This window comes from Nitrospirota bacterium (assembly GCA_016214845.1).
Classification (GTDB): Bacteria; Nitrospirota; Thermodesulfovibrionia; order UBA6902; family UBA6902; genus SURF-23.
The window spans coordinates 1-56856 of the sequence record JACRMS010000033.1 but is presented as its reverse complement, the minus strand read 5'-3'; the positions used below and the strand labels follow the sequence as shown (position 1 = coordinate 56856).

General features: G+C 45.8%; 55 protein-coding genes (1 of these 55 only partly in view). 26 read left to right on the top strand and 29 right to left on the bottom strand.

Annotated features, from left to right (window positions below; genetic code table 11):
- Both HZB61_12085 and HZB61_12080 read left to right on the top strand, forming a co-directional pair.
- On the top strand, window positions 1-335 hold the 3' portion of the coding sequence (locus HZB61_12085) for an ATPase (GenBank protein MBI5057343.1). The gene continues 172 nt to the left of window position 1, outside the view; only the last 335 of its 507 coding nucleotides appear in the window; its start codon lies beyond the left edge, outside the window; it ends in the stop codon at window positions 333-335.
- 48 nt (window positions 336-383) lie between these two features.
- Window positions 384-1412, top strand: a complete 1029-nt coding sequence (locus HZB61_12080; GenBank protein ID MBI5057342.1) for an alcohol dehydrogenase catalytic domain-containing protein — start codon at window positions 384-386, stop codon at window positions 1410-1412.
- Between the two features lie 11 nt (window positions 1413-1423).
- On the opposite strand, the gene HZB61_12075 is transcribed toward HZB61_12080, so the two are convergent.
- The 3 genes from HZB61_12075 to HZB61_12065 are packed head-to-tail and all read right to left on the bottom strand — an operon-like array spanning window position 1424 to window position 5248.
- The gene (locus tag HZB61_12075) at window positions 1424-2515 is read right to left on the bottom strand and encodes an HD domain-containing protein (GenBank protein MBI5057341.1); all 1092 of its coding nucleotides are present in this window, start codon (window positions 2513-2515) and stop codon (window positions 1424-1426) included.
- Complete coding sequence (locus HZB61_12070; GenBank protein MBI5057340.1) at window positions 2496-4211, bottom strand: PAS domain-containing protein; 1716 nt, start codon at window positions 4209-4211, stop codon at window positions 2496-2498. The genes HZB61_12075 and HZB61_12070 overlap by 20 nt, the downstream gene beginning before the upstream one ends.
- Window positions 4212-4213: 2 nt before the next feature.
- Window positions 4214-5248: a putative sulfate exporter family transporter gene (locus HZB61_12065; protein ID MBI5057339.1), complete on the bottom strand. Its 1035-nt coding sequence runs from the start codon at window positions 5246-5248 to the stop codon at window positions 4214-4216.
- A gap of 173 nt (window positions 5249-5421) precedes the next feature.
- On the opposite strand from HZB61_12065, the gene HZB61_12060 reads away from it, so the two are divergent.
- The 3 genes from HZB61_12060 (at window position 5422) to HZB61_12050 (ending at window position 7185) form a co-directional block, all read left to right on the top strand.
- On the top strand, window positions 5422-6156 hold the full coding sequence (locus HZB61_12060) for a competence/damage-inducible protein A (GenBank protein ID MBI5057338.1): 735 nt from the start codon (window positions 5422-5424) through the stop codon (window positions 6154-6156).
- Between the two features lie 436 nt (window positions 6157-6592).
- On the top strand, window positions 6593-6832 hold the full coding sequence (locus HZB61_12055) for a hypothetical protein (protein ID MBI5057337.1): 240 nt from the start codon (window positions 6593-6595) through the stop codon (window positions 6830-6832).
- 53 nt (window positions 6833-6885) lie between these two features.
- On the top strand, window positions 6886-7185 hold the full coding sequence (locus HZB61_12050) for a helix-turn-helix domain-containing protein (GenBank protein MBI5057336.1): 300 nt from the start codon (window positions 6886-6888) through the stop codon (window positions 7183-7185).
- A 2-nt stretch (window positions 7186-7187) separates the two neighbouring features.
- Here HZB61_12050 and HZB61_12045 read toward each other — a convergent pair whose 3' ends face one another.
- The 3 genes from HZB61_12045 to HZB61_12035 form a co-directional block, all read right to left on the bottom strand.
- Entirely contained in the window at window positions 7188-7943 is a 756-nt protein-coding gene (locus HZB61_12045; protein MBI5057335.1) for an ABC transporter permease, read from the bottom strand.
- Between the two features lie 105 nt (window positions 7944-8048).
- Window positions 8049-8780 carry an ABC transporter ATP-binding protein gene (locus HZB61_12040; GenBank protein MBI5057334.1) on the bottom strand — a complete coding sequence of 244 codons (732 nt, stop codon included), beginning with the start codon at window positions 8778-8780 and terminating at the stop codon, window positions 8049-8051.
- 183 nt (window positions 8781-8963) lie between these two features.
- The gene (locus tag HZB61_12035) at window positions 8964-9335 is read right to left on the bottom strand and encodes a hypothetical protein (protein MBI5057333.1); all 372 of its coding nucleotides are present in this window, start codon (window positions 9333-9335) and stop codon (window positions 8964-8966) included.
- A 100-nt stretch (window positions 9336-9435) separates the two neighbouring features.
- Here HZB61_12035 and prmA point away from each other — a divergent pair, with 100 nt between their 5' ends.
- Both prmA and HZB61_12025 read left to right on the top strand, forming a co-directional pair.
- The gene (gene prmA / locus HZB61_12030) at window positions 9436-10287 is read left to right on the top strand and encodes a 50S ribosomal protein L11 methyltransferase (protein MBI5057332.1); all 852 of its coding nucleotides are present in this window, start codon (window positions 9436-9438) and stop codon (window positions 10285-10287) included.
- 135 nt (window positions 10288-10422) lie between these two features.
- Window positions 10423-10980, top strand: a complete 558-nt coding sequence (locus tag HZB61_12025) for a DJ-1/PfpI family protein (protein ID MBI5057331.1) — start codon at window positions 10423-10425, stop codon at window positions 10978-10980.
- A gap of 121 nt (window positions 10981-11101) precedes the next feature.
- Here the strand turns inward: HZB61_12025 and HZB61_12020 are convergent, their stop codons facing one another.
- Window positions 11102-11521, bottom strand: coding sequence for an EamA family transporter (locus tag HZB61_12020; protein ID MBI5057330.1), 420 nt, complete (start codon window positions 11519-11521; stop codon window positions 11102-11104).
- Window positions 11522-11739: 218 nt separating this feature from the next.
- Between HZB61_12020 and HZB61_12015 the strand changes: the two genes are divergently transcribed.
- Both HZB61_12015 and HZB61_12010 read left to right on the top strand, forming a co-directional pair.
- Window positions 11740-14286, top strand: a complete 2547-nt coding sequence (locus HZB61_12015) for a hypothetical protein (protein MBI5057329.1) — start codon at window positions 11740-11742, stop codon at window positions 14284-14286.
- Between the two features lie 99 nt (window positions 14287-14385).
- A complete protein-coding gene (locus HZB61_12010; GenBank protein MBI5057328.1) occupies window positions 14386-15948 on the top strand; it encodes a methyltransferase regulatory domain-containing protein in 1563 nt (520 codons plus the stop codon).
- 78 nt (window positions 15949-16026) lie between these two features.
- Here HZB61_12010 and HZB61_12005 read toward each other — a convergent pair whose 3' ends face one another.
- Together HZB61_12005 and HZB61_12000 are read right to left on the bottom strand one after the other, a co-directional pair.
- Complete coding sequence (locus tag HZB61_12005; GenBank protein ID MBI5057327.1) at window positions 16027-16233, bottom strand: cold-shock protein; 207 nt, start codon at window positions 16231-16233, stop codon at window positions 16027-16029.
- Window positions 16234-16413: 180 nt separating this feature from the next.
- On the bottom strand, window positions 16414-16698 hold the full coding sequence (locus HZB61_12000) for an acylphosphatase (protein ID MBI5057326.1): 285 nt from the start codon (window positions 16696-16698) through the stop codon (window positions 16414-16416).
- 89 nt (window positions 16699-16787) lie between these two features.
- Between HZB61_12000 and HZB61_11995 the strand changes: the two genes are divergently transcribed.
- The 3 genes from HZB61_11995 (at window position 16788) to HZB61_11985 (ending at window position 18958) form a co-directional block, all read left to right on the top strand.
- Entirely contained in the window at window positions 16788-18002 is a 1215-nt protein-coding gene (locus tag HZB61_11995; protein ID MBI5057325.1) for an FprA family A-type flavoprotein, read from the top strand.
- Window positions 18003-18096: 94 nt separating this feature from the next.
- Window positions 18097-18303, top strand: a complete 207-nt coding sequence (locus HZB61_11990) for a NifU family protein (GenBank protein ID MBI5057324.1) — start codon at window positions 18097-18099, stop codon at window positions 18301-18303.
- Window positions 18290-18958, top strand: a complete 669-nt coding sequence (locus tag HZB61_11985; GenBank protein MBI5057323.1) for a HEAT repeat domain-containing protein — start codon at window positions 18290-18292, stop codon at window positions 18956-18958. The genes HZB61_11990 and HZB61_11985 overlap by 14 nt, the downstream gene beginning before the upstream one ends.
- A 36-nt stretch (window positions 18959-18994) precedes the next feature.
- Here HZB61_11985 and HZB61_11980 read toward each other — a convergent pair whose 3' ends face one another.
- The 5 genes from HZB61_11980 to HZB61_11960 all read right to left on the bottom strand — a co-directional run bounded on the left by HZB61_11980 (window position 18995) and on the right by HZB61_11960 (window position 24333).
- Complete coding sequence (locus HZB61_11980; GenBank protein MBI5057322.1) at window positions 18995-19747, bottom strand: cytochrome c; 753 nt, start codon at window positions 19745-19747, stop codon at window positions 18995-18997.
- 76 nt (window positions 19748-19823) lie between these two features.
- Window positions 19824-20648, bottom strand: a complete 825-nt coding sequence (locus HZB61_11975) for a shikimate dehydrogenase (protein MBI5057321.1) — start codon at window positions 20646-20648, stop codon at window positions 19824-19826.
- Complete coding sequence (locus HZB61_11970) at window positions 20626-21918, bottom strand: DUF512 domain-containing protein (GenBank protein MBI5057320.1); 1293 nt, start codon at window positions 21916-21918, stop codon at window positions 20626-20628. Before HZB61_11970 ends, HZB61_11975 begins: the two co-directional genes overlap by 23 nt.
- 6 nt (window positions 21919-21924) lie before the next feature.
- The gene (locus tag HZB61_11965) at window positions 21925-22455 is read right to left on the bottom strand and encodes a CDP-alcohol phosphatidyltransferase family protein (GenBank protein MBI5057319.1); all 531 of its coding nucleotides are present in this window, start codon (window positions 22453-22455) and stop codon (window positions 21925-21927) included.
- A gap of 114 nt (window positions 22456-22569) precedes the next feature.
- The gene (locus HZB61_11960; protein MBI5057318.1) at window positions 22570-24333 is read right to left on the bottom strand and encodes a formate--tetrahydrofolate ligase; all 1764 of its coding nucleotides are present in this window, start codon (window positions 24331-24333) and stop codon (window positions 22570-22572) included.
- 471 nt (window positions 24334-24804) lie between these two features.
- Here HZB61_11960 and HZB61_11955 point away from each other — a divergent pair, with 471 nt between their 5' ends.
- Window positions 24805-25305: a cytochrome c3 family protein gene (locus HZB61_11955; protein MBI5057317.1), complete on the top strand. Its 501-nt coding sequence runs from the start codon at window positions 24805-24807 to the stop codon at window positions 25303-25305.
- A 5-nt stretch (window positions 25306-25310) separates the two neighbouring features.
- Here HZB61_11955 and HZB61_11950 read toward each other — a convergent pair whose 3' ends face one another.
- From HZB61_11950 to HZB61_11940, 3 genes are all read right to left on the bottom strand, one after another.
- The gene (locus HZB61_11950; GenBank protein ID MBI5057316.1) at window positions 25311-25802 is read right to left on the bottom strand and encodes a ribonuclease H-like domain-containing protein; all 492 of its coding nucleotides are present in this window, start codon (window positions 25800-25802) and stop codon (window positions 25311-25313) included.
- A gap of 65 nt (window positions 25803-25867) precedes the next feature.
- Window positions 25868-26338 carry an OsmC family protein gene (locus HZB61_11945; GenBank protein ID MBI5057315.1) on the bottom strand — a complete coding sequence of 157 codons (471 nt, stop codon included), beginning with the start codon at window positions 26336-26338 and terminating at the stop codon, window positions 25868-25870.
- 90 nt (window positions 26339-26428) lie between these two features.
- Entirely contained in the window at window positions 26429-28390 is a 1962-nt protein-coding gene (locus HZB61_11940) for a sulfatase-like hydrolase/transferase (protein ID MBI5057314.1), read from the bottom strand.
- 420 nt (window positions 28391-28810) lie between these two features.
- Between HZB61_11940 and HZB61_11935 the strand changes: the two genes are divergently transcribed.
- Together HZB61_11935 and HZB61_11930 are read left to right on the top strand one after the other, a co-directional pair.
- The gene (locus tag HZB61_11935) at window positions 28811-31492 is read left to right on the top strand and encodes a UPF0182 family protein (protein MBI5057313.1); all 2682 of its coding nucleotides are present in this window, start codon (window positions 28811-28813) and stop codon (window positions 31490-31492) included.
- Between the two features lie 3 nt (window positions 31493-31495).
- The gene (locus HZB61_11930) at window positions 31496-34174 is read left to right on the top strand and encodes a cation-translocating P-type ATPase (GenBank protein ID MBI5057312.1); all 2679 of its coding nucleotides are present in this window, start codon (window positions 31496-31498) and stop codon (window positions 34172-34174) included.
- A gap of 2 nt (window positions 34175-34176) precedes the next feature.
- Here HZB61_11930 and HZB61_11925 read toward each other — a convergent pair whose 3' ends face one another.
- From HZB61_11925 to HZB61_11905, 5 genes are all read right to left on the bottom strand, one after another.
- Window positions 34177-34404 (bottom strand): hypothetical protein, encoded by a 228-nt coding sequence (locus tag HZB61_11925; GenBank protein ID MBI5057311.1) that lies wholly within the window; start codon window positions 34402-34404, stop codon window positions 34177-34179.
- A gap of 260 nt (window positions 34405-34664) precedes the next feature.
- A complete protein-coding gene (locus HZB61_11920) occupies window positions 34665-34991 on the bottom strand; it encodes a PilZ domain-containing protein (protein ID MBI5057310.1) in 327 nt (108 codons plus the stop codon).
- Window positions 34992-35063: 72 nt separating this feature from the next.
- Window positions 35064-36458, bottom strand: a complete 1395-nt coding sequence (locus tag HZB61_11915) for a cytochrome C (GenBank protein ID MBI5057309.1) — start codon at window positions 36456-36458, stop codon at window positions 35064-35066.
- Window positions 36451-37698 carry a tetratricopeptide repeat protein gene (locus HZB61_11910; protein ID MBI5057308.1) on the bottom strand — a complete coding sequence of 416 codons (1248 nt, stop codon included), beginning with the start codon at window positions 37696-37698 and terminating at the stop codon, window positions 36451-36453. The genes HZB61_11915 and HZB61_11910 overlap by 8 nt, the downstream gene beginning before the upstream one ends.
- A gap of 254 nt (window positions 37699-37952) precedes the next feature.
- Window positions 37953-39074: a radical SAM protein gene (locus HZB61_11905; GenBank protein MBI5057307.1), complete on the bottom strand. Its 1122-nt coding sequence runs from the start codon at window positions 39072-39074 to the stop codon at window positions 37953-37955.
- 117 nt (window positions 39075-39191) lie between these two features.
- Between HZB61_11905 and HZB61_11900 the strand changes: the two genes are divergently transcribed.
- The 3 genes from HZB61_11900 to HZB61_11890 all read left to right on the top strand — a co-directional run bounded on the left by HZB61_11900 (window position 39192) and on the right by HZB61_11890 (window position 44253).
- Window positions 39192-39605, top strand: a complete 414-nt coding sequence (locus tag HZB61_11900) for a hypothetical protein (protein ID MBI5057306.1) — start codon at window positions 39192-39194, stop codon at window positions 39603-39605.
- A 110-nt stretch (window positions 39606-39715) separates the two neighbouring features.
- Window positions 39716-41731, top strand: coding sequence for a UvrD-helicase domain-containing protein (locus HZB61_11895; protein ID MBI5057305.1), 2016 nt, complete (start codon window positions 39716-39718; stop codon window positions 41729-41731).
- A 200-nt stretch (window positions 41732-41931) separates the two neighbouring features.
- Complete coding sequence (locus HZB61_11890; GenBank protein MBI5057304.1) at window positions 41932-44253, top strand: RNA-binding transcriptional accessory protein; 2322 nt, start codon at window positions 41932-41934, stop codon at window positions 44251-44253.
- Window positions 44254-44310: 57 nt separating this feature from the next.
- On the opposite strand, the gene HZB61_11885 is transcribed toward HZB61_11890, so the two are convergent.
- From HZB61_11885 to HZB61_11875, 3 genes are all read right to left on the bottom strand, one after another.
- On the bottom strand, window positions 44311-45288 hold the full coding sequence (locus tag HZB61_11885) for a restriction endonuclease (GenBank protein ID MBI5057303.1): 978 nt from the start codon (window positions 45286-45288) through the stop codon (window positions 44311-44313).
- 176 nt (window positions 45289-45464) lie between these two features.
- Complete coding sequence (locus HZB61_11880) at window positions 45465-45839, bottom strand: hypothetical protein (protein ID MBI5057302.1); 375 nt, start codon at window positions 45837-45839, stop codon at window positions 45465-45467.
- Between the two features lie 60 nt (window positions 45840-45899).
- Window positions 45900-46100 (bottom strand): cold shock domain-containing protein, encoded by a 201-nt coding sequence (locus tag HZB61_11875; protein ID MBI5057301.1) that lies wholly within the window; start codon window positions 46098-46100, stop codon window positions 45900-45902.
- A gap of 264 nt (window positions 46101-46364) precedes the next feature.
- On the opposite strand from HZB61_11875, the gene HZB61_11870 reads away from it, so the two are divergent.
- On the top strand, window positions 46365-46931 hold the full coding sequence (locus tag HZB61_11870) for a Slp family lipoprotein (GenBank protein MBI5057300.1): 567 nt from the start codon (window positions 46365-46367) through the stop codon (window positions 46929-46931).
- A 29-nt stretch (window positions 46932-46960) separates the two neighbouring features.
- Here HZB61_11870 and HZB61_11865 read toward each other — a convergent pair whose 3' ends face one another.
- On the bottom strand, window positions 46961-47536 hold the full coding sequence (locus HZB61_11865; protein MBI5057299.1) for an HPF/RaiA family ribosome-associated protein: 576 nt from the start codon (window positions 47534-47536) through the stop codon (window positions 46961-46963).
- A 129-nt stretch (window positions 47537-47665) separates the two neighbouring features.
- Here HZB61_11865 and HZB61_11860 point away from each other — a divergent pair, with 129 nt between their 5' ends.
- The 4 genes from HZB61_11860 to HZB61_11845 all read left to right on the top strand — a co-directional run bounded on the left by HZB61_11860 (window position 47666) and on the right by HZB61_11845 (window position 50570).
- Window positions 47666-47830, top strand: a complete 165-nt coding sequence (locus tag HZB61_11860; protein ID MBI5057298.1) for a DUF1059 domain-containing protein — start codon at window positions 47666-47668, stop codon at window positions 47828-47830.
- A gap of 107 nt (window positions 47831-47937) precedes the next feature.
- Window positions 47938-49353 (top strand): HAMP domain-containing protein, encoded by a 1416-nt coding sequence (locus HZB61_11855; protein ID MBI5057297.1) that lies wholly within the window; start codon window positions 47938-47940, stop codon window positions 49351-49353.
- 13 nt (window positions 49354-49366) lie between these two features.
- Complete coding sequence (locus HZB61_11850; GenBank protein MBI5057296.1) at window positions 49367-49981, top strand: hypothetical protein; 615 nt, start codon at window positions 49367-49369, stop codon at window positions 49979-49981.
- A 145-nt stretch (window positions 49982-50126) separates the two neighbouring features.
- Window positions 50127-50570, top strand: coding sequence for a hypothetical protein (locus HZB61_11845; protein ID MBI5057295.1), 444 nt, complete (start codon window positions 50127-50129; stop codon window positions 50568-50570).
- A 4-nt stretch (window positions 50571-50574) separates the two neighbouring features.
- On the opposite strand, the gene HZB61_11840 is transcribed toward HZB61_11845, so the two are convergent.
- Together HZB61_11840 and priA are read right to left on the bottom strand one after the other, a co-directional pair.
- Window positions 50575-50925 (bottom strand): PKD domain-containing protein, encoded by a 351-nt coding sequence (locus HZB61_11840; GenBank protein MBI5057294.1) that lies wholly within the window; start codon window positions 50923-50925, stop codon window positions 50575-50577.
- Window positions 50926-51159: 234 nt separating this feature from the next.
- Window positions 51160-53190: a primosomal protein N' gene (gene priA / locus HZB61_11835; GenBank protein ID MBI5057293.1), complete on the bottom strand. Its 2031-nt coding sequence runs from the start codon at window positions 53188-53190 to the stop codon at window positions 51160-51162.
- A 64-nt stretch (window positions 53191-53254) separates the two neighbouring features.
- Between priA and HZB61_11830 the strand changes: the two genes are divergently transcribed.
- Window positions 53255-53941, top strand: coding sequence for a hypothetical protein (locus tag HZB61_11830; GenBank protein ID MBI5057292.1), 687 nt, complete (start codon window positions 53255-53257; stop codon window positions 53939-53941).
- A gap of 104 nt (window positions 53942-54045) precedes the next feature.
- Here HZB61_11830 and HZB61_11825 read toward each other — a convergent pair whose 3' ends face one another.
- Window positions 54046-55194 carry a hypothetical protein gene (locus HZB61_11825; protein ID MBI5057291.1) on the bottom strand — a complete coding sequence of 383 codons (1149 nt, stop codon included), beginning with the start codon at window positions 55192-55194 and terminating at the stop codon, window positions 54046-54048.
- A 313-nt stretch (window positions 55195-55507) separates the two neighbouring features.
- On the opposite strand from HZB61_11825, the gene HZB61_11820 reads away from it, so the two are divergent.
- Together HZB61_11820 and HZB61_11815 are read left to right on the top strand one after the other, a co-directional pair.
- Window positions 55508-56179, top strand: coding sequence for a hypothetical protein (locus tag HZB61_11820; protein ID MBI5057290.1), 672 nt, complete (start codon window positions 55508-55510; stop codon window positions 56177-56179).
- Between the two features lie 86 nt (window positions 56180-56265).
- Window positions 56266-56739, top strand: a complete 474-nt coding sequence (locus HZB61_11815) for a hypothetical protein (protein ID MBI5057289.1) — start codon at window positions 56266-56268, stop codon at window positions 56737-56739.
- The last annotated feature ends 117 nt before the right edge of the window (window positions 56740-56856 follow it).

Genomic DNA, 56856 nt, shown 5'->3' with positions numbered 1-56856 from the left:
AGTGGAAAAGTTTAAACAAAGTCCTCTGTCCAGCCTGCCAGAAGATAAAAGATAAATTCCCGGGAGGAATTGTTACACTTAAAGGGGAGTTTCTCAGAGAACACAAAAATGAGATCCTGAATCTGATCAGGAATGAAGAGCATAAGGCAATGGGGTTTAATCCTCTTGAAAGGATAATGGCGATGAACGATATTAAAGAGGGGATGGAGCTGACTACCACAAATGAAAAGCTGGCCCAGCGTATCGGCAAGAGCGTCCAGAAGGCATACCAGGGCAGAGTAGGGTATAAGTGGTCGCAGGACACAAAGCTTCTCAGAGTGGAATGGGAGCGGTGATGAAAAAACCGGGATTAGAGATTAGGGGTTAGGGATTAGTAAAAGAAAATGAGAGCGCTTGTTTTCAATAACGGACTTCACTATCGAAAGGACCATCCTGTTCCAAAACTGGAACAGGGTGATGCATTGATACGGGTCAAACTTGCCGGGATCTGCAATACCGATCTTGAGATCACAAAGGGATACATGGGATTTCAGGGTGTATTGGGACATGAGTTCGTCGGTGTCGTTGAGAAGTGTGATGAAAAGGGTTTTATAGGCAGACGTGTCACCGGAGAGATCAACATCGGCTGCGGCACATGCCCCAACTGCCAAAACCACATGCAAAACCACTGCCCGAACCGCTCGGTTTTAGGCATCCTTAATAAAGAAGGAGCATTCGCAGAATTTCTTACCCTGCCTGCCGGCAACCTCCATGTAATACCTGATTCAATATCAGATGAGGAAGCGGTATTTGTTGAGCCGCTGGCAGCGGCATTCGAGATTCTCCAGCAGGTAAAAATATTGCCAACCGATAAAGTCTGCGTTTTAGGAGACGGGAAATTAGGGCTGCTTGCCGGACAGGTGCTTTCAACGACTGGTTGTAATCTTGTTGTTGCCGGCAGGCACAGGGAGAAGTTAAAGATTCTTGAGGCAATAGGGATAAGGACTATATTGCAATCCCCCCCTCACCCTAACCCTCTCCCGCCAGGGGAGAGGGGACCGAAGAATTCCCCTCCCTTGACGGGAGGGGATGAAGGGGAGGGAGAGAATGAATTCGATTATGTCGTTGACTGCACAGGCTCTTCATCCGGCATTGACGCGGCGCTTGGAATTGTTAAGTCGAGAGGCAAGATTATTCTCAAAACAACCGTTGCAGAACGCGCTGCTGTAAACCTGAATCAGATCGTAATAGGAGAGATCTCCGTGATCGGGTCGCGCTGCGGCCCATTTCCCCCGGCGATAGAGGCAATACATGAACGGAAGGTCAAACTTTCACCTCTTGTCAGCAATACATTTTCTCTAAAAGACGGGGTGAAGGCTTTTGAGTATGCAGCAAGGAAAGGCGTGTTGAAGGTCCTTCTGAAGATAAGCTGATGGCGGAGTAATTAATTTTCCCCTGTTTGTCTTTCAAGCACTCTCAGGAATGCCTCTACTACTGTAGAGTCGAATTGTTTCCCTTTATATTTGAACAATTCAGACAATGCATATTCAGTCCCCGGCGCAGGCCTGTACGGCCTGTCAGAGGTCATTGAATCAAATGAGTCAGCCACATGAAGAATTTTTGCGCCAAGGGGAATTTGCCCGTCATTAAGCCTGTCAGGATATCCAGTGCCGTCAAGCTTTTCGTGGTGATGTTTTATCAGAGGGATTATGTCTTTTAATTGCTTGATGCCTTTGAGTATTTCCGCGCCCTGGGCGGGATGCTTTCTGACAACTTCGAATTCCTCTCTTGTAAGCGCGCCAGGTTTATCAAGGAGATAATCGTCTGTCCCGATCTTCCCGATGTCATGAAGCAGTCCGGCAAGCTTGATGCTTTTTACTTCATCGTCATCAAGCATCATTTCCTTTGCGATCTGTCCGGCATACATCGACACCCGTTCCGAATGTCCTTTTGTCCACGGGCTCTTTGCGTCAAGGGCGTTGACCATTACACGCACAAGTTTCAGGAACAGATCTTCAAGCTCTTTGAAGGACTCATTGAGGTCCTCGAGCATGTTGAAAAAGGCCTCCCGTCCGGTCTGCGCCTTTATCTGGCGTTTTTTAATGTCGTTAATCGCGCTTGCGTAGATCTCAATCAGTTCCTTGTGCTCATTTTCAGATTGTTTAATCTCGGAAATATCAGTGACGGAATGAATGACGCCTATTAAATTCTTATCGCGAACGAGCGGAGAGGAATTTATCAGCAGATGCTTATTAAGGCCGGCATCATATATTTTTCTTTGTTCATTCCTCAGCGCCAAAACAGGGAGGTCTTCCGCGGGAACATCTGAATGGTGGAACCATTGATGACATTTTGCATCATGTAAATTGCCGTTATTGCCCAAAAGGGTCTTCATGGCAGCGTTGGAAAATACAATGTTGAATTCCGTGTCCGTTATGAATACGGAGTGGGGCAGTGAGTCGATCAGCCTCATGTTGTCCCGGATATAGACTTCAAGAACGCCCTGAGTTTCCGGTTTACTTTTTAATGAGTTCATTTTCCTTATACGACGAAAGTTCGGAATTTAATATTTTTATTTCTTTCTTCAGTTCTTTCATTTTCAGCTCCCTGCCCACGGCCATCTCATAAAACTTTTCAAGGTCTTCTACCTGCTTCTTGAGGTTCTGCTCGGATTTTTTTAGCATTTGCTGGGCATTTTTCAGATTTGTAATATCAGTGGCTATAATTACCGTGTGCAGATATTTGCCTTTTTTATCCCGTATGGGGCGCTGGCTTACATAAAACCAGTGATCGTCCCTGGTCCGTATTTCCACTCTTTCCATGGGTTCTTCATTTTCTATGAGCATCTGGCAATGACTGAAATCCACGTCTTTGTGAGGTGTAAAGTGTTCATAGCATTTTTTATTGACGAGTTTATTGGTCGGCAATCCCGCGTACTGGGCAAAACTGCTGTTGCATCTTTTGATATTGAATTTTTTGTCTATCAGTATGATGAATTCAGTTACCGTGTCGAAGGTCACTTCCCATTCTATCTTGGCGCGTGTTACAACTTTAAGGAGCTGATTATGTTCATCTTCTATCTGCTTGCGCTGGGTTATGTCTCTGACAATGTGTATCAAGCCTATCAACTCGTTATCGGCGTTAATCCGAGGGATGGCCCTTATCTCTATATACTTTTCCAGATGAGGCTCAAATACTTCGAATGTTGCGGACTTTTTTGTATTCATGCAGTCGCAGCTCGGGCAGCCTTTAGGAGGTGCTTCCGTCCCGTGGTAATACTTACTGCACTTGTTTATCTTGCCCGGTGACAGGAAGGGCAGTTTGAGTACTTCCTGGGCCGCTTTGTTCGCCTGTATGATATTAAAGTCTTTATCGTGGATAGTAATCATGTCCGGGATAATATTGAAAGTGTCTTCCCAATCCTGCCTGGACTGCATTACCAGCTCTTTCATTTTCGTCCGTTCGGTTATATCTGTTATGGTCAAAAGGACGCGGGCAGTATCTTCACCGTCATAATCTGCTTTTCCGTTCCCGATACTGGATATCGTGGCTGAAAAGATCAGGCTGATATCAGAGCGTTCAGGGACAAGGACGATCTCTTTTTTGACGGTTTTGCCGGTCTGCAGGTTCTTATTGATTTCATCTTCAAGAGGCCTGACGAAATGCTCCATGGATATAGAGGGGAATTGATCATGCAGCCTTTCAAATGCCGTATTCACAGAAAGAATGTTTGACCGGCCGCTTAATACGATCAGGATTGAGGGAACGGACAACACTATGTTGTCAGTGTATTCTTTTGACGCCTTAAGCTCCTTTAAAGCCGTTTCAATGCGCTCCACCATAAAGTTGAATCCATCGGAGAGCTGACCTAATTCATCATGAGTTTTAAGCTTTATCCTTGTGTCCCACTTGCCCTGCGCTATCTCAAGCATTCCATTGGTCAATTTTTTAATGGGCCTTGTGATCCTTTCAGACATGAAAAGGGCGATAAACATAATAACGAGAATGCCTGTGATAGTGATCCCTGAGCCAATGACAGTAAAATGCCTGCTGATATTTTCAATAATTATTTTATCAACACCCTCATGATATAAAGTCTTTTGAATGAGATTTTGAAATATGATATTAAGCGCGATGCCGCCGATTGTTAAGACAATAAAGAAAGACAGGAGAATATTATTTCTTATGCTTGTCTTTGGAGAGCTTATGTTATATTCAGAGTTAGCGTCCATCGTTAGATATAGTTGATAATATATAGTCCGGCAAAAAATGTTATTGTTGCCGCGATAAATCCCCCAAAGGCCATTATGAGGGACTTCGAGCCGTTATTGCTCAACAGTTCTTTCACTTCCGCGTTAAGACCGATTGCCGACATGGCTATGGACCACGAGATAGTGTGAACAGGTTTAATGTATCGCGCCAGAACAGAGTGCGAAGCGCTTCCATGCGCTGAATAGATCCAGGTGCCAAGCAAACCTGCCGCAATGAAGGCCCATAAAAACCACGGGACGGACAGTTTCTTTTTTATGAGACTCGAGAAAAGGGGAACGGCCACCAGCAGGGCAAGGTATCTTACCGCTTTAACCGAAAGGGCAAGTGAGAGCATTTCTGTGACAGGCATATCATTTTTTAAGAATGGCGTGTATTGGGCGGCAACTGCCACGAGTCCTGTGAATTGAAGAGTGGTCCCTGTCAGGAAACAGTAATTCCTGCTTGTAAGGTTGAACAATGAGGCAAGGAATGGAAGAAAAAGCGCAAAACCTACAAACGCTGCTATGGTCACGGACAATAGTGAGATAGAGACGTCGTCGGGTTCTGCATCTACGGCCGGGGAGGTAACGGCGATAGCGGAAGCGCCGCAGATTGCCGACCCGGAAGCGGTAAGATAGGTTATCTGTTTTTTCTGTCCCAATAATTTGCCCATCAGAAGTATTACTGCAAAGTAGACTGACATGACCACCAGCATGAGAAGTAATATGGTCGGATCCACTTCGGTAAGTTTTGCGAAATTCAGGTTCTGCAGGCCGTAAAAGATTATTCCTGCGGGAAGGAATATTGAGGATGCAAGGACAACCCCTGATTCAAATTTTTTGCTTTCCCTCAACGAAGATTTAACCGCAATTCCCAATATCAAAGCAATTATCAAGGGGTCAAGCAATGAAGACTTAATAATACTCGTCAGGCCATAACCCGCCAATCCTATCAAAACAGCCAGCAGTAACCCCGGACGTATATCTTTTAATTGCTTATGAAAGTCATTTTTATTCATAGGTCATTCTATGATCAACTTAACTAAGTTGTAATTACGTATAGCAAAGAGATGCCATCAATGAACGTATGTCCATATGCAATACTATTCGGCATAACTTAGGGAAACTTTAATGAAAACCGCTAACTCCCTTAAGAGAAGACATTAGGGTATGATTTTTGATAAATTATAATATGCAAAATTCAAAGACGGCTGGGATAATAATCATCGGGAACGAAATACTCTCCGGGAAGGTGAGGGACATTAATTCTCACTTTCTTGTTTGTGAATTGAGGGGCCTGGGAGTGGATGTCAGGCGGATATCAGTCATACCTGATGATATAGATATAATAGGCAGGGAAGCCGCGGAGTTTTCGAGACGTTATGATTACGTTTTCACGTCAGGCGGGGTAGGGCCTACTCATGATGATGTGACAATGGCAGGCATCGCAAAAGGCTTTGGCGTGAAGCTTGTACAGCATCCTGAAATTGAGAAGATATTAACTTTAAGGTTCAAGAACAATGTAAACAGCGCACTCTTGAAAATGGCGGAATTGCCGGAGGGGGTTGAAATCATTTGCGAGCAGAACATGCGCTTTCCCGTTGTTTCGTTCAAGAACATTTTTATCTTTCCCGGCATCCCGGATTACATGCGGAACAAGTTCTCATTTATAAAAGAACGGTTCCGTTCCCCGTCATTCTATCTGAAAAAAATTTATCTCAATACGCATGAAACTGAAATTGCGGAAAGTTTGAATATAGTTGTTGCGGAACATTCAGGCGTCGCATTCGGTTCATATCCAATTACCGGAGCGAAGGAATACAGGGTCTTGATAACCGCCGAATCCAAATCTGAAGAATCTCTTAACAAGGCAGCAGATGACTTATTGAGAAGACTTCCGCAGGACATAATTGTCAAAGTTGAATGAAGTTTCTTTCATCGATGAATGGGCGCGACATTATTTGCTAATGAGACAAAAGTTGCACCCATGAAAAACCCTTAGCTCATATGAAGATATCACGGTTTCCCTGAATTTTCTGTCAATTTCCGTCGCACCCATTTGGTTTATCACTAAATAAAGTACTCCACCCGCTATCTTCCTGATTATCAAGCTTAATAATTAATTTTCATTAAAACTCATTTCTTAGCCTGATTTTTGCATTTATTGAAAGTGCAAACAGTGGCAATCTTAAGTCATGCGTATATCGGAAAGGGCCGCTGGGCGGGAGAGAGAGGGGCATGGTTGAAGTTGAGAGGTTGGTTAATAGGCATATGAAATATATTCCACAGAGGACGTTTGAAAGTAGTAAAATAAATAACTCCTTTGTGCTCCGGAAATTTTATCTTTATTGATGAGGTGATCTATGAAAGATGATGACAAATCAAAGATACAGTCCATAAGCGAGTTTGCAAAAAAACACAGCCGCGTCTCGCCGGTGGAGAAACCAAAAACATTTTACCAGCATTCAGGAAATAACCTCGAACATTTGTTTGACCTCTCAAATGACATGTTGTGCATTACTGACCTGGCCGGATATTTTAAGCAGGTAACCCCCGCGTTCAAGAACGTTCTCGGAAAAAACCTTCGTACCCTCAAGAACTGACAACCATGCTGTTGAATTATTCCTTCCCCGGAAACGTGCGTGAATTGCAGGCTATGGTTTTTGATGCCGTCGCCCAGCATAATTCCGGGATACTTTCAATGAATAGTTTTAAGCAGTTCATGAAACACAAAGGTTTGAATGTGAAAACCAATGCTGCCCCGCCACTTAATGAGAATTTTTCCATCATCAAGGACAACGGACGCCTACCTACCCTGGAGGAAGCAGAAGAACTTTTGATATCCGAGGCATTAAAACGCGCGAATGGCAATCAGGGCATAGCCGCGTCCCTTCTGGGCCTCACCCGGCAGGCGCTGAATAAGCGCATAAAACGCAACGAGGCAATTGAGAAATGAAATTATTTTATCATCCTTCTGCGCATGAGCCTGAAGGGGTAGGGCGCAAGCAGTCCGGCTACAATGATAAGCCACGCTATGTCCCATCTCACGGAGTATAATGAGCCTGCTGAAAACGCCCTGCAGATATTCACGAGATGATAAAGGGGCGTAAAGAAAGCTATCTTCGTAACAACCGGGGGCAACGTATCGAGCGGGAAAAAAATTCCGGAGAAAAGAAAACTCGGCGTTAACAGGACGGTAAAGAAATAACTGAAAAAATCGATGCCCGGCACAACAGCGGTAGTTATTATCGAGATTTCCGCGAAGATCATTCCGCTGATAAAAAGCACGGGTATGGCAAGAATGATCACCGGCGAATCAACGAGTCCGAATAAGAAGATCACAAGGGTTATTATTGAGCCGTAGAAAACGCTTTTTGTCGCGCCCCACATCATCTCTCCGGCTGTGAGGTCGTCTATACTCACAGGCGTGGCAAGTATTGCGTCAAATGTTTTCTGATGCGCCATTCTGATATAAGTTCCGTAAGTGCATTCGGAGGCAGTTGCAAACATCGCGGAGGAAGCGATCAGCCCCGGGGCAATGAATTTTATATAGGGCACGCCGTTCACATCCTTTACAAGGCCTCCAAGCCCAAGCCCCATCGCAACAAGGTAAAGCACCGGTTCGACAAAATTGAAGGCTATGCTCGACAGATAGAGCTTTTTGTAAACAGTAAAATTTCTCTGCCAGATCCTGAACGCCCTTTTAATTTTCAATGCTTATTACCCGCATGGTTTTTCCAAAATCTCCCCTCGCCCCTCTTTGCTAAAGAGGGGAATAAGTCCCCCTTTGAAAAAGGGGGATGTAGGGGGATTTTCATATTATCCCTCAAGGCTGCTCCCTGTCAGTTTTAAATAAATTTCTTCCAGATCTCCGCCGTGAACGGCTGTAAGCTTTGACGGAGAATCTATCGCAACAATCCGTCCTGAATCCATGATCGCCACCCTGTCGCAGAGTTTTTCAGCCTCTTCCATGTAGTGTGTCGTAAGTATGAAAGTTATGCCTTTCGCCTTCAATTGATTAAGCTGGTCCCAGACGGAATGCCTGCTGTGGGGATCAAGCCCGGTCGTGGGTTCGTCCAGAATCATCATTTCAGGATTGTTTATCAGCGCCCTTGCAAGGAGCAGCCTGCGCTTCATTCCACCTGAGAGGCTCGTTATTTTTACGCCGGACTTCTCGCTGATTTCCGCAAAATTCAGAAGCTCTCCTGCCCGCTGCGCAGCTTCTTCCCTGGGTATATCAAAATATCTTGCATAGACAATCAGGTTCTCAAGGACGGAAAGATCTGGATCGAGGTTGTTGTCCTGGGGCATTACGCCTAATCTTGCCTTTATCTCCGATGGATTTTCAATAACGTCCATGCCGAACACTTTTACTTCCCCTGACGTGGGCGGCATAAAACAGTGGATTATGCTCATGGCAGTAGTTTTGCCAGCGCCGTTTGGTCCAAGGAAACCGAAACATTCGCCTTTAATGATCTCAAAATCTATGCCGTTCAGCGCGCATAAAGAGTTGTAGTATTTCGTCAGGCCCTTAGCAGTAACTATATTCATGGAGATAATTATAACATCTTCAAATTGTAAACCCGGTTAATCTTTAAAGCCCAGTGAGGGGGGGCGATATCATTCCTGCTTGACAGGAATCCTTCTTAAAGAAAGATTCCGAACAAGTCGGAATGACTAACGTGATATATTGCAGCTATATCGAAGAACTCAGAATTTTTTTGTTCTTCCTTTTTAAATGATCAGAAAGATCCCGCCTGCGATCAGAAGGATGCATACTGAGAGAGGTATGAGGCGGACCACGGTCTGTCTGCCTTCGTAAAACTTTCCATCATATAAAGTGACCGGATATTTGTGAGGTTCTTTTGATAAATAATCAATTACATCAGTAGGTGAAAATCCCGTCTTGTATGCGCCTTCAAGGTCAAAGCCTTTTTCATCGGAAAGGGCCCTTGCAACATCTTCCTCTGATCGTATGATGCCTTCTTTTATTATTACTTTATTGGGAAATGAGCCTTCCTCTACTTTAAGGGCGGACAAAGCGGCATAAAGCCAAATCCCCGCAAGGACAGCAATTATTCCTATGAAAGTGTACCTGATATTCATTATTAGTCCCCGTTGGATTATCCAGTTATTAAATAACGTATCATTCGATGCATGGTTGTGTCAATATAAAAAATATAGAAAAACCTGATACAATTATTTGATGAAATACTACGAATTTACTGTCATTGCCCCGGATGAATCAAGGGAAGCCGTCATGAATAAATTGAATGATATGGGCTGCCTCGGTTTTATTGAAAGGGACGGACAGCTCACCGCCTATTTTGAAGGGCAAAAAGATATCGCACTTCTCTGTGACGAGCTGTCCCGGTTTAAGCTGGTGCTCAAATCTTCCGGCCTTGGATCAGCGCTTTCTTTCAGTCATGTCCTGCTTCCTGATAAAGACTGGAATGCCGAATGGAAAAAGAATATCACTCCTATCCTTGCAGGAGAAAATATCACGATTATTCCCCCATGGGAAAAGGAGCACGCCGGACGTATCAACATCCTTATAGATTCGGGGATGGCGTTCGGCACAGGTCATCATGAGACCACAAGGACCTGCCTTGCGCATATTGAAAGAATTTCAACAGTAGGCGGGAGAAAAAGTCTCCTCGATATCGGAACCGGTACAGGTATTCTTGCCATCGGGGCATCCATGTTGGGATTTACGCAAATAACCGGGATTGACAATGACCCGCTTGCTGTTGACGCAGCCCGAAGAAATGTTGAACTGAACAACCTGAAGAATGTGGAAATAAAGGAAGGAAGTATTTCATTGGTACAGGGTACATTTGATGTCATCATTGCTAATCTCATCGCCAAAACGCTTATTGAGATCGCCCCTGAAATCGTATCCAGGCTGAATCGCGGGGGCATTGCTGTTCTTTCAGGTATGCTTGCCGGAGATGAGGAGAATGTTTTAAAGGCAGCGGAAAATGCGGGTCTCATACCTGAAGAAAAAATGTTCGACGATAAATGGGTGACAATGGTTCTCACGCGTGGGAAAAAATAGAAGCATTAAACAACTAATAAAAGTCATTTGGAGTCTTTTGGCTGAAATGAAAGACAGAATTTACTCATGCTCTTTGCTCTATGCCCTATGCTTTTTCCCATTCGACCATGAAAAAACATTTAAAGGAGGATTGATATGCCGAAGGTTGCGGTGATACTCGCTGACGGTTTTGAAGAGGTCGAGGCAATGGCGATAATTGACGTCTTGAGAAGGGCGGAAATCGATGTTGCAGTAACAGGCCTGCACGACGGCCATGTCGTAAGCGCGAGAAAGGTGAAGGTCATTCCTGATACTGTGATCGATAATGTGAAGGCTGATGACTTTGACATGATCGTGCTTCCGGGAGGGCAGCCCGGCTCTGACAATCTCAATGCGGACAAAAGAGTAAAAGACCTCATCAGGGATTTTCACGGAAAAGGAAAACTCGCCGCCGCTATTTGCGCGGCACCTTACGTCCTTGCGAATGCCGGCATACTTGAAGGCAAGCACGTAACTTCATTTCCAGCTTACAGGGAGAGGCTTGGTAATTCCGTGTACGAAGAAAAGGTTGTTGTAGAGGACGGGAATATCCTGACGAGCAGGGGTCCCGGGACAGCTATATGTTTTGGGCTTGCCATTGTCAGGAGACTGGCTGGTAAAGAAAAGGCACAGAAGATAAAAGATGCGATGCTGGTCAAGCAGGAGTGTGATTGAGCGCATGAGATCAAAGAGTGATGAGAATGTCATTCCCGCGAAAGCGGGAATCCAGAGAAGAACTGGATTCCGGGTCAAGCCCGGAATGACGCAATGAGTATGGCTGTTCATGAGACATGACCTACATTGAAAGCAGCGCCATTGATATCAGTGCAAGAAGGACCCCGATACCTTGCCTCAATGTGATTTCTTCTTTCAGAATTATAAACGAAAGGAGAATTGTAACAACCGGATAAAGCGCGGTCAGTGTTATTACGATGGAGGCCTTTCCCCTGCCGACAGAATGAACAAAGAACAGGCCGCCTATGGCTCCGGTAAGTCCCGCAAGGACAGCATAAGCGGTCCCTTTCCCGTGCATTTCCATTTTGAAGTTCATTGACAGAAGAGTGAAGAAGACGATGATCAATGTGCCGAGGGCGGCAAAGACATAAACATTCCTGGGGCTGATGTAGCTCGTCGCTAATTTCTGAAAAAAGCCCCACAGCCCCCAGAACAGAAGAGAGCAAAAGGCCAAAGCGAACCAGTTATCTGACTTGAACATTTATAAATTCCTCTTCACTGTTGTTAAAGATAAAAATAAAGGCTTTTTGATGATAAGTCAAGGATGGTATTTGGCTTATCCTGTCACCTGTACTTTCGGACAGGTGACAACAGTGTCTGGAAATGATAAATTAATTTATCCCAAGAAGTTCTTTTGTCGGGTTCTTATCAAATTTGTATTGCGGTTATAGCGCTAACATTATCGAAGGGGATCGGATTATGAAAACAAAAACCGTACATGTCTTAATGTTAATACTCTGCGCTTTATTCTCTGGTGTTTTTATCGCGTGTGGTGGTGGAGGGGGAGGCGGTAGTAGCAACGAAGGAGATAACAGCAAGCATATTAATATAGTTACATATTCAGGCAGCGTGACGCAGGCTGCGATAACTGCAAATAACGCTGAAGAAGTTTCAATGATGGCATTTGAAGGGGGTGATATTGCATTCGGCGATATGAATATAGCGCAGAAGAGTGCGGCTGGTTCCCAAACAGAAACCAGGAAAACTATTGAACCAGCGCGCCCGCGTTTATTGATATTATCCAAAACTCTTGAAAGATCATTTCAAAATGCAAATATAGTCTCAAAATCTAATGCGACTGTATCAGGCGCAATGGAAAGTGAAAGCGAAACCATTGAAGGTAACTGCGGTGGCAGTTTGGACCGCATTTTAAACTATGATCCTCAGACGGGGGAAACAAACGGCTCGATAAAGTACAACTCCTATTGCAGCGACGGCGTTACAGTTTCCGGCAATACGGACATGACTGGAAAATACGACATTTATACAGGCAAATACCTGTTGATGACAATCAATTTTAATGACCTGAACGTCTCATATGAAGGGGACACTTCTGTCAGCAGAGGGAGTATAACTTATGATTATACGGCCTATCCTTATGCTATCACCATGAACATGATGATAAGCTGCTCCTGTTCGGCAAAGGTGTACAAATATGAAGACTTCAGGATGACTTTTTCCGACACATGGGATACATCGGGGAGTTGCACGGAATTCACCATGTCAGGGAGGTATTATGACCCGGCTTACGGCTATGTGGATGTATCGACTGTCAGGCCTTTCCGCATTTACGCCGGTGCTAACTGGCCGTTTACAGGTCTCCTCGTAGTCTCCGGCTCCGGCAACAGCAGGGCCAAATTGGAAATGGTTTCCGGTGCGGCATACCGCGTTTACGCCGACGAAGACGGCGACGGATCATTTGAATTGGATTCAAGAGAGCATTGGCCCGGAGAGAACAGCGCCCCTGTGGCAAACGCAGGTTATGGACAAAATGTTTATGAAGGCAGTGAGGTCACTCTTGATGGCCACGGAAGCTATGATCCGGACGGAGATATGATGACTTACACATGGACTCTCGATTCTGTTCCCCCAGGAAGCAATGCCGCTCTTTCCGATCCGAATTCCATAAACCCGAAATTTACACCCGACTTGCCGGGAAGATATAAAATCAGTTTGATAGTCAGTGACAGCATTGCAAATAGCACGGCAGTTGAAGTGGTAATCTATGTTAACGCGTTACCAGCTCCTTTTGCCAATGCAGGGGCCGATCAGACCGTATTTCAAGGAAATCTTGTCAGCCTTGATGGTTCAGCAAGTAGATCAGACTGTTTTTTCTGCGAGGATTCTTTAACCTACAACTGGACATTTGTCTCAGTTCCGGCCGAAAGTACTGCAGTCTTATCTAATCCAAATTCTGTTGGACCGAGCTTTATTCCTGACGTAATTGGAAGTTACGTGCTAAGCCTGGTTGTCAATAACGGCAAGAGAGATAGCATCCCTGATACGATAATAATCAACGCTTTCTCTAAGTTAAACGGAGGCAGCATTCAGGATGCAATCAATGCCGCAGAATCCGGTGATACTATTATGGTGCCGCCGGGAGTTTATTATAGTGGGATCAATTTTGGTGGTAAAGACATTACTCTCCAGAGCATGTCCGGATCTTCAAACACAATTATTGACGGCGATGCTGTTTTAGCTCCCTATTATACTCCTATCGTCATCGGACCGGGTGGAACCATAAAGGGGTTTACTATAACCAATGCAAAGCAGGCGATCACGATATTTGGAAAGAATACACGGATACTGGAGAATATATTTAAAGGTAACAGTTCAAGCTACCTTGGCGCTGCAATCACGGGTTCATCTGCTTCGCCGATCATAGAGAAGAATATTTTTCGAAATAATTCATGCTGGTCAGATTATTCGCGTAAAGATTTTGCGGTAATTTCATTTATTGACAGATCCTCACCGCGCGTAATTAACAATTTATTCCATGAGAACGCATGTCCCGCTATAAAGATGAGCCTTTTTACAGATGAAAAGACAGAGGTAATAAATAACACCTTTGTTTCAAACAGCGCAGGAATTTTGGAGAGTAGTTATGCGGCTACATACCATGTATACCGAAATAATATTATTGTGGGAAATAATATTGGATTCGAGAACAATTTGACATGGCCAGAGACCGGCCTGCCTGTATGGGAAAACAACCTGGTCTACAGCAACACAATCAATTACCAAGGGATTGCCGATCAAACCGGTGTAAACTTCAATATCTCTGCCGATCCAATGTTCATTGATGTGTCTTCCGGCAATTACCGGTTAAAAGCCAATTCACCTGCGATAGATTCAGGGAGTGATTTAAGTGCGCCCACCGACGATTTTGATGGAAAGACGAGGCCGATTGACGGGAACAAGGACGGTGTTTCGAGGACCGATATAGGCGCATTTGAGACTCAGTAATTCGTTCTTGAATCCATTTTCTTAAATCCCTATATAAAGTCTGGAGCAGTGATAATGTGCTTGACATCCTGTTTCAGTTAAGATTATTTTTAATGCAGAATGAATCCTTACGATAAATTCCTTTATCCCAGTTACGCGTACCCGCAGACGCATCCTGAGCATCTCGCGACATTGGCCACTCTGTTCGGAATGAATCCTGCGCCTGCAGAAAACTGCCGGGTGCTTGAGCTCGGCTGCGGCAGCGGGGGCAATATTGTCCCTATGGCGCTGGTTTTGCCGCACAGTGAGTTTGCAGGCATTGACCTCGCGAAAAGCCCGATCGAGCAAGGACAGGCCACGGTAGATGCGCTTGGACTGAAAAACATCACTCTCCGGCAATTGGACATAATGGAGGTATCTGCCGATCTCGGACAATTCGATTACATCATCGCCCACGGACTGTTTTCATGGGTCCCGCCTCCGGTGCAGGAAAAGATCATGGCCATTTGCAAAGACCTCCTTTCACCGAATGGGGTTGCCTATGTGAGTTACAATACTCATCCCGGTTACCACCTTCAGGGTATGGTGCGAGGGATGATGCGCTTTCACGCCGCTCAATATGAAGGGCCGAAAGAGCAGATCAGCCAGGCTTTAAGTTTTGTAAAGTTTCTTTCAGAGTCGCTGCCTGAAAATAATTACAGCAAGTTCCTGAAGGACACAGTGAAAGAATTATCAGAGAGGTGCGATGAGAGCATTTACCATGACGAGCTGGCTGAGGTCAATCTGCCGCTTTATTTCTACCAGTTCATGGAGCTTGCTGACAAGCACGGGCTGCAGTATTTGTCTGATGCGAATTTTCATGATATGCAGGAGGCGTTTCCCTCGGATGTCACAAATATTTTGCAGGCCCTTTCAAAGGGCCGGACCATGCTCAAGGAACAATACATGGATTTTTTCAGATGCCGGAGGTTCCGGCGCACTCTCTTATGCCATAAGGATGTCAAACTGGAGCGGACGCCGCAGCCTGAGCAGATGATGAATTATTATATTGCCTCGTCTGCCCAGCCCGTATCACAAAGACCCGCAATTGCCTCTGAGGCCGAGGAAGAATTCCGGAATTCTCAGGGCGCGTCCATGAAGACAGGCCATCCGCTCGCAAAGGCTGTTATCGCTGAACTGGCAGATGCATGGCCGGGGTCATTGCATTTCAACGACCTGCTTTTGAAAGTACGAAGCCGTTTGAATAGCGGCCCTTCTGAAAATGAAACCGCCTCAGAAGAAGCTGTGCCCGCTCTGTGCAAAATTATTTTATGGACCTTTGCCGCAGGATTGTCAGAGCTTCATATTGGCCCTCCCAAATTTACTATGAATGTCAGTGAGCGTCCTGTTGTCAGTCCATTAGTGCGTTTACAACTGAAGAATGATAACCGTGTCACAAGCCTGCGCCACACAAGCGTACAGATGGATAGTTCACTGGAGAGGCGATTGTTGATGCTAATGGACGGCACCAGGGGTAGAGAGGACTTATTAAATGAGTTAGCAGCTCTGGTCGAGTCGGGCAGTGCAGATTTACAAGTGAATGGTGAGCTTGTGCAAGACAGGCAGAAAGCCATTGAGCTTTTAAGAGAAGGACTGGAGGCTACTCTTAATAAGATAGCGCGCCTTGCGTTATACGTATCGTGAAGTCCGCATTCTGAAAAAGACAGAGAACAAAAAACCCCCCTGATATGAGAGCATAGCAGGGGGAATTATAAAGGTAAATTATACTTTGTTTACGTTTACAGCCTTGGGGCCTTTGGGTCCCTGTTCAACGTCGAAGCTGACGGCCTGGCCTTCGGCAAGGGTCTTGAATCCGTTGCCCTGAATGGAAGAATAGTGAACGAATATGTCGCCGCTTTCTTCGCTTGTTATAAAGCCGTAACCTTTGGCTTCATTGAACCACTTCACTTTTCCTTCAGCCAACTTCATTACCTCCTTATTAAAGCTAAAGCAAAAAAATATCTTTGCTTCTCTTAAAAAGGTTGCAAGAATAAAGATTTTTTTGCAGCCTTCCAAATACATAAAGAATTATTTATAAGTAAAAATATAATGTCATCTTTCATGAATAAATGTCAATAAAAAAATACACAAAAATGTACGCCAATTCATTCAATATCCATACCTGATATCAAAACTTAAAAACTCTCCTGTATACCCCTGCCATTTCTCTTTAACTTTCACAACCCGCGCGCCCGGAGGGCCTTTATGACACCATTGAACGGCTTGTTTGAGTTTGTCCACCTGGCCTTCAAAGACCGCTTCAACATTTCCGTCAGGCAAGTTTCTGACCCAACCTTTTAGTCCGAGACTTAAAGCCATATCCCGTGTGCTTGCCCGAAAGAAAACGCCCTGGACCAAGCCTGAAATAATTATATGCACCTTCCCATTTTCCATCTGTTGTGTTATAAATTATACATAAAACAAATTCTCAAATCTTGCAAACTTATTGTGAAATTCTTTTCTAAATATTCTCGGAGGGAAGTGTGAAGACAATAGAAATAAAACCTGATATTTTCTGGGTGGGGGCAATTGACTGGGCCGTAAGAGATTTTCACGGATACATGACGCCAAAAGGAACGACGTATAACAATTATCTTATAATGGACGAAAAAGTTACCCTCGTGGATACGGTGAAGCATGATTTCTCCCGGGTAACAATAAACAATATAAAAGAGCTGACCGACCCTTCCAAGATCGTTAACCTTGTGATAAACCATATTGAGCCTGATCACGCAAGCAGCGTTGACAAGATAATGTCGCTTGCGCCTGATGCAACTATTTATATCACTGAGAAGGGGAAGAAAGGACTTGACAGGCACTTTGATACTTCAAAATGGAAGTTCAAGATTGTAAAGACAGGGGATGTTATTAACACCGGCAAATACAATCTGTTCTTCATCGAAACCCCGATGCTTCATTGGCCTGATTCAATGATGACTTATGTGAAAGAGGCAAAGCTGCTTATTTCACAGGACGCTTTCGGACAGCATATCGCGACATCCTCAAGGTTTGACGATGAATTCATTGAGTGCGCTTCACACTCAGACCTTGAAGATTCCGTCGTTGACTACTACGCAAATATACTCATGCCTTTCGGGGAGTTAATCAAAAGCAAGATTGCTGAAATAACTAAACTCGGGCTTGAGATAGACATGATCGCGCCTGACCACGGCATAATCTGGAGACAGGAGGCGGGCAACATCATACAGAAATATCTCGATCTTGCAAACGGAAAGACGTCTTTAAGCATTGCCGTTATTTACGATACCATGTGGCACAGCACAGAGCTTATGACTCTTCCCCTGATGCACGGCATAAAAGATGAGGGTATTGATTGCAAGGTAATAAAGCTGCGTGCTACGCCGATGAGCGTCGCTATAAAGGAATTCTGGAAATCAAGGGGATGCCTTATCGGAAGCCCGACGCTGAACAACATATTGTTCCCTTCTGTCGCGGAATTTCTGACCCATTTAAGGGGACTGCGTCCCAAGAACCGTATCATGGGCGCGTTCGGAAGCTATGGATGGGGCGGCGGCGCGGTGAAAGAGGCGTATGAAGAATTTAAGAGAATGAAACTGGAAGCCGTTGAACCGGGATTGCAGGTGCTTTACAAGCCTTCTGCGGAAGAGAACCGGAAGTGTTATGAGTTTGCAAGGGAGTTTGCTAAAAAGGTAAAGGAGTATCACGGAAAATTTTAAGGGAATATATGTTAAAATATTTCCATTGTTTTCTTGTGCAAGCCGTAAGTGGTTTCTCATTAACTAAATATCAGAGGTAAACTCTATCAAAAGTATGCAAGAGATCGAGAAAAGGGTACACGAGGTCTTACACAATTTAAACTGGCTTCTTGAGGCTCATGACAGTTTTGCCGAACTGATTGAGATAAAAGGCAAGAAGGTGATAATAAAGTGTGTGGGATTTTGCGCCGAATGCGAGTCCAACTGCGTAAGAGTTGCTTTTCAGGAACGGATGCCCGATATTAAACTTGTCCTGCAGTGAACAGGTAAATCAGGTGCCGCCTTCAAAAGATGAAATAATTTCCCTCCTTGATAAAAAGGCCTTTGACGTTATATCGAGACTCTCCTGTGATGACAGAAAAGTCATCAGTAAACTCATCTCCCTTTCCTATGAAAAAAAGAGCCAGGTATCGTGGCGGGCTATAGAGGCCATTGGTTTAGCCGCAAAAGAAATATCAAAATCGCATCCTGACGTTGTGAGGAATATCGCGAACCGCTTGTTATGGATGATGCGCGATGAATCCGGCGGGATACCATGGAGCGCACCACAGATCCTTGGCGAAATAGTGAGGAACAACCCCTCGCTGTGTTCGGACCTCGCGCCGATAATAGCGTCTTCCCACGATGAAATAATGCTGAGAAGCGGCGTTATCTGGGCAATGGGCAGGATCGGAAAGATAAACGCCGAAACGGTTGAGTATGCGGTTTCCATTATCCGTTCATATATTCATAGTGCTGACACAACGCTTCGGGGTTACGCGGTATGGGCGCTTGGTGAAATGGGAGCAACGGAAGTAATCAATGACCTGGAAGCGTTGAGGGGCGACAACAGCATCATCGATTTCTACGAAGAAGGCGAGCTAAGACAAAAAACCGTTGGTATACTCGCAGCAGAGGTTTTGAAGAAATTGACTTAGTGCAGCGCCTTTTTTTACAGCTCTCCGGTCTTAATTCTATCTTTCCGGCAGGGCCTGGCAGAATGCGAGCACATCGAGTTGTTCTTTGAGTTCAAGGAACAGCAAGGAGATCATCGGCGTGCCGGGATGTCCCCAGCGGATCTTATGCAAAGTTTCATACGGGTTTTTGTTTGCTACAGTTCCAATATATCTCACTGTATTTTTGTCGGTACTCATATTTATTTCTTTCCCGTCGACTCCGTGGCATTTAATGCACGTTGCAAGATATATCCTGCTGCCGCTGGCTACATCCCCGAAACTCTTTTTAGTTTCACGATTAATAAAGAGGTCTACATCTATTTGCCCCAGAGATACAAAGAGGGCAAGCGCGTCATAATCGTTTTCGGACAATTTATTGTCGAAGGCATGTGTATCGTTTTTAAGTATTTTAACTATCTCGACAGGGTCCATGTTCGCGTATGAACGTATACCTGTTATACCTGTGTAATGACTTCCTTTTGAGTAGTCGCCGACTTTGCCTTTATAGTCCCACCCGTGGCATTCCTTGCAGCGCCAGGTATCAGGGCCTTTTTGAGGCCCGTTTGCAGGGTATGAAGGATGTGTCTTGTCAATTTTTCCACCAAGCTCTGCCATCCAGTTGTCGTATAACATCCCGCCTCTTGCAAGTTGAACAAATTTCATCCCTGTTAATTTTTGCACATCATCTGCAGTTACCGGCGATGACGCGCATATTGAAAATATAAAAAATAATACTATGATTAATAAAAAACGGATATTTGTCCTTTTCATTTTTTCTCCTTTTGTTTCAGGTTTTCTTTATCATATCAATTTTAATAAAAATATCAAGCTTCAATGCAAAAATACTTTATTTAATTCTTGACAATAACGCCTGACGCATGACATCAACAGGCGGCTTAACTCCTGTCCACAGCTCAAATGCCAGCACCCCCTGCCATAAGAGCATACCCGACCCATTGATCGTTTTTGCCCTTTTCCTTTCAGCTTCCTGAAGTAATCTTGTCTTTTTGTATACAAGGTCGCATACGACCGTATCAGGTGTGATGAAATCGGGATCTAACGGCAGAGGGTCCTCCTGCTTGAGTCCAAGAGGCGTTGCATTGATAATTATATCCGGCTTCCCGATGTTTTTCGGGTCATCAAGAAGAGATACATTAATGCGGATTTTTTTGAGGTCGTTTATCAGCCTCTCTGCCTTTGGCCTGTCGACATCATATAAATAAAGCTTTGAAGCCTTTTCACTTAAATAATAACTTACCGCCCTTGATGCACCTCCTGCACCGATGATGAGGATGTCCTTGCTTTCTGTTGATACTCCTTCTTCAGACAGGGAACTCATGAAGCCCCTGCCGTCGGTATTGTATCCCTTCAATTTCCCGGCAGTGTTAACAACTGTATTAACAGCGCCGATAAACAGGGCCTCCCTGTCAACCTCATCGAGCAGGGGAATAACCTGTTCCTTATGAGGCACTGTTACATTGACACCGAGGAGACCTAAACTGCGGACGGCCCTGACCGCGTCCGGTAAATTTTCAGGCAAAACCCTGAAAGGGACATAACACATATCAAGCCGGAGAGTCTTGAATGCGGCATTGTGCATTGCGGGCGAGAGAGTATGCTCGATCGGGTTGCCGAAGATGCCGGCTATTTTAGTTTTCCCACTTACATCCATCTGTTATTCCTTTTAAAAGTCCTTCAGGCGTTGAATCAACGGCTTTGACGTTCATGCCGAGACATTCTCCAAGGTCATTTAAGGTGACGTTGTCTAAAAACACATCTGTTCCGTATCTCAGCATAACATTGGGCACGATCAGGCAGTCGGCCCTGGTCTTGCCGGCGAGTGTCTTCACGATATCTTTGCCGGTAATTAATCCGGCCACTGTCACCGTAGGGCCGAAGAACTTATTTTCAACCCTGAATATGTCGAGACTCAGTCCTTCGATCGTATTGAGCCTTTTAGCGAATTCCTCAAGATAAGGAATAAATGACGCGCCGGTGAAAGTGGCCACCCTTCTCGGCTCGATCTTTTTCGGAAGTTTTATTTTTTTTGCGGCGTTCAAAAACAGCGGCACCAGCCCGACACCGTTCTCGATCTGCGGCAGGTCTCCGTAATCTTTAAGGAGAGGGAAGGGCAGGTCGGCCTTGATATAAAATTCATCTGCAATATACACCACCGGATCACCGTGGCGTTTCCTGAACCTGACCCTTGCCTGTTTCACGGTATCGATGACCTTTACGGCATCGGGTTTTTCAACTGGTTTTACATTGGGCTTTTTGAACTTTGTCAGCCCGACGGGGACGACCGCAATGGATGCCACATAGGGATAGAATTTCTGCAGGTCTTTGATGGTCTTTAGAAGCTCCTCACCGTCGTTCAGGCCAGGGCATACGACTATCTGGGCATGGATCCTAATTTTGTGCGCGGTAAAATCGTGCAGCTCCTGTAAAATGTCGGATGCTTTCGGATTACCCAACATCTTCTTTCTCAGCTCGTTATTGGTCGTATGCACGGAGATATAGAGAGGGCTGAGCTTCTGTTCAATAATGCGCTTCTTGTCCGGATCGGAAAGATTTGTAAGGGTGATGTAGTTGCCGTGAATAAAGGACATGCGGTAATCATCGTCCTTCAGGTAAAGGGTCTTTCTGAGGCCCTTGGGCAGCTGGTCCACAAAGCAGAACACGCATTTGTTCCTGCACGGTTTTATCCTCGACGGCTTTAATTCGACGCCGAGGTAATCACCCTCTTTCTTTCTGATCTTAAAGAGTTGCGTTTTATTGCCCCGCTGGATTTTGAGGTTGACGGAGTCGTCCCGCGAATAGAACATGTAATCTATAACGTCCCTGACGGGGTTGTCGTTTATGCTTAAAATGACATCACCTTTTTCAAGGCCCGCGTTCTGCGCGATGCTTCCTTCAACTATGTTGCTTATTATCGCCTGCATAATAATTTAAGTATTTTGTTTTAGCCCCTTATACACATAATGGACTCCTGCCACTGCTGTTATCGCCGCGGTCAGAAGAAAGTACATGGTATCAATTTGCGTTTCGCTGTTTATATTTTTCAGCAGCAGGATAAAACCTATCAGTGCAAACTGGCAGGTGCTTGCGGCCTTTCCCCATATACTCGGTTCGATCTTCAGGTTGTGAGTAACAAGGTATATGATTATACAACCCGTTACTACAATTATATCTTTACTGATGACTATAATTGCAAGCCATACCGGCAGCGAACCGTATATGCTCATAAGGACAAAAGAGGTTATCAGAAAAAATTTGTCCGCAACCGGGTCCAGGATACTGCCGAAATAAGTTGTTTGTTTCCTGATCCTCGCGATAAACCCGTCAAGCAGGTCGGTAACCGACGCCGCGATAAAAATGGACAATGCGAGGGTATAGTCTTTATAAATAAGTGAAGCTGCAAAGAATGGCAAAAGCAGGATCCTTGCAAGAGTCAAGATATTGGGGAGATTTCCAATCATATGGGAACAGCTCCATCAAACGTTCTATATGAAATTACCCAAATGTCAGTCTTCAAAAAATATAAAAATGGAAGCCCCTGTTCATTCAGGGAAACAGGGGCTTTCCGTTGTTTATTAGAATAAGCCTTTTACCTTGCCGGTGTTCACGTCCACATCAACTCTGCGGTAAGCAGGGTCGGATGCTGTCCCGGGCATCAATTTGATCGCGCCCGCAACAGGGACGACAAAGCCCGCGCCTTTGTATGTGAGAATGTCGCGCACAAGGAGCTTCCATCCTTTTGGGACCCCTTTTAAATTCGGATTGTCGGTAAGGCTGAGGTGTGTCTTGACCATGCATGTTCCAAGCTTCGAGGTCTCCGGGTCGTCCTCCATCCTCTTTGCCTTTGCCAGCGCGTCGGGAGTATATTCAACCCCGTCGGCCCCGTAGACTTCTTTCGCGATCAATTCGATACGCTTGCGGAGGGGAGTTGAAAGTTCATACAGCAACTTGAAGTCGTTCGGCTCATTGCATGCGTCAACAACCGCGTCAGCAAGTTCAAGCGCGCCTTCGCCGCCGTACTGCCAGTGCTTGGAGAGCGCGACCCTTGCGCCTGCGGCCTCGGCAATTCTCCTGACGGCCTTGATTTCATTGTCTGTATCGGTGTAAAAGGCATTTATGCAGACAACAGGGTTGATGCCCGCTTTCTTTATTACATTCAGAAGGTGGATGAGGTTATCACAGCCTTTCTCTACCCATCCAACATTTTCACCCTTGTATTCTTCAGGTATCGGTTTCCCGGGGACAGGGATCGGCGCGCCCCCGTGACATTTCAACGCCCTTATCGTTGCGACAAGGACCGCTGCGTTTGGCTTTAATCCTGAGAACCTGCATTTGAGGTTCCAGAATTTCTCAAATCCGATGTCAGCGGCAAAGCCGGACTCGGTTACGTTGTAGTCGGCAAGTTTAAGACCCACCCTGTCTGCAATGATGGAGGACTGTCCGATCGCGATGTTGGCAAAAGGTCCTGCATGTACAAGCACAGGCTGACCTTCAATGGTCTGCATAAGGTTTGGATTCAAGGCCTCAACCATCCATGCGGTCATTGCGCCTGCCACGTTAAGGTCTTCTGTTGTAACGGGTTTTCCGCTCTTGTCATAAGCGACAACGATCCGGCCCATCCTCTCTCTCATGTCCTTAAGGTCTTTTGCAACAGCCAGGATAGCCATGACCTCCGATGAAACCGCTATTGCAAAGCCGGAGTTCATCATGAAGCCGTCGTTCTTGCCGCCGAGTCCGATTGTTATCTCTCTCAGCGCCTGGGCGCAGAAATCCATAATCCATTTCATCTCGACGTTGCGCGGGTCGATGTTTAGCCTTTTTAATTTGCGTTTTGCAAGCTGGTCGTCATTGTAATTGAACTCGTGCTGTATGCGTGATGTGACGGCAACCATTGCAAGGTTGTGCGCGTTCATGATCGCATTGATGTCGCCGGTCAGTCCCAAAGAGAATGGCGTCAAGGGAATGCACTGCGATAATCCTCCGCCTGCAGCAGAGCCTTTGATGTTCATCGTAGGTCCGCCGGACGGCTGACGGATGGCGGCAATAACATTCTTTTTGCGTTTGCCGAGACCCTGTGTCAATCCCATCGTGGTAGTGGATTTGCCTTCTCCAAGTGGCGTCGGCGTTATTGCGGTAACGTCTACATACTTTCCATCAGGCCTGTTGACAAGGCGCTTTAATATCTTGTTGAAATCCAGTTTAGCAACATAATGGCCGTGAGGAAGAAGCTCTTCCTTTTCCAGACCAAGCTCCTCTCCCAATTGATAAACGGTCTTCATGTTGGGTTCGGCAGCTTCGGCAATTTCCCAGTCAGCGTGTTTTGTCGGATCAAGCGGCATTGTTAAATCCTCCTTATTAGGTGTCTATTTTTTTCAGAGAAAAAACCTCTGATAAATTATTTGAAGCGTCGGGTGTTTTGCATTACCTCATTTGCTAATTGTTAACAATTTTCTGTATACGTCCGAGGTATTGAACCCGCATACAGAATTGTGGAGGTTTAAGAATTTAGCATAGAGCATAACGCACTGTCAAACTAAATTTCTACAGCAATAGGAATATTTGAAAATGTAATATGAAAGAGCGAAAGCTCAATAGTGCAGAAGTTCAAAAGGACGGAAGTGGAGGAGAATGAGTCCGGGGTTTATCGCTTTCCTGCGGCGTGGCGAAATACATCGGGATGGGTTACTGAAAAAAATAAAAAATGTATTTGATGTTTCAAGGTCCTGATCTGTAGTATACTTTAAGCCAGGACTGAGGCCATGCATCAAATATCCTGTCATAAGCGCCGACAACTATTTCCGGATAAAATTATGCTGCCGGTCATTCTTCAACTTACTGTTTTTATCCTTCTTTCGTTGTCGTTTTCAATCCGGTATTCTTTTGCGCAAGATATGGGCTGCGAGGAATGTCACAAGAAACTGTATATGCAGATATATTCATTCCCCTTTCAGCATTCGGACATTGTAATGAAAAACTGTAAAGAGTGTCATATTCAGCTTAACGGCTTCAGTAAGTGGGGGAAGGTCCTTTATGAAAATAACGGACACCTTAAAGGAGAACTGAAGAGCAATCGCGAGGCCGGGGGGCCTGCCTGCATGAACAATAACTGTCATCAGCCCAGGCAGAATACCCACCCCGTCGATATTGCTGTAAGTGTAAAGAGCGATTTGAAGATCGCGGAAGACCTTCCTCTGGCGGACGGGAATATCATCACTTGCGCAACCTGCCACTCACCGCACGGAGGTGATTTAGCAAAGCTCCTGCGTAAAGAAAAGAAAGCGCTTTGTTTGTCCTGCCACATGAAGGAGTAAATATTTCAGACCTTCAGCATCTCTCTCAGTTTCTTAAGATTCAGGACATCCTCTTTGTTGTATTCAAGCAGTTTGTTAAGAGAGTCTTTGCAGCCGTTCCACCTGTAATTGTTCCACAACTGTACAGCGACCCAGCCGTCAACATCGGTCAATTGCCTCGCGATACCCAATTGCCTTTCCACGGCCTTCAGTCCGCCTTTTAAATTATTTTTCCAGCAGTCGAACATCAGGTCAATGTGCGGGCAGCACCCGGTAAGATCAATCTCCAGTTTTTCCTTTATGAAAGGAAGATCAAAGCGGCTCCCGTTGTATGTGTAGAGAGACCCGGCGTTACCCATAGCTTCGATCAGTCTTGACCCGGAGATATCATCGCCTATCAACTGGACAACGTCCTCACAGCCGTTCTCAATGTGTATTCCTATCACGGTCAATTCAGCGGAATCAGGGCTTAACCCTGTAGTCTCGATATCAAGATACGCGGGATATTTGTTAACCATCGTTCATTATAACTCAGCAGAAGTTCCAAAGTGCAAAAGAGCAAAAGTCAGAAGCACCGCGGACTTCAGGCGGACTCTTTGATCACGTAGCTTACTTTGACTTGCAGGTCCTTGCGCAATGAGTGATAGACAGAACAGTATTTCTCCTGTGAAAGTGATATGGCCCTGTCCAGTTTTTTAGGAGTAACGCCTTTACCGGATATGTGGACCACCATCTCGACTGATTTGTAATATTGAGGCGGGGTGGGATTTCTCTCCCCGGTTGTTTCAATCTCAAATTCTTTAATCTCAACCTTCATTTTCTGGAGAAACATTACCACGTCTATTGCCAGACACCCTGCCAGGCTCATCAAAAGAGTGTCTGTAGGCCAGCATCCTTCCATCGCCTTCGGGTCGTATTCAAATTGGTAGCCTCGTATCCTTGCCGTGAAGACCAGGTCCTTGTCCCATGACAAAAAGCCTTTGGATACGACCGGGACCTTTTCCTTCCAGCCGGTCAAAGATTCTTTTAATTCGGTAAGCTCATTTTCTTCCATTTATTGTTCCCCCTTAGAGATGGTTGTATGTTCAATTCACATTTTAATGGAACCACCGCAAAAAGCAAGAGGGCGCGGCGAAAAAGAAATTTATTTGCGGGCGTCAAGGAACAATCTGTTTCTCAATATCAGATCGTGGACGAACTGCAGGTAATAATGAAGCTCCTGGTCCATCTCATTCAACTTGGGCGGATCGCCTGCTGACAGGTCCTCAGCGGGATTTTTTTTGTAATTGAATAATCCTTTCGGATCATTGACCGAGGAAAGCAGCAGCCAGTCGTCTTTTACAAAGACCATTAAATCGCCAAGAGCAAGAAGACCAATGCCGCTTTTATTTTCATCAAATGCGGATATACCGATTGAGGCATGAGGTTTTGAGCTGTGCAGGATATCGAGGATCGTGGGAGTCAGGTCAGCCTGGGTCACAGGTTTTTTTATGACGGCGGGCTTGAGCTGAAACGGGGCGTATATTAAACCAGGGATATGAAACGACTCGAAAAGATTATCGTGCGAGGAATTTCCTTCGGCGTGGTCAGCCACTATGACAAAGATAGTGTTTTTGAAATAGTCTGAATTCTTCGCCTTCTCAAAAAACATGGAAAGAGCGTAATCGGAGTATCTCAGGGAGTTTAGAAAATCACTGTGAGGGACGTCTTTGCCGTAAAATTTAAATTTGTCCTCCGGCACTTTGTAAGGCGTGTGGCTGCTTAACGAATATATGACGGAGAAAAAGGGCTGTTTTTGTTCCTCGAACATTTTCTGCGCATACATGAAGGTGTCCTCGTCATAAATACCCCAAAACCCGTCATCCCTGCCGCCGGCCTTTTCAATATCTTCTTTCGCTATATGTGTTGTGAACCCTGCCTGCTTAATGAAACCTGCCAGCCCTAATGAGTCCTTTTTCCCTCCATGAATATAGATCGTGTTATATCCCTCATCCAGCAGAATGGACGGTAGAAATTGAACTGGCATCTGGGAGAGAGAGGGATTGATCGGGACAATCATCCCTCCCCATACGGGAATAGATGCTAAGGCAGCGGATATGCCTTCCGCGGAACGCTGCCCGTTTGCAAAGAAATTTTCCAACAGGACCCCGTCCTTGCACAGGCTGCTGAAATACGGGGCCGCATCTTCTTTGCCCCCGAACGCGCCGATATATTTAGCCGTCCAGCTCTCCATCATAAAAATTACTACGTTCAACGGCTTGAATTCTCCGGCGTTATACCTGTAATGCCTGTAAACGGGGTAGCCGGGAGAAAGCAGCTCCTCTCTCTCAGGGGATATCATCATCTCCTGTCCTTTTTCCACCGCATCTTCAAAAGGATAATACTGAATGTCCCACCACAGCTTATCCTTGAACTGTAAACTGTACAGGGTCCTCAAAGACGTATACGCGCCATTGAGCGCAAGATTTCCCAGATAAGAAGAGTTGCCTACGTATGCGTCACTTAAATTCAGCGGCAGCCTCTGGATGCCGCCCCGCGCCATCACGACTGTTGATGACCCGACAATCAACAGAACGACCGCATACACGCAAATGTTTTTTAATAAGCGCGGCTGACCGGCGGGTATTCTTGTGAATATCTTTTTTATTGCAATTAAATAACTATAGGAATAAACGGTCATGAAGAAGAACAGGGACAGCATTTCAGGAAGGTATTCCCTGAAACCGGACTTCACGATGGAAGGGATATCCCCCATGGTGTTGGAGATCTCAAACGTCAAATGCCTCTGTGAGAACTGGTAATAATTCAGGTCCACAAAGAGAAAGATAATTATCAGGTCCAGCCAGATCAGGGAAAGCAGTGACGTTATTTTAAGATATTTCTCCCGCTCCGAGATGAACGGAATAAAAAACAGGAGCGTGACCGGCGTCAGGATATAACCCGCTGTTGCGAGATCAAACCTCAGCCCCACACAGAAAGCAAGGAGCACGTCTTTAATGCTTACCCCTGTTATATCACTGTATTTGAGAAAAAAGGTCAGGCGGAACAAAAACAGGGCGATGAGCAGGAAAACAATGTTGTTTAAGAATATGAATAATCTTCTCATGTAAAACTCATAATTAATTCAGCCGGGGATTTCAATTTTACAGTTATGTCTCCCACTGTTATGTTCATGATATCATTTTTTGCGTTTTGACGAAATATTTTCAATATATAAAAATTGTCAGAAGAAGTCTATCTTCCGGTCAATCGTTACAGGAATATAGTATCACGGTATCAAGGTTAAAAACACCGGTTGGGGCAGGGTTGACATATTCATTATATTCAGCTATAACTACACGGGTAAAGGGGAGTAGCTGGATCAGCGGCTATCGTCAGCACGTCTGCCTTAGGCAGGCCGGTACCGCTGGTTAGGTAAAAACTAACAAGCAAGACCTTTATCACGGTTGCATGTAATATGCATTCGTGGTAAAGGTTTTTTATTAACATCAATTTAGTATTAATAACCGTTTGAACGGGGGATACTGTGAATAAAAACAAAATAAGTTACTTGATTGTGTTCGGGACCATCTTTCTGGTAATGCCGCTTCTTCTGGGCTTACTGAACCTGTATGTTGACTGGCTCTTTTTTGCGGAAACCGGGTATGCGGCGGTCTTTTTAAAGACGCTCTTTACCAGGATCAGCACATTTATTTTCTTCGGCACAGCATTTTTGTTATTTGCTCTGGCGAATATAATCATCGCCAACAGGATTGGTTTCCTTCAAAGAGAAATATATACAAGTGACGGGGTCCTCCACATATTAAGAGCGAGCGGTTTGGAAAGGTTTATCAAACCCCTTACTGTAATTGCAGGGATTGTTATGGCTGTCTTTGCAGGGCAGTGGGGCGCGTTAAGATGGGAAGAGTTCCTGCTCTTCAAGAACAGTCTGGACATGGGAACGGCAGACCCCATATTAGCCAAAGACATCGGCTTTTATCTGTTCAGGCTTCCCTTTGTAGAGACGGTAAAGGGCTTTGCAGGTTTTACTCTGGCATTAACGATGATATTGACGGCTGCAAACTATTTTTTAAGAGGCGGCATCCTTGTAACTGAGAGAGGCGTTTCCATAGACGCGGGAGTGAAGAAGCATATCGGGGTCCTGGCAGGGTTGTTCATCCTTAATACCGGCTTCGGCTTTTATCTCGATACATTCAGGCTTCTGTTCTCGGACCATGGCGTTGTCTCCGGCGCAGGGTATACTGACATTTACGCGAAACTCTTTTTTTACAGGATACTGATATTCATCACCCCGGCAGCAGGCATTGTCTTCATGGCTGGGATATTGAGAGGCTCAGGCAAACTGACATTTGTCCCTCCGGTCCTGGTCCTGGCAGTGTATCTCATCGGGATTGTGGCATATCCGTCCTTACTGCAGAAATTCAAGGTAGCGCCGAATGAACTGGTGCTTGAGACGCCGTTTATAGAACACAGCATAAAATTCACAAGGCTGGGCTACGACCTTGAGAGGATCGAGGTGATACCCTTTGATGTTGATTATAATCTGACGGTCAGGGACATAGAAGCAAATGACGCCACTATAAAAAATATAAGATTATGGGACCACAGCCCGCTTCTCAGGACCTACAGCCAGCTACAGCAGATAAGGACCTATTATAAATTTGCGGACGTTGATAATGACAGATATACAATAGACGGCGAATATATGCAGGTGATGCTTTCTCCGAGGGAACTCTCATACAGCGACCTTCCGAGCAGGAACTGGATAAACGAGAGGCTGATATTTACCCATGGGAACGGCATAACGCTGGGACCCGTAAGCAGGATTACCAAAGAAGGCCTTCCCGAGTTCATAATAAAGGACATTCCCCCGGTCAGCCGTGTGGACCTCAAGGTCACCCGGCCGGAGATATATTACGGCGAACTCTCCAACGATTATGTAATAGTGAAAACAAAGGTGCCTGAGTTCAGCTATCCGACAACTGAAAGTAATGTATATACGACTTATGCCGGCAGCGGAGGCGTCAGGCTGGACTCCCTGCTTAAAAGGGCTTTATTCGCGCTGAAATTCAAGACTGAGAAGATACTGCTGTCCTCGGACATCACGGGGGAGAGCAAGGTCTTATATTATAGAAACGTCCTGGAAAGGATCGGCAAGACAGCGCCCTTTCTGCTTTTTGATCGTGACCCTTATTCCGTCATATCGGGGGATGGAAGACTTTTCTGGATCGTGGACGCATATACTGTATCAAACAGGATGCCTTATTCAAAGCCGTCAGGCAGGGTCAACTACGTAAGGAATTCCGTAAAGGTTGTGGTCGACGCCTATAACGGCTCTATGAATTTTTATGTGAGCGACCCTTCCGATATTGTCATAAAAGTCTATTCAAAGATATTCCCTGACATGTTCAAGCCCCTTAAAGAGATGCCTGATGATTTGAGGCGGCATATCCGGTATCCGAACTGGCTTCTTCAGGTGCAGGCCTCCATGTTCGCCTCTTACCACATGACAGACCCGAAGATTTTTTATAATAAGGAGAACCTGTGGGAGGTCCCCGCCTTCGGGGAAAAGCTCATGGAGCCGTACTACACAATAATGAAGCTCCCGGGAGAAAAGAAGGAAGATTACATCCTGCTTCTGCCGTATAACCCCGCAAAAAGGGACAACCTCGTCGCGTGGCTTGCTGCGCGGTGTGATGAGCCGAATTACGGGAAACTGCTTGTCTATACCTTTCCGAGAGACAGGCTTATCTTTGGACCGAAACAGGTGGATGCAAGGATAAACCAGGACGCCTACATATCCCAGCAGCTTACCCTCTGGGGGCAAAGCGGCTCAGAGGTCATAAGGGGCAGCCTCCTCGTAATCCCGATAGAACGCTCCCTCTTATATGTCCAGCCCCTTTACCTTGCGGCTGCCGATAAAGCGGGTCTGCCTGAACTGAGAAGGGTCATCGTCGCCTATGAGAACAATGTGGTCATGGAAGAAAATCTCGATATCGCCCTCCAGAGATTATTCGGTACAATGAAAACAATTGCCGCAAAGGCCGGCGGGACGGTTGTAGATGTTAAGACAACAAGCACAGACCTTGCAAAAGAAGCTATGAAGGTATTTGAAAAAGCCATTGAACTGCAGAGGCAGGGAAACTGGGGAGGCTATGGAGAGGAGATCAAAAGACTTGAGCAGATTTTAAAGAGGATGGCAAAATAGATAATGCACTGGCATCAAAAAAATATAACTTCTGCTATCGAAGAACTGAGGTCATCCGCACAGGGCCTTTCATCAGAAGAAGCTGTCAGGCGTCTCGGAGAATACGGCCCAAATGAATTAAAAGAGAAAAAGAAGAAGACCCCTTTCATGATGTTCCTTGACCAGTTCAGGGACTTCATGATCCTTGTCCTCATAGCTGCCGCAGTCATTTCAGGATTTATCGGCGAGTTGTCGGATACAATTGCAATAATTGTAATTGTCGTACTCAATGCGGCCATCGGATTCATACAGGAATACAGGGCTGAAAAAGCGATGGCGGCCCTTAAGACAATGACTGCCCCTTCCGCAACAGTGATACGGAACGGCATACCCGAAACCGTGTCAGCCTCCGCGCTCGTTCCAGGGGATGTCGTGGTCCTTGAAGCCGGAAAGATCGTGCCTGCCGACATGAGACTGATCGAGACAGCCAGGCTTCAGGTTGAAGAAGCCGCGCTAACCGGTGAATCGGCCCCTGTTGAAAAGCACACGCACGAATTACACGATGCGTTCCTGCCGCTTGGCGACAGGAAGAACATGGCGTACAAAGGCACGGTTGTCACCTACGGGCGGGGGACCGGCCTCGTTGCGGCAACGGGCATGGATACAGAGCTGGGCAAGATTGCCAACATGCTGCAGGAGGAGGAAGAAGTAAAGACGCCGCTTCAGAAAAGGCTTACGACTTTCGGGCAGAGGCTTGCCTTTGCCGTCCTTGCAATATGCGCCACAGTTTTCACCATAGGGGTCATAAGAAATGAACCGCCGCTGCTTATGCTTTTGACTGCCATCTCGCTTGCCGTAGCTGCCATTCCAGAGGCACTTCCCGCAGTAGTAACCATCGCATTAGCGTTAGGCGCAAAGAAGCTGGTAAAACAAAACGCCCTCATAAGAAAACTCCCTGCCGTTGAGACCCTGGGCTCAGTGACTTTCATATGCTCTGACAAAACAGGCACGCTCACTCTTAATAAAATGACGGTTGAAGAGATGTATGTGAACAATGAAATTGTGGGGGTTAGGGGTCAGGGGTCAGGGGTCAGTAAAGAAAACCAATCCCCAATCCCCAATCCCCAATCCCTTCTTTTCACCGCCCTTGCCCTCAGTAATGACTCGGTTCTGGATAAGGACGGTAAGCTGATAGGAGACCCCACGGAGACCGCGCTTTTTGATATTGCTTTTAAAAACGGTTTCATCAAACAGGAGCTTGAAGAGAAGTTCACGCGCGCAGCGGAAATACCCTTTGACTCCGAGAGAAAGTGCATGACAACATTTCACAAGGCAGGGGTTAGGGGTCAGGTGTCAGGGATTAGTTTAGAAGCACCAATCCCTAACCCCCGGTTTCTCTCTTTTACCAAGGGCGCTGTGGATGTCTTGATTGATAAATCGGACAACGTCTTAACGTCTGATGGTTTAAAAATAATAAATAGAGAAGAAATTCTCAGGGTCAGCGAACGTATGGCTGCTGATGGGCTGAGGGTCCTTGGCATGGCAATGAAGACATGGGACGATCTGCCTGCTGAGATCACCCCTGAAAACGTGGAAAAGGGATTGACCATGATAGGCCTTGTCGGCATGATGGACCCTCCGAGAGAAGAGGCAAAAGAGGCTGTATCGATGTGCAGGGCAGCAGGGATCAAGCCTGTTATGATAACCGGCGACCATCCACTGACGGCAAAGGCCATAGCCAAAAGACTGGGCATCCTCGAGGATGACTCAAAGGCTGTAATCACGGGAAGGGAGCTTGAGAAATTATCGCAGGAGGAGTTTGAGGAGAGGGTCGGCCGTATCAGGGTATACGCAAGGGTTGCTCCGGAGCAAAAGATAAAGATAGTAAAGGCGCTCCAGGACAGGGGGGAATTTGCCGCCATGACAGGCGACGGGGTCAATGACGCGCCTGCGCTGAAGAGGGCGGACATCGGGGTCGCCATGGGCATTACAGGAACAGACGTGGCAAAAGAGGCATCCCACATGGTCCTTCTCGACGACAACTTCGCCACCATAGTGAAGGCAGTGAAAGAAGGCAGGAGGATTTTCGACAACATAAGGAAGTTCATCAAATACACCATGACGAGCAACTCCGGCGAGATATGGACGATATTCCTTGCGCCGTTCTTCGGTCTCCCCATACCACTGCTTCCTATTCATATACTCTGGATAAACCTGGTCACCGACGGGGTCCCGGGACTTGCCCTTGCCGCAGAACCTGCGGAGAAAGACATTATGAGCAGGCCGCCGAGGCATCCAAAGGAGAGCATCTTCGCGCACGGTCTCGGAATTCATATTGTCTGGGTGGGCCTGTTGATGGGCGCGGTGTCGCTTTTCACTCAGGCGTGGTCTATCAGGACAGGCCATGCCCATTGGCAGACTATGGTATTCACAGTGCTCTGTTTGAGCCAGATGGGGCATGTTCTTGCAATAAGGTCGGAGAAGGAATCCCTTTTCATTCTGGGCCCGTTATCAAATAAACCTCTATTTGCTGCCTTTGTGCTGACCTTCGCCTTGCAAATGGCAACCATTTATGTCCCTGCATTGAACCCTGTATTCAAAACAGAGCCCTTGACGCTGAGTGAGCTGGCTTTTACGCTCTTATTGTCATCAGTAGTTTTCTTCGCGGTAGAAATAGAGAAGTGGCGGTACAGGAGAAAATGAAGCTATTCAATGAACGGTATTTTATTATGCTCCAATCCGAGCATTGAAAGTTTAGACAGTATCTTCAGCAAGCCGAACGTGCAAAGGACTATGAACATGACGGAAAAGAAAAATTTGGGCCTTCTGAAAATCAGATAGATGACCACTACAATTATAATTATTGCCGCTGCCGGATTATTACGGGAATAATCCACCCCGCTTTGTACTATCTTATCGAGATCTGTAAACATTTCTAATTCTTATTCGGCAAAGTTAAGGAGTAACTTTAAGCCACATTGTTCATGGTAATCCCGTTCTCAATGGTTGCAGAAATGTAAGTTTGTGGAAGAATTTCTTACGACACCTTGAAAAGGTAGTCAGTAGTCAGCAGTAATTAGTTGGGGAAACCCTATCTACTGTCTACTAACTACCAGCTACTGTTCTGCAGCAGGCTTTCATTTCAGCCCAAAATATCTTAGTGTGGAATTGGATGGAAGGCAAAAGGTGTTACTTAGCGGAGAGACTTTATGAATTTCTTGTAATTTGCGGGTGGATTCAGGATTTCCATTCCCATGCTGAAAGACGCACCGTGGGGAGAAGTTTTTGTCTGGAACCACTTCACCTCGCATTTCATTTTCAACGTCTCTCCTGAGGGGAGTTTGCAATTAAGCTCGATAGTAGAATCAGTGGAGATGTCCACAACTTTATTTGAGGTGGCGGTCACCATGTATAAACCGCTTTCCGAGAGGTTCATGATGATCCCGGAATAGGTTGTGTTCCCCGCGAGGATCTCGGCGTCCAGGTTATCAGTCAGTCTTTTGGCGCGTCTTTTTTCCATTGAACTATCACCCTCAAATTTATTTGAAATAGATTATAACAAAATTTAAAAAAAGATAGTGAGAAAATTTTACTAATTATTATTATCCACCATTTTTACCCTGTCGTATCTTCTCTCTTTATGGCATCCGGGGGCGCAGCTTCCGCCGGTTGCAGATTTGCTGTAGTTGATCGGTATGCTTGAAGTCCCGAAAATAAATTCATCGCGCAAATGGTACTCAATGTCGGAGGCGTGTATGTCATGACACGCGCGGCAGGTGCGGCCTTTTTCCTGGTTGACATGAAGCCAGTGGAGATTGACGTCCCCGTTCCTGAAGTTCGTTATGGTCAGCGTCTTCCCGGTCGTCACGAGCGCCTCTTTGTGACAGAGGAAACAGAGACTGTACTTTCCCTTTTCATAAGCAGTATAAAATTTGTGGGGAAAAGGCAGCCTGAGGATGAACGCGTTGTCCGAGCCGTGCGAGTTATGGCAGGCGGCGCAATTGCCCTGCATTACGGGGCCGTGCTGAAACTGCCTCTTCTTCCACACGCTGTTGTCTTTGTGGCATGTGTAGCAGAGGGTGTCGATCTCGCCGGTGAGCAGATATTTCCTTTCCGAAAAATGGGGTGAATGGCAGGCAGTGCACTGTCCCTCAAATGCGGGTTTATGTTTTTTGGTGTACTGGTCCATCTCTGTCTTTTTCTCTTCGTGGCAATTAAAGCATATCCTGTTTGGAGCGCTTTTCAGACGTGACTTGTCATTTCCAGAATGCGGGTCATGACAATCAATACACCCGTTCTTTATCAAAGGGGCGTGGACGTATTCCTTTGTCATGCCGGACATTATATCTTCGTGGCATGACAGGCAGAGGTTGGCGCCGGTATCTCTGAGCCTGGATTTATAATTTGATGAATGAGGCGCGTGGCATATCCCGCAGTTGCCGTCTTCAACCGGCTTATGAATGAAGCTGCCGGCGTAAAGCCCTTTCAGGCTGTGGCATGTCGAACACAATTGGCTATATGGTTTTTTAAGTATGAACGGCGTGTCCGAGCCGTGCGGGTCATGGCAGGAGGTGCAGTCGCCGTTCTTTATGGGCCCGTGGACAAACTGATCTGCCTGGATGTCATGCTCCACTTTTTTATGGCAAGCGGTGCAACTGACGCTTTGGTTTAATTCAAGGCCGTATCTGTTCGGATATGCCTCTGCATTATGGCATGAACCGCATTCTCCTGAGCTTGAAGGGTCATGCCCAAACTTTTTCACGCCTTTCATGAATTGCTGATGACACTGCTGAGTAGCGCAGCCCTTTTCCCCTTTGACATGCGCCAGAAATTCCTTTGAAGTGGTGAAGGGGTACGCGTCTGAGAAGTGGGCGAGAAAAACAAGCAGAATAATAATAAAGCTGAGAGATAAATGGCGGATATCTGTCTTCTGTCCTCTGTCCTCTGTCTTCTGTCCTCTGCCTTCTGTCTTCTGCCCTTTATTCATAAACCATCAGGTCTTTGCTCCGGTAGAGATGTTCTTTGTCTGTTTTGCTGTCGATGCCGAGCGCGGTCTGGGCCGCTTTATGAAGTAGTTCCAGACACGCTTTCTGGTCTCCGCTTTGAGCGTACAGTTCAGACAGTGCAAACAGTGTGGATATCCTTTGATAAGCCGATGATTCAAGAAATACCGGAGCTGACTTTTTCTTCTCTAAAAGGGCAAAGGACGTTTGAAGTTCCTTCAACGCATCGTTGTGCCTGTTTGTTATCTTATAAAGCATGCCTAAAATATAGTGCGCCTCCGCAAAATTATCATTTAGGGCCAGGGCGGTCTTGAAATGTTTTTCAGCGTCTCCATATTTATCATTCTCAAAAAGCATCAAGCCGTAATTGAAATGTGCCGCGTTGTTGTTGATGTCCAGCTCAAGGGCGCGGTTAAACTCCGCAACTGCCCCGTCGAAATTCCCTCTTGCCCAGAGCACTATCCCCATGAGATTGTGAGACCACGCATTTTCAGTATCCAGGGACAGGGACTTCTTCAGCGGCGAGACCGCCTGCTCCAGCAGACCTCTTTTATACATCTGGAGCGCGTAGTGGTAGAGCCTGCTTGCCTGAGAATCAGGTCCCTTTATTTTGACATCTTCTTTTTTGCGGGCGGCCTGCGTACCGGTCAACTCGGGGATCTTTTCCGAAAACACAGCCTGCGCTGAAATAGGGAAGCTCGGATAAATAAATTCGATCTTTCCGTTCCTGCCGACCATGATGGTTGACGGGAGCGCGATCACCCCGTAATCCCTGAACACTTTAAAGCCGTTGTCGATCAGTATGGGGAAATTTATTTTGTTAGACTTTATCAAATTCCTCACTTCGGCAAGCTCGCTTTCCGTAATGTCGCCCTGTTCGACAGGCGTATAAATACCGAATATCTCAAGCCCCTGCCTGTCACGGTATTTTTCATAATAATCATTCAGGAAGCGCAGCTCATCCATGGAATAATCAAGAAAGGACTTGTCGCTGACCAGCTCCCAGAAAATAATGATAACGGGTTTTTTGCCGAACAGCCCTGTAATATCAACCGGCTGGCCGTTTAAATCATTGAGGTTGATTTCCTTAGGCGCGTCCCCTTCCTTTATGCCTATCAGCGCGGAAGCATTTACCGGGAACAGGCAGATAATAAAGAAGAACACTATTAAATAATTTTTCAACCCCGGCCTGTTATTTATGTTCAGATAAATTCTCATGTTCATTTTAAAGGTAGATATGCTAATCAAATTTTATCACAAGGTCAAGATTCTTCAATGACAAAATTATTATAAGGAGATGATTTTTAGAAGAGGGGAAAAGTAGGATGCTGACTCATGAGGGGACATGGCTGAAGTTAAAAGGTTGGGCTCTTAGCATAGGCAGGGAATAACCTTCTAAACTTTTAGTCAGCATCCTGTAGTTATAATACACAAATCTTATAGATATGGCAATATGTAAAATCATAATAAGAAAATTATTATTTGAATATCACGTAACCTTTTATATTTTTGAGTCTTTTCCCTTTTATGCTCACATCATCAAGGCAGGTGATCTTACTCTCACGCCTCATTTTGAGTATTTTATCGGCAGTATCAGGCCCCAGACCGGGCACCCTCAGCAGCACCTCTCTGTCCGCTTTGTTGATATTGACCGGGAAAAAATCAGGATGGTTGTCCGCCCAGACCTGTTTTGGGTCTTTGTCCAGACTCAGATTGCCGTTCTTATCAAGGAGAATGTCGTCCTTATTAAAACCGTATTTGCGGATGAGAAAATCAACCTGGTACAAACGGTGCTCCCGGACAAAGGGTTTTTCTGGTACAGACGACAATTGCCTCTCCCCGGGTATATCAGGATTGCCAAGGCCTTTCTGATAGGCTGAGAAATACACCCTTTTGAAATTCAGGCGTTTATAAAAACCGAAGGTGTAATTTATGATCTCCGAGTCTGTCTCATCAGAGGCGCCGACAAGGAACTGGGTTGTGCACTTGACCCTTGAAAACCTGTTGCCCCTGTCAGTGAGCCTGCCCATCAATTTAATGGGCCGGATAATATCATTCATGTAATCCTTTTTCTTTGAAAGCATATCGAAGTGTTTTTTGCCGGGAGTCTCTATATTGAGCGACACGGCGCTTGCCAGTGAAAGTGAATCCTCAATCGCAGCGTCAGAAGCCCCCGGTATGATTTTTAAATGAATATATCCCCTGAAATTATGTTTATATCTGAGGAGACGCGCCACCGCGTTGATCTTGTCCATTGTATGGTCCGCGTTCATTATGACAGCGGAGCTCAGGAACAGGCCGAACACCTTTTTCCTTCTGACGTATTCCATGAATAAAGCGGCGACCTCCTCTGGCCGGAGCGTACAGCGGCGGACGTCGGTTTCCGAGCGCAGAGGGCAGTATTTGCAGTCGTTTGAACATGCGTTTGAGAGCAGGGTCTTAAGTAAAACTGAATAGCCTCCCTGCGGAAGCGCTACGGGGTAGAGCCATTTGCCGTCCTGTCCCCTCTTGCGGTGGTCGTCATTGCGCGTGCCGCAGGCGCAGGCCAGGTCGTACTGCGAATCTTCGGAGAGCACTTTGAGTTTTTCGATGGTGTCCATTGAAAATTGCCTCCGGCAATTATATCACAGGCAGGTGATTTACAGAGATTTAAGTTAATATAGTAGCACATTAATTTTTCAGGTTAATGACAAAATCAAATTTCAAAGGATGAAAATATGAACTATTCAGCAGGCGGATATATTGAAGCATGGTGCACAAAATGCAAACTGGAATTAGGCCATACGATTATTGTAATGGTTGAAAATGTTCCTGACAGGGTCAAATGCAATACTTGCAACGGGGAACACAACTTTCGCGTTAAACCGTCTGAGAAGCTCCTGACAAAATTGAAAAGCCCTGTACGGAAAATCAGGGTACTGGAAGCAAACTACAACGATTTGCTGACCCGGCTAACGGGCGGTGACCTTTCCAGCGCCAGGCAATACAGCATGAAAGAAAATTTTAAAAAAGATGAGGTAGTAAGCCATCCTTCATTCGGGATCGGGATAATATCATCTGTAATTCATGACAACAAAATGGAAATTCTTTTTAAAGATGGGCCCAGGCTGCTCATTCGAAATCAATCATAAAAGATTGTAGGGAATATTAAGCTTTCCCCTTCCGCTGATCAGCGCCCCTGTGACTGTAAAGTACAGGCGTGCGCATTGTTTTCACGAATATCTGAGAGGAAAAAACATCAATGGATATATTCAGAGAAATTTCGCGCCTTAATCCAAGGCAGAAGGAAGCGGTGCTGCACACGGACGGCCCGCTTCTCATCCTCGCCGGGGCAGGATCTGGAAAGACGAGGGTCATAACTATGAGGACCGCGTACCTGATACACACCGGTGTCAGCGCGGGGTCTGTCCTTGCGGTCACCTTTACCAACAAGGCCGCGCGGGAAATGAAAGGAAGGGTAAAGACCATGTTAAAGGGCGGGAACGGCTCGCCGGTCATCTCTACATTTCATTCCCTGTGCCTCAGGATATTAAGACGCGAGATAGAGCACATCGGTTACAGAAAGGACTTCACCATCTACGACACATCGGACCAGGTGTCGCTCCTGAGAAACATCATGTCTGAGATCAGGTTCTACGACAAGAGTTTCAAGGCCGAATCCGTACTGGAAAAGATCAGCAGGGTGAAGAACAATTTCACTCCGTCTGACGCCGCCGAATCCGAAGGTCCCGAGGAAGAGGCCTCGGCGATCATTTATCCGCGATACCACGAGGCGCTGAAGTCAATGAATGCCCTCGACTTCGATGACCTCCTCTTGCTAACGTTGAAACTTTTCAGGGAGCATCCTGGGGTCCTCGAAAAATACAGGGAGCGTTTCAAATATATAATGGTAGACGAGTATCAGGACACGAACCGCGTCCAATATAATTTCATCAAGCTTCTTGCCGGAGAGAGAAAGAACCTCTGCGTTGTCGGCGATGACGACCAGTCCATTTACGGATGGAGGGGCGCGGACCTCGGCAATATTCTCGATTTTGAAAAAGACTTTCCCGGCACTGTGACTGTCCGGCTTGAACAGAACTACCGCTCCTTCAGCCATATACTCAAGGCCGCAAACGGCGTGATAAAAAACAACAGCAGGAGAATGGAAAAATCCCTCTGGACGGATAAGGGCGGCGGCGCAAAGGTCAACATATTTAAGGCCGTTGATACCGAAGACGAGGCGGAATGGGCCGCCGACAGGATTTCCATGATGAAGGACGGTAAGAACATTCCATACGAGAGTATCGCAATCATCTACAGGGCGAATATATTTTCAAGGCCCTTTGAAGAGGCGCTTAGAAGCAAGAGAATTCCCTATTCAGTTGTGGGCGGGACAAGCTATTTCGAACGCACTGAGATCAAAGACCTCGCCGCGTATCTTAAAATAATCGCGAACCCTTCCGACGGCCTTAGCCTGCTGAGAGCGGCAAATGTGCCCAAGCGGGGACTCGGCCCTTCTGCCATCAGCAAGCTTTCTGATTTTGCCGGTTCCAATTCAATTGGACTCCTCGAAGCCTTTGGCAAGGCAGGCGGGATTCCCGTATTGAGCCCGAAGGCTGCCGAATCCGCTGAAGATTTTTTTAAACTGCTAAGCCGTTACCGCGATATTTTTATGAAGGGCAGGGACATGGGCAACACACTCAAGGCGCTCATTGAAGAGATCAATTACAAAGATTATTTGATCGAACTCTATAAGACACCCGATGCGGCATACGGCAGGATAGAAAACCTCGACGGGTTCGTCCAGTCCATGACCCACTACGAGTCAACGGACGCTTCGCCTTCACTTCACGGTTTCCTTGAGACAATGGCCCTCACGGACATGCTCGAGGAGAAGGAGGAAAAAGGCGGGCACGGCGTGACCCTCATTTCCTTTCACTCATCAAAGGGGCTGGAATTCCCCGTGGTATTCATAGCCGGCATTGAGGAGGACATCCTCCCGCACAAAAAATCTTACAGCGATGAGGGAATCGAGGAAGAAAGAAGGCTCTTCTACGTCGGGATAACAAGGGCGATGAACGAGCTTTACATTACATACACGGACCACAGAACAAAGTACGGAAAGGAAACGCCCTCGGTCCCATCGAGGTTTTTAGAGGAGATACCGGAGGAGGCGAGCAGTAAGATTGACAGGTTCGTTGAAATGGAGCCGGATGAGGAGAAGGCTTATCTGAAGAAATTGTATGATAACTTTATGGCAAAGCTTGAAGATTGAGAAAGAGAATATACCACAGAGTCACAGAGACACTGAGAAATGAGAAAAATAAAAAAATAATCCACAGATTGCACAGATGTACACAGATTTATTAGAGAGTTTTCTATCTTTGTCATCTGCGAAATCTGCGGATGAAATTTCTCTTTCTGTTTCTCCGTGTCTCCGTGCCTCTGTGGTTAATAAATATATTTGAGGAGAAGATGAACGAATTACATATTTCCATAATCGCGAAGGAACTTAATATTAAGCCGTCACAGGTCAAGGCGACTGCCGGGCTGCTTGATGAAGGGTCTACTGTGCCCTTTATCTCACGGTACAGGAAAGAGGCGACAGGCAGTCTTGATGAGGTTGCTGTTGCCGCGATAAGAGACAGGCTTGAACAGTTAAGAGAGCTTGATAAGCGGCGTGAGGCCATTGTCAAATCCCTGGAAGAACGGGGACTGCTCACTGACGAGTTAAAGGTAAAGATCGAGGGCGCTGAATCGCTTACTGTGCTTGAAGACATCTACCTCCCCTTCCGTCCCAAACGCCGCACGCGTGCAACTGTTGCAAAGGAAAAGGGGCTTGAGCCTCTCGCGTTAATGATATTTGAACAGGGCGAAATAATCCCGGAGACAGAAGCCGCTGCATTCATAGACGCTGAAAAGGGAGTTGCAACCGTTGAAGAGGCGCTTGCCGGGGCGCGGGACATTATTGCAGAATGGGTGAGCGAAGACCAGCGCGCGCGAGAAAAGATGCGTGAACTTTTTTCGGTCAAGGGCGTCATGCGTTCAAAAGTTATCACCGGTAAAGAGGAAGAGGGGATAAAATACAAAGACTATTATGAATGGGAGGAGCCTGTATCAAAGGCGCCTTCGCACAGGATACTTGCCATCAGGCGCGGAGAGAGCGAGGGCTTTCTCATCATGCGCATAACTCCGCCGGAAGATGAGGCGCTCGTATTGCTCGAAGAGCTTTTCTTAAAGGGAAATAATCCTGCCTCAGAGCAGGTGAAGGCCGCTGTCCATGACAGCTTCAAGCGGCTGCTCTCTTCCTCTATGGAGGCTGAGACACGCCTTGCCGCAAAGAAGCGGGCGGATGTTGAGGCCATTCGCGTTTTTGTCGAGAACCTGAGACAGCTTCTGCTTGCGCCGCCGCTTGGCGGGAAGAACATCCTCGCCATTGACCCCGGTTTCAGAACGGGGTGCAAGGTCGTCTGCCTCGACCGTCAGGGAAAACTGCTCCACAACGACGTCATTAATCCCCACTTTTCTGAAAAAGGAGTTTCGGAGTCCGCTGAAAATATAAGGGACTTGTGTAAACGTTTCAGCATTGAAGCGATTGCAATTGGAAACGGCACCGCGGGAAGAGAGACGGAGACTTTTATCAGAGGGCTTGCGCTTCCCGCAGAGATCATCATTGTCATGGTGAATGAAAGCGGAGCTTCAATATATTCCGCATCCGATGTCGCGCGTGAGGAATTTCCGGATTATGATGTAACGGTCCGCGGTTCTGTTTCTATCGGCCGGCGGCTTATAGACCCGCTTGCCGAATTGGTAAAAATAGATGCCAAGTCAATCGGGGTAGGGCAGTACCAGCACGATGTGGACCAGACCGCGTTGAAGAAGAGCCTTGATGACGTGGTCGTAAGCTGCGTCAACGGCGTCGGCGTTGAAGTGAACACAGCGAGCAAACAGCTCCTGACCTATGTCTCAGGCTTAGGGCCTCAGCTTGCAAAGGGCATCGTGGATTTCAGGAACGAGCACGGCCCATTCAAATCGCGCGAGGAGCTGAGGAGCGTTCCCCGCCTCGGGCCAAAAGCATTTGAGCAGGCGGCAGGATTTCTCCGCATACGCGATGGTGAAAACCCGCTCGACCGGAGCGCGGTCCATCCCGAAACCTATCACATCGTTGACGCCATGGCAAAAGATATCGGCTGCTCTTTGGACGGCCTTATGAAAGATGAGGGACTCAGAAAAAAGATCGACCTGTCGCGGTACGTCACAGACACCGTCGGGATGCCCACATTAAGCGACATCATGGCCGAGCTCGCCAAACCGGGACGCGACCCGAGAGAGCAGTTTGAGGTCTTCGGTTTTGCCGAAGGTGTGGCAAAAATAGAAGACGTAAAACCCGGAATGAAACTGCCCGGCATCGTCACGAACATCACCGCCTTCGGCGCCTTCGTGGACATCGGCGTCCACCAGGACGGACTTGTTCACATCAGCGAACTGTCAGACCGTTTCGTGAGAAACCCGTCAGACGTTGTGAAGGTGCATCAGAAGGTCACTGTCACCGTACTCGAAGTGGACCTGCAGAGAAAACGCACTGCACTCTCGATGAAGAGCGGACAGAAAGAAGAGCAAAAGCACAAAAGTGCAGAAGTCCAAAAGAGCGCGGAAGACAGGAAGACTGAAAGCGCTAAAGAGCGTAAGCACGTAAGTGAGAAAGACCGGAAGCATGGCGCGGCAGGTAAAAAAGAAAGACCTTCACCGTACGCAGGCAATCCTTTTTACGAGGCGTTTAAAAAGAAGAGAGACTGAAGGCTTTTTTGTGCTATTGGACTTTCTCTAACCTTGACAGCAGGAAGCATTAGAAGGTTAGCCTTTGTTTCTTAATGTTTCTGCAAAATTTACCAATCTATCTCTGTCTACAAATATTAGATTGTTCTTTAAAGAATGGCTTTCAATTTTTTCGCAAATTTTTTCAGTAGCGTTCTCCGTAAATTTACCGCTAATAATTATTGCAAGTTTTGAAATCCTTTGTTTGCGACGACTGTATATGTCATAAAAAGGCATCTTAAATGCATCTTCAGCTTGACCGATGATTTTATCGATGTCTGAATCTGCTCCACCTGAAACGTCCCCGAATTTGACTTGTGCAGCCCAATACTCAGTGTCGAGGAATTCAGTATGCCTTGCAAAAACTATATCTTTACCATATTCTCTTTTGCCGTGATTGTATCGGATATTTGTAAAGCCAAGCTTTCTCAGAATAGGAAGAACAATATGAAGAGAGAAATGTTTCTCGTCTTCAATGTTTTCTATTGAAAGTGATTGACTACCAAGAGAGGTTTCGACTGTTCCTTCAATTTCAGAGTAAATTTGTTCTGCAAGTTCAATGACTGTTGATAAATTTTCTGCCTCTATTTCAGTTGAGTAACTTAACAGAATCCATCGTCCATCATCCTTGTATTTTTCAATAGCTAAATCTCCTAATTCAAGCTGTCTTTCTTTTACTGCATCCCTTTTTGCTTCCATATAAGGTTTGAGACCAATTCGCCTATCAAATAATTTCCCAGTACCATTATCCTCATACGAAATTTTAACTTTATTATTTCCAATATTTCGTATGCAAAATACAATTCGGTCCATTAAAATATTATGATCCTCAATGGAGTTGCAAGGTTTAAATATAGCATCTTCAGGTAAGTCCTTGATAAGGATATCACTAATCAGACTTTTGGGAATATACCACAATTCTCCATCGAAATAAGGCCAGCCTTCGCCCTTAAGCAATTGTTGTCCCTTAAGAAAAATATTGGAAATGTTTCCTGATTCTGATCTGTCAATATTCATCGTATGTGGTTTATAAGGCTACGAAGTTCATGTTTTTGGTTATTCCCATCAAAAGATAACACAAACGGTTTTTTGCTTGCAAGGTAATTCTTTGATCTTTTTTTGATATGGGGAAGGAACTCATTGGGGAAGGATTCCAAAGAGAAGGGGATAAATAAATAGTTGTCTTTTGATGCTTATTTATACTTTATTACGGCCTCATACTCGATCCTTGCATGGTCGGAGGCTTGAGTATCGATGTTGCCGTGACAGACGATGGCTCCTTTTTTCGCTTTCTTATGTGTTTTGACCATACCTGCGACTACTGAAGATAAGTCGAACCCGCCTCCGTCACAGCCCCTTGTCATGCAGTCCATCTTGAAAAGGGCATAAGAGCTCGGAAAGAGATTTAAAGTACGGACCATAAGGACGGGATTTGCAGCTTTGCGATAATACGTCATGTGGATTACTATGTCCGATACAGCGGGGAAACGGTCCGAAACCAAACCGGCAGCAAGATTGATCTGCTTCTTTAATTCCATTGTTGCGGCATAATTATTTCTGTGCGCCATGTTGACCTCCAAAAATAAAAATCCCCCCTGCTCAGGAGCAAGGGGGATTTAGCGTGTCAATTACAGTTTAACAACATTGATTGCCTTGGGGCCTTTCGGGCCTTTTTCGGTATCAAAGCTTACTGCTTCACCTTCGGCAAGGGACTTAAAACCATTGCCTGTGATTGATGTGTGGTGAACAAATGCTTCACTTCCGTCTTCACATGCAATAAAGCCAAAACCTTTTGCGTCATTGAACCACTTTACTGTTCCATTAGCCATTTCTTTTACCTCCTTTTTTTAAACTGAAATCTCAGAGGTCTTAACATACAAAAAAAGCCACAAAGTAGAAAAGTCTTTGTGGCCTTAAGAACAGCAAAAACTTCTAAAATTCTGTAGTGAGCATGGCATTATATCGTATGGTTTGTCAAGGAGAAAATTTTTTACACTGCAAAACAGTACACGCTGCAGAGCGGCGCCGCTTGCATTCCCTCAGGATTTGTAGTATCTATTTTATATAGAGACAAAAAGGAGAGTGGTGATAAAATGAAAACAAAACTGCTCATAATTTTTCTTGCAAGTTTGATATTAATCTCATGCGCGCCGGTGCTGAGAGAAGACCTTATGAGGAGCGGCATCGTAAACTTCCAGCTTGCTGATATCAAAGAAAATCCCGTTCACAACGAAGGTAAACTGTTCATCCTCGGCGGCATCATTGTGAAGACAACGGTAACAAAGGAAGGCTCTCTCTTAGAGTCAATATATGTGCCTGTAGATACAAGGGGTTACTTTAGAACACTCGGGACAAAAGACGGGAGGTTTCTCGCGCTTTACCGGGGCAAGGAGCTTTTAGACCCTGTCATTTACAAAGAGAAGAGAGAGGTCACAATCGCAGGGGAGTTTATCGGATTACGAAAAGGCATGATAGGTGAAATGGAATACACTTATCCGCTCTTTGAGATAAAAGAGATTTACCTGTGGCCGGAATACAGGGACACCGGCTCTTACAGATATCCGTACTATTATCCATACTATTACCCGCCGCCGTATTACCCGTACTATCGTTACAGACCTTACCCCTATTATGATTATCCGTATTATCCGTGGTGGTGACGTGCGGTTAAGCAACATCTGTTTCCGGCTTAATGCCCGCGGTGGCGGGCGTGATTTTTCCTGACGATCTTTACGGTGCTTGCCTGCGGGCCCTTTTCCCCCATCTCTTCAGCAAAGCGGACTTCCATGCCGGTCTTAAGCTTGTCGAACCCGTCGAGCACGCTGTTTTTATGGAAGTATATCTCCCTTGCCCCGGACCCCTCTATGAAACCGTAGCCGTCATCGGGGAAGAGTTTAGCGACCACTCCATAGGGCAGATGGTCATGGCTCTTTATGTTGCCGCTCATAATAAAGGAATGCTCTTCAAGCTGGCGCGCAACATCGTCAAAGGCGTGATGGACTGCAACGTGTATGTCTTCATGACTGTGGTGAAGAGGGTGTTCACGGCTAACAACTATCTGCTTGTCGGGCACGTTTAACGTTATGGTGGTCTTAAACAAATTTCCGCTGTGGCTGCTCTTGTGAGGACGCTCCACAACAACCCGGCAACTGATGATCCGGGGATGATATTCTTCAAGCTTGGCAGACCATTTTTTGATCTCTTCATCGAGGCTCTCTTTGTAGAGATCGACATCGCGCAAAACAATTTGCAATGGTGTTTCCATAAACAAATGCTATCAACGAATCCGCTTCGTGTCAAGCATATGTCTTGACTTATACACTTTCTTGACAAAGAAGAAATTTGTGATACATTTTAATCAGAGACGGTTGCAATGTGAACAGGAGGTGATCGTATGGCGGAGACACTGAAAAAAGTTGAATGCGACCCGACATGTGGTTTCATGATAAGGAGCCACGATGAAAAGGAGATTATAGAGCTTGTACGGCAACATGCTGAAAAGATTCACAATATGAAAGTCAAGGAAAAGGACATAATAGAAAAGATGAAGGCCGCTTAGCTCTGTGAGATGTCCGAAAAAATATAATGAGCCGACTATAGAGGCCGGCTCATTTTTTTTGAGCTTGAGTGAAAGTAGGTTATAATATGCAGGAGAGTTTATTAACAATGAGTGCTGAAACAGATAAAGACCGGGATTTTTCAAAAAAAGGGTTCTTTAAGAATTTGTTCCGGCTCAGTATTGTCAAGAAGATCCTCTACGGATACCTTACCCTTACATTCCTTATTATTTTGATTTCAGTCTTTGCCCTTTCAAGCCTTGAGAGGCTGAACAGGATAAACGAGAGCATTGTCCGCGAAGACGTGCAGGTGATTGAAACAACTAACAGGATGATCGACAATATTTTCGCCGAGGAACTGTATGCCCGGAGGTATTTTATTTTAAAAAGTTCCGAGATGCTCGCATTGTTCCGTGAAAGAAACCTGGAATTCAACAGGATGCTGGGAGAAATCCGCGCCCTTTCAGTCGAATACAATTCATATTTAGAACGTCTCGCGTCCGCTCATGAAGAGTACAGCAACATGGTCCTTACAGTCTCTTCGTCGGCCTCCGTAGAAGTCTATAACGGACAGATCCAGCAGAAACAGAATGAGATTATCTCCCTTATCAAAGACGTATCTTCTCAGGCAAAAGGCGTTCAGCACAGGAAAATGCACAAAACCGAACAAATCGGCTCCACGGCCTTCAGGGTAGCGGGTATATTGTGCGGCGCCGGGATCATACTGAGCATCAGCACGGCCCTGCTGATAACCCGTAATATTTCACGCTCGGTGTCTCAATTGAAACAGGCGGCCCATAAAATATCCGAAGGTGATTTTGAATATATCTCCGATGTCAATAACAGGGACGAATTCGGGGAGCTCTCTCAATCATTTACTGAAATGGCAAAAAGGCTTAAGCGGCTTGAGGCTGTATATCTCGACACAAACCCTCTCACGCACCTCCCCGGGGGAATTGCGGTAGAAAATGAAATTACAAACCGCCTCTCCACAAGCTCAGGCGCGGCGTTCTGTTTCGTGGACCTTGACAACTTTAAGGCATTTAATGACTGTTACAGTTACGCCAGAGGCAGCGAAGTGATCAAGGCAGCCGCGAGGATAATAGAAGAAGTAGTCTCTGAGGCCGGAACGCAAGGGGACTTCATCGGGCATATAGGGGGAGACGACTTTGTTTTCATAACTTCGTTAAACAACTACGCAGGCGTATGCGAGAGGATCATCGAACGGTTTGACAAGAAAATCGTGCAATACTACGACACAGGGGACCTGAAGCGCGGTTTTATCACCAGTAAAAACCGTCAGGACGTTGAGATGCAATTTTCAATAATGACAATCTCAATCGCGGTAATTACCAGGCAGCAGAATGAACTTATAAATCAGATCAAGCTTGGGGAAACAGCCGCCGAGCTGAAGCATTACGCGAAATCCATTCCACGCAGTATATGGGTAACTGAAAGGAGACAAGGTGCCAGCCGGCCGGGCCAGGATGAAAATGTTATCCGTTTCCCAAAACACACGGCTTAGCACAGGATACGAAATGTCCGAATTTATTAATAGCATCAGAATAGCCGTTCTGCTCCTGTTAGCAGTATCTGCGTCTCAATGCACCGTGATAAGCATTCAAAAGGAAATGCCCTCCGATACCCTTTACGCGGAGTACAGGACTTTGAAGTCTGCGGGATTTCAGAAAGAGATTGAATGGTTATTGGAGGCGGCAAAAAAACCGACGGATGGAGACTTCGCTGTGAATGCGCATCTTAAGCTTGCCTTTCTCTTTTCACATTACAGAAACCCGGCGCCTGATTACCCCAGGGCATTAAATGAGCTCAAGACGTTTGAGTCGCAAAATCCCAAATACGGCAGGGACGGCTTTATTAAAAACTGGCGCCGCATGCTTGAAGAGATTGTAAGGCTCTCCGGCCGGAATGAAGAGTTGAAAGACCAGGCGGAAAGGTTAAGTGAAGGGATTTCTGATATTGAGAGCGCGAACAATGATCTTCATAACGCGAACAAAGGTCTTGAAAGAGAGATCAGAAAGCTTGAAAGCGCCAACAAGGAACTTGAAAGCGAAAATGAAAAGATAACTGAAAAGCTGAAGCAATTAAAAGACATCGACGTCGAACTGGAGGAAAAGAGAAAGCAGATAAAATAGTGAGCGCTTATAAACTGACTTCTTTTATTTTCGTCATGCCCGAAGTCTGCCCCCGAATTTCGTAATCGTGGGGCTGTAATCGGGCATCCAGAACTTATAAAAAAGACTGGATTCCCGCTCAGCGGACTACGGGAATGACAGTTCAATGTTTGAGTTTATGGACAACACTTATTACTCGTTACTAATTTTTATGGACAAGTATTTCATAGATAAGAATGGCAAGGCTGAAGAATATTTCCGGGACACAAGGGAAACAAAACATGTCCATTTCCCCCTATGCCTGGCAATTAAATACGGCGATGCTGTGCCGGTGGAGTGTCCGAATTTCCTTCTTAATACAAGCAAAGGGAAAGTGTTTGTAGAAACCGATGACCCCCTGCCTGAAGGCGCGGAGGTTGTGCTGCATTTTTATATCCCCCCCGACGCAAAGCTTTTATCGGAGTTTAAAGGCAAGGTGGTCCAGAGGGAAGGCAGCTTGCCGGATGTAAAAGGCAATCTGATAAAAATCCGGGATTTCCTGCACGGCAAATTACACAAGCTTGAAGAATACCTCGAAGAAAAAAGACACTTGGTCGACGAAGAAGTGTAGCTGGTTAATTTACTATAATAACCACCCAGCCCGTGTCCTTTACTCCACTTGCTCCGGTAACAGTCAGGGCAATCATATAGGTCCCCTTATAATTGAATGTATGCTGCGGCGACGCCTCTGTTGAAGTCCTGCCGTCGTCAAAGTTCCATAGATAGGATACCGTGCCTCCGCTGCTGACAGCAGGCCCTGCTGCATTGAATTGCACAGTCAAAGGTGCGGTCCCGAATTCGGGGCCCGCAAGGACGTTCACCTGTTGTGCGGGCGCTACGCTTTTGTTCCCTAAGTCAAAGGAACAGGCAAGTAGTTGAATGAAGATAATTAAAACCGCTGTTATCGACGCCGCTCTTTTTATCATATTTATTATTATCAAGATAATTTTTGAGCAAATATGATATTAATCATAGCGGCCCGGCTACTTAGAGTCTGTCCATAAACTGACTTTTTTTATTTTCGTCATGCCCGAAGTTAGTAATCGGGCATCCAGAACTTATAAAAAAAACTGGATTCCCGCTCAACAGACTGCGGGAATGACAGTTCAATGTTTGAGTTTATGGACAAACCGTCTAATCGCATCCATCATTCTATACCCTCACAAAAGGTTTATCGGGTCCACGTCCACATCGATTTTTATTTCTTTTATATCTCTTATTGTCTCCAAAACAGCGGACGCGGCCTGACGGAGGGACTTGGAATTCTTGCCTTTCAGGATGAGATGCCACCGCCAGTAATTTCTGATCTTTTCAACCGGGGCAGGCGCAGGGCCGAGGATTGTGATGTCGGGGACCCTTATCTTTGCAGTTCTCGCTGAGACATCTTTCATTATCTTCTTTGCGGTATCTTTGCTTTTGAAATTGAAAACGATCCTTATCAGTTTACTGAACGGAGGGTAGGACAGCTCCTTTCTCATCTCTATTTCGTTTTGATAGAACCCGATGTAGTCATGATCGCAAACATAATTAAAGACATAATGTTGCGGCTCGTAAGTTTGTATGAATACCTTTCCGGGGGCATCGCCGCGTCCAGCTCTTCCCGCAAGCTGTGTGAATAACTGGAAGGTCCTCTCCGACGACCTGAAGTCAGGCAGGTTCAATGCCACATCCGCAAACACCACGGCGGCAACCGTCACGTCCGGGAAGTCATGCCCCTTTGCTATCATCTGAGTGCCAAGAAGCACGTCGATCTTTTTCCCCTCCATGTCCTTCACTATCCTGTAATGCGAGAGTTTTTTTCTCGTGGTGTCCCGGTCCATCCTTTTCAGGACAAGCTCAGGTATAAGGACCTGAAGCTCTTCTTCGATCCTTTGCGTGCCAAGCCCAATGTATTTTATCTTCGCTCCCTTGCATTGAGGGCAGACATCCTGCGGTTCCAGAAATGAATTGCAGTAATGGCAGTTCAGCGTCTTTGTGTCCTTGTGATAGGTGAGAGTAATGCTGCACGCCGGGCATTTATACGTATAGCCGCAATCCACGCACATGAGAAAAGGTGAGTATCCGCGCCTGTTGAGCAAAATGAGGGACTGATGGCCGTTTGCGAGGGCCTCCTTTAAAACACCAAGCAGTTTTTTTGAATATGACAGGGACTCCTTTTCCTCTTTTGTCATGTCTACTATCTCGACTTGCGGCATTGGTTTCCGCTCTACCCTGTGGGTCAGTTCGAGGTAAGTGAGTTTACCTTTCTTCGCGTGATAGAAGCTCTCAAGAGAAGGAGTGGCTGAACCGAGGACAATTTTAGTCCCCTCTATCTTGGCCCTTGCAAGGGCAACGTCCCTCGCGCTGTACCGCAGGCCCTCAAACTGTTTGTAAGAGGCCTCGTGCTCTTCATCAATGATGATGAGACCGAGATTTTTAAAAGGCGCAAAGACCGCACTCCTTACCCCGATGGCGACCCTGACCTCGCCGTTTCTGATCTTACGCCACTGTGATATTCTTTCGCCCGGAGAAAGTCCGCTGTGAAAGAATGCGACCTTGTCTTTGAAGCGGCTGCGGAACCTGTCAATTATCTGTGTCGTGAGGGCGATCTCCGGCACAAGCACGATCGTCTCTTTATCGCCGAGCGCTTCAATGGCACGGAGGTATATCTCGGTCTTGCCGCTTCCGGTCACGCCGTGAAGGAGAAAGGCGCCTGATTGTGCCTTGTTAATTTCGGTCAGGGCCTTTTCCTGTTCAGAGGTGAGATTGAAAATGGCCGCGGGCCTTATTTCATCATCATAAGTGATCCTGCCTTTGCCGCCTTTCTTGCCTTCAAAGATCCCTGACGGAATTGCATTTTTCAATGCCAGACCTGCGGTAGACATATAATACTGCCCGGTCCACTCGATCAGTTTCAACAAACTTTCAGGAACAAGCGGCCCGTCGTCAAGCACTTCCTCAATGGGTTTCAGAATAATTTCTTTCTTAACGCCTGTGCCTGCTGCTTTTTGTCCTGTTCTGACCTCTGCCTTCTGCCTTCTGACTTCTGTCTTCTGTGCTCTGTCTTCTGTGCTCTGAACTATCCCCACCTTCTTCCCCCTCTTAAATGGCGCAAGGACACGCGCGCCGGGCTTGATCTTTGTTTGTATCTCTTCAGGGACCAGGTACGTAAACGCATTGGCATTTATCGGGAACAAGATATTTACTTTCATCTGATCTGACATCGTCTTATTGTACATTAAAATTTCAAACGATAAACCTGTATAATATTTGTCAATGCCAGACCGTTCCGCAGCAGACAAGACCAGTCAATTAGCATTGCCCTTTTCTCATGATGAATGTTCACTCAGGTCTCATTTTGAGAAAGCCGCGGGCAGGTCCGTCTCGCTTATTTTCACGGAAAATTCCACAAGCATGATCTCAATGAGACCGAGGGGGAATTCCATCTCGGTCAGGCTCCACAGGATGTTCCTTAATGCGGGAGATGAGGTCCTTGACGAGATAACGGGAATGATAAAACGCAGAAAGGGAAAGACCCCGCACATCAGAAGATTTATCAGCGATCATTTGCAATATGTTAAGAGGAAGCCAAAGCGCATTACACTAAAAACTGACGGCAGATTTTACGACCTCACCGATATATATCATTCTGTGAACAGCGAGTATTTTGACGGCAAGGTCTCCGCAAGAATCACATGGGGCGCAAAATGCCCGAGGCGCGCCGTCAGAAGGCGGATACTCGGCAGCTTCAGCAGGGACGAAGGGATAATAAGGATCAACCCGGTGCTCGATACCTCAAGGGTGCCTCGCTATTACATTGAGTATGTGGTCTATCATGAGATGCTCCACGCCGACATGAAAAGCGTGACCGGCAAGGGCAGGGTGCATCCAAAGGAATTCAGAGAACGCGAAAGAATGTTTAAGCATTACGCAAAGGCCTTGAGTTGGGAGAAAAGGAATTAAAACTGAATAGAAAAGTTTAGCCACGAATTCCACGAATGAACACGAATTATAATTTTATCTTTTATTCGTGGCAATTCGTGAGATTCGCGGCTGAGAACCAAATATCAGGGTGTCGATAAGGTCATTATCACCTTCGTCCCTTCTTCCGGCACGGGCTCAATGGTCATTGAACCGTAGTTCTTCCTTAACGCTAACTTGGCGATGGCGAGTCCAAAACCCGTGCCAAGAGGCTTGGTTGAGTAAAAGGGAGAAAAGATCTTCTCCATCTCTTCGGGGCCCGGAGGAATGCCTGTGTTGAATATCTCGATCCTGACGCGGTTAGGCAGTGCATCAGTCACAATTGAGAAGACCTGTACGACCGGGTTTTTCCGGTCAACCGCCTCAAGGCTGTTTTCAAGAATATGAAAAAAAACATTCTCAAGTTCTTCACGGTCGCCAAGGACCTGCGGCGCGGAGGCGTCAAGGCGCACGTCGATTTTGACATTGCCGAATTTTTCCCTGACCTGCAATCTGTCAAGGGCGCTCCGGATCAGTTTATCAAGCGGGAGGGACATGATCTTCGGGTCTTTTTCATAGATATCAAAGTATGTTTTGATGTCGGACACCATGCGCTCGCATGAGACACTTTCCATTATCAAAGAGTTGTAGATACCATACGCCGGGTCATTCACGTCGCTTTTTTTATGGAGCCTTCTGATGAATCCGCCGATGACGATCACGCGGTTTCTGATCTTGTCAGCGATGCCCTTGATGATCTCTATATCGCATCTGCTGGTGGCCTCGATATAGGCGCTTGTCTCGATCAACAGGCAAAAGTCCAGCAGCTTGTTGACAAGCTGAGAAACAGCTCCTGCCTGATCAGGCGGGACCTCTGTGAACACGATGTTCTGGCAAAACTGTCTTGCCACGGAAAAGCCGAGGTTTGAATATCTCTGGTCGAGATTCACCTCCACATGTCTCAAGCCGATCTTCCAGAGGCGGGCGATGAATTCATTGTCCAATGTCGAGCTGAAAAGCATCTCGAACCAGCCCGCCCATGCCTTGCGCAAAACCCCCGGGGTCTGAACGTGTTCAAGAATGAGTTTAGTCTCAGGGATGCCCAGGAAGACGCCGTAGAAATATTCGGCGAACTCCTTTTTCCTGCTGATAAAGATGGATTTAAACGGCCCCAGCTTTTTCAACTCGCTGCTGTCAAGGCCGATGCTCTCCTGAAACAGGAGAAGTTTTTCGTATGGGACAGGAACGTTAAGCATATCGGTGTTTGCCTCCCGGACAATTATTGAAATGCCTATGACAATATTAATATGTTTTAAAACGGGTTGCAAGCTGTTGTTCTTGACGTTCTCAAGTAATCACAATCAAATTTTTTCTGCATCGTTTTTTCTTGCGTTCTTTCTTGTCTCGCAGTAAAATTAGTAACGCTCTTAAGAAATTCCAAATTCTTCGGACAGCGGGGGCAATTCATGTACAAGAGCGGGCTTTTAATTAAGGGAAATGAACATTGAACTAATGAGAGACCATTTAATTCACATTATGATTTCAGTCCTGTCCATGTTAATTTTGACAATGGAATTAACTGATGTTGTCGCCTCAAATGGACAGAAGTTACCTGCTTTAAAAATAGAAGGCGTCGAATACACATCTACTTTTGAGTATCTAAGATTTGGTGTAAATGATTTTATTTATGACTATCCAGTTGAATTGGAAATTAGATTGAATAACAATGACAGTATGCCTACAAAAGCACTTATGGTAAATGCCACTCTTAAATATGATTATCGAACTCGAGGTGGTGGCAGGGTAGGAGCATCAGGTTACGAAAAAGGCAGATTTACATTGATGCCAATGGATATTCCGGTCGTCGGCCCAAACAGCAATGCAATATTTAAATTTAAGACTAAATCTATTAGATTTGAAGAGCCTCCAATAGATAATACGGCGATATTATTATTGGAAATAAGGGATGTAAAGAACGGCGAATTGATTGACGAGGCTTCCCATTCTGTTAAATTAATAACACGATCAAGTGCTGAAGATCAGATAAGAGGAACTCTAACATTCTGGATTGTGATTGCAACATTTTTCATCTCTCTTATTACTCTTCTTTTTTCATGGTCCAGAAAATCTGAGTCTAAGGAAATAAAAAAAGAAGCAGACATCGTTCAAGATGATTTTCCTGAACTAATGAAAGAAGTAGAAAACACACAAGATGATTCTAAACAAGCAATCAATAAATAAGGGTTGTTGATGCATAAAAGAGAAGGAGTGCTACAGGACACTTTTGGGGGATACGTTAGACATCCGTGATGGAATGCGATTAATTTATGGAAAAATATTTTGGTATTTCTCTTTTTATTATTAGTCTTGTCGTTGCATTCTGGGGTATTTATAGTAAACAAAGCAAAGCAGCAGTAATATTCTTTTGTCTTTTTAGTTCTTTTTTAGGATTGATTTTCTTGTTGTACGATCGATTAATTGAGATAACAATTGAAAATGTTGGCTCTATTAAGGCAGCTCAAATACAAGCTAAAACGGATGCAGACGTAATCTCTGAATTAAAGCGACGTATTGGAAACCAAGCGGAGACAATTGATTTAATCGCAGAGCAAGCAAGTAATGCTGAAAAAATGTTTGAAGACCTCGCAAAAAAGAACTCTTTAGCAGGCAAAAAAATAGATGAACTAAATGTTGCTTCGCAAAAAGCGTCAAAATCACTTATAAATATACAATCAGCTACAGAGTTTATCACAGCATTCCTAAATGCGGAGAACGATGAGACTGTCTCACTAACTGTGTAAGTTCAATTTTCACTGTATCCTATCCTCAAACAATATAGCGATTTGAGAATAGACTTGAGACCATCCTCTGAGAGGCATGGTCCATTTTTTATCGAGTTCCAGTGCTGCCATATATAG

Bases quoted from the DNA above. Each gene is read 5' to 3' on its own strand.
- HZB61_12080 (MBI5057342.1), top strand. From the start codon at position 384: ATGAGAGCGCTTGTTTTCAATAACGGACTTCACTATCGAAAGGACCAT.
- HZB61_12075 (MBI5057341.1), bottom strand. From the start codon at position 2,515: ATGAACTCATTAAAAAGTAAACCGGAAACTCAGGGCGTTCTTGAAGTC.
- HZB61_12070 (MBI5057340.1), bottom strand. From the start codon at position 4,211: ATGGACGCTAACTCTGAATATAACATAAGCTCTCCAAAGACAAGCATA.
- HZB61_12065 (MBI5057339.1), bottom strand. From the start codon at position 5,248: ATGAATAAAAATGACTTTCATAAGCAATTAAAAGATATACGTCCGGGG.
- HZB61_12060 (MBI5057338.1), top strand. From the start codon at position 5,422: ATGCAAAATTCAAAGACGGCTGGGATAATAATCATCGGGAACGAAATA.
- HZB61_12055 (MBI5057337.1), top strand. From the start codon at position 6,593: ATGAAAGATGATGACAAATCAAAGATACAGTCCATAAGCGAGTTTGCA.
- HZB61_12050 (MBI5057336.1), top strand. From the start codon at position 6,886: ATGGTTTTTGATGCCGTCGCCCAGCATAATTCCGGGATACTTTCAATG.
- HZB61_12040 (MBI5057334.1), bottom strand. From the start codon at position 8,780: ATGAATATAGTTACTGCTAAGGGCCTGACGAAATACTACAACTCTTTA.
- HZB61_12035 (MBI5057333.1), bottom strand. From the start codon at position 9,335: ATGAATATCAGGTACACTTTCATAGGAATAATTGCTGTCCTTGCGGGG.
- prmA (MBI5057332.1), top strand. From the start codon at position 9,436: ATGAAATACTACGAATTTACTGTCATTGCCCCGGATGAATCAAGGGAA.
- HZB61_12025 (MBI5057331.1), top strand. From the start codon at position 10,423: ATGCCGAAGGTTGCGGTGATACTCGCTGACGGTTTTGAAGAGGTCGAG.
- HZB61_12020 (MBI5057330.1), bottom strand. From the start codon at position 11,521: ATGTTCAAGTCAGATAACTGGTTCGCTTTGGCCTTTTGCTCTCTTCTG.
- HZB61_12015 (MBI5057329.1), top strand. From the start codon at position 11,740: ATGAAAACAAAAACCGTACATGTCTTAATGTTAATACTCTGCGCTTTA.
- HZB61_12010 (MBI5057328.1), top strand. From the start codon at position 14,386: ATGAATCCTTACGATAAATTCCTTTATCCCAGTTACGCGTACCCGCAG.
- HZB61_12005 (MBI5057327.1), bottom strand. From the start codon at position 16,233: ATGAAGTTGGCTGAAGGAAAAGTGAAGTGGTTCAATGAAGCCAAAGGT.
- HZB61_12000 (MBI5057326.1), bottom strand. From the start codon at position 16,698: ATGGAAAATGGGAAGGTGCATATAATTATTTCAGGCTTGGTCCAGGGC.
- HZB61_11990 (MBI5057324.1), top strand. From the start codon at position 18,097: ATGCAAGAGATCGAGAAAAGGGTACACGAGGTCTTACACAATTTAAAC.
- HZB61_11980 (MBI5057322.1), bottom strand. From the start codon at position 19,747: ATGAAAAGGACAAATATCCGTTTTTTATTAATCATAGTATTATTTTTT.
- HZB61_11975 (MBI5057321.1), bottom strand. From the start codon at position 20,648: ATGGATGTAAGTGGGAAAACTAAAATAGCCGGCATCTTCGGCAACCCG.
- HZB61_11970 (MBI5057320.1), bottom strand. From the start codon at position 21,918: ATGCAGGCGATAATAAGCAACATAGTTGAAGGAAGCATCGCGCAGAAC.
- HZB61_11965 (MBI5057319.1), bottom strand. From the start codon at position 22,455: ATGATTGGAAATCTCCCCAATATCTTGACTCTTGCAAGGATCCTGCTT.
- HZB61_11960 (MBI5057318.1), bottom strand. From the start codon at position 24,333: ATGCCGCTTGATCCGACAAAACACGCTGACTGGGAAATTGCCGAAGCT.
- HZB61_11955 (MBI5057317.1), top strand. From the start codon at position 24,805: ATGCTGCCGGTCATTCTTCAACTTACTGTTTTTATCCTTCTTTCGTTG.
- HZB61_11950 (MBI5057316.1), bottom strand. From the start codon at position 25,802: ATGGTTAACAAATATCCCGCGTATCTTGATATCGAGACTACAGGGTTA.
- HZB61_11945 (MBI5057315.1), bottom strand. From the start codon at position 26,338: ATGGAAGAAAATGAGCTTACCGAATTAAAAGAATCTTTGACCGGCTGG.
- HZB61_11940 (MBI5057314.1), bottom strand. From the start codon at position 28,390: ATGAGAAGATTATTCATATTCTTAAACAACATTGTTTTCCTGCTCATC.
- HZB61_11930 (MBI5057312.1), top strand. From the start codon at position 31,496: ATGCACTGGCATCAAAAAAATATAACTTCTGCTATCGAAGAACTGAGG.
- HZB61_11925 (MBI5057311.1), bottom strand. From the start codon at position 34,404: ATGTTTACAGATCTCGATAAGATAGTACAAAGCGGGGTGGATTATTCC.
- HZB61_11920 (MBI5057310.1), bottom strand. From the start codon at position 34,991: ATGGAAAAAAGACGCGCCAAAAGACTGACTGATAACCTGGACGCCGAG.
- HZB61_11915 (MBI5057309.1), bottom strand. From the start codon at position 36,458: ATGAATAAAGGGCAGAAGACAGAAGGCAGAGGACAGAAGACAGAGGAC.
- HZB61_11910 (MBI5057308.1), bottom strand. From the start codon at position 37,698: ATGAACATGAGAATTTATCTGAACATAAATAACAGGCCGGGGTTGAAA.
- HZB61_11905 (MBI5057307.1), bottom strand. From the start codon at position 39,074: ATGGACACCATCGAAAAACTCAAAGTGCTCTCCGAAGATTCGCAGTAC.
- HZB61_11900 (MBI5057306.1), top strand. From the start codon at position 39,192: ATGAACTATTCAGCAGGCGGATATATTGAAGCATGGTGCACAAAATGC.
- HZB61_11895 (MBI5057305.1), top strand. From the start codon at position 39,716: ATGGATATATTCAGAGAAATTTCGCGCCTTAATCCAAGGCAGAAGGAA.
- HZB61_11890 (MBI5057304.1), top strand. From the start codon at position 41,932: ATGAACGAATTACATATTTCCATAATCGCGAAGGAACTTAATATTAAG.
- HZB61_11885 (MBI5057303.1), bottom strand. From the start codon at position 45,288: ATGAATATTGACAGATCAGAATCAGGAAACATTTCCAATATTTTTCTT.
- HZB61_11880 (MBI5057302.1), bottom strand. From the start codon at position 45,839: ATGGCGCACAGAAATAATTATGCCGCAACAATGGAATTAAAGAAGCAG.
- HZB61_11875 (MBI5057301.1), bottom strand. From the start codon at position 46,100: ATGGCTAATGGAACAGTAAAGTGGTTCAATGACGCAAAAGGTTTTGGC.
- HZB61_11870 (MBI5057300.1), top strand. From the start codon at position 46,365: ATGAAAACAAAACTGCTCATAATTTTTCTTGCAAGTTTGATATTAATC.
- HZB61_11865 (MBI5057299.1), bottom strand. From the start codon at position 47,536: ATGGAAACACCATTGCAAATTGTTTTGCGCGATGTCGATCTCTACAAA.
- HZB61_11860 (MBI5057298.1), top strand. From the start codon at position 47,666: ATGGCGGAGACACTGAAAAAAGTTGAATGCGACCCGACATGTGGTTTC.
- HZB61_11855 (MBI5057297.1), top strand. From the start codon at position 47,938: ATGAGTGCTGAAACAGATAAAGACCGGGATTTTTCAAAAAAAGGGTTC.
- HZB61_11850 (MBI5057296.1), top strand. From the start codon at position 49,367: ATGTCCGAATTTATTAATAGCATCAGAATAGCCGTTCTGCTCCTGTTA.
- HZB61_11845 (MBI5057295.1), top strand. From the start codon at position 50,127: ATGTTTGAGTTTATGGACAACACTTATTACTCGTTACTAATTTTTATG.
- HZB61_11840 (MBI5057294.1), bottom strand. From the start codon at position 50,925: ATGATAAAAAGAGCGGCGTCGATAACAGCGGTTTTAATTATCTTCATT.
- priA (MBI5057293.1), bottom strand. From the start codon at position 53,190: ATGAAAGTAAATATCTTGTTCCCGATAAATGCCAATGCGTTTACGTAC.
- HZB61_11830 (MBI5057292.1), top strand. From the start codon at position 53,255: ATGCCAGACCGTTCCGCAGCAGACAAGACCAGTCAATTAGCATTGCCC.
- HZB61_11825 (MBI5057291.1), bottom strand. From the start codon at position 55,194: ATGCTTAACGTTCCTGTCCCATACGAAAAACTTCTCCTGTTTCAGGAG.
- HZB61_11820 (MBI5057290.1), top strand. From the start codon at position 55,508: ATGGAATTAACTGATGTTGTCGCCTCAAATGGACAGAAGTTACCTGCT.
- HZB61_11815 (MBI5057289.1), top strand. From the start codon at position 56,266: ATGGAAAAATATTTTGGTATTTCTCTTTTTATTATTAGTCTTGTCGTT.